Origin of the sequence: Sapientia aquatica (assembly GCF_004358105.1) — a bacterium.
Lineage (GTDB): Bacteria > Pseudomonadota > Gammaproteobacteria > Burkholderiales > Burkholderiaceae_D > Solimicrobium > Solimicrobium aquaticum.
Map to the genome: position 1 here is coordinate 634388 of NZ_SMYL01000002.1, position 57671 is coordinate 692058.

Sequence of the window (57671 nt, forward strand, 5' to 3'; positions counted from 1 at the left end):
TTTGTATTCGCTCGATGAAAAAAATTATTATTTGCCGCGCACTGATCGACTAGGTTCAGCCCTGTAATTTAGCTTCACTCAGTTTTAGGGTCGCTCCGTGGGAGCGCCCTTTTTGCTGCAAAGAGTACCGAAAAAAAGACCGTAAGCAGTCATTTCGATAGCGATAGGGATCGATGACATTGCACCGATTTCCATCAAAATCACTCGCCTAGAAATAAAAAATCCCACAATCCAATGACCTGTTGCGCTTCAAGCTGCGCGATTTCTAACGGAATCTGCGCTCTATCAATTCCCTGCAAGCGGATGACGTGCTGCTGCTTACGCCATTGACGATAAATGCTAGCAACTTGAGTCGCCTGTTCCGCATCAATTAACCCTAATTCGCCACAAGTAATGAGCAAGGCAATGTTGCCGTAATTAGCGCATAACTGTGGGTAGTCGTGAGCATGGCGTAGCACTAAATATTGCACCATAAATTCAATATCAATCATCCCGCCTGGACTATGTTTCAAATCGAATTTGTTGGCTGGAATTGGATGCGCATCCCGCATCTTGTTGCGCATACTCACGACGTCTTGCTTTAACGTTTTTTGGTCGCGCTGTTGGCACAAGATTTGTTGTCGCAGATCGTCAAATTTTTGCACCAGTGAAGCAGGGCCGGTGCAGCAACGGGCGCGGGTGAGCGCTTGGTGTTCCCAAGCCCATGCGGACTGGGTTTGGTAGCGCTCAAATGCTTGAATTGAAGACACCATTAAGCCGCTCGCCCCATCGGGTCGCAGCGCAATATCAATGTCAAATAAAATTCCCGCTGGCGTGTGGGTCGTCATCCAGGTAATAAAACGCTGCGCTAATTTGGCGTAATGCGCCGGTGCCTCTTGGTCGTCATCGTCATAGATAAAAACCACATCCAAATCCGATGCGTAACCCAATTCTTTGCCGCCTAATTTGCCATAAGCCACGACTGAGAATTGGGGCGTTTCGCGATGCCGTTGCGTGATTGTTTTCCAAACGGCGTTCACCGTTGCGGCGACGATAATATCGGCCAATTGCGATAATTGATCGGCTAACTGTTCTACGCTGAGCATGCCTTCCAAATCTTGCGCCAACAGGCGGAATAATTGCGCGTGATGTAATTCGCGTAGCGTATCCAATTGGCGCTCTGTGTCGCCCGCATGCAGCGTCAATTGTTGATCGAGTTCGGCGCTAAATGCAGCCCAATCCGGCAATTGATGCAAAGTCGCCGTGTCTAGCAATTCATCTAACAGAATCGGATGACGCATTAAATAACGGGCCGCCCAGTCGCTCGAATGCATCATGCGGATGAGCCGCTTTAATGAATTGGGATACTCAATTAGCAGCGCTAAATAGGCTGTGCGACGCACAATCGCTTCGAGCAAATCCATTAAGCGCTGCAAGGTTTCAATATGCTGATCGGGCAGGGCGGCAATCATGCCTAGGGCGCGATTAAGCAAGATCATGCATTTATTTTTGCTGGCCTCGGACAAGGATTTTAAGCGCGGCGACTGCAAACTGCGGGCAATGATTTCAGCGGCTTGGGTTGGATTTTGGAAAGCGAGTTTGTTGAGCAAAGGCAGCACAACTTCTTGCGTATCACTGTCGTTTAGGCTAATCGCGTTTTCGGGTACATCGCGTTCTTTCGCGCCAAAAATAATATCGAATTGATGCGCAACAAATGCGCGATGCTGGCTTAACTGCGCTGACAGAGTTGTTAAATCCGGAAAACCCATCATCTGCGCGACGATTTCGCCATCCGCTGGATTGGCGGGCATACTGTGCGTTTGCGCGTCATCTAAGTATTGCAAGCGATGTTCTAGGTTGCGCAAAAAGGTGTACGAATCCAATAGTTGCTCGACGATTTGTGGCTCCAGAATCGAAAGCGACGCGAGAATTGCCAGAGTTTGGCGGGTAGAGCGATTGCGTAAAACAGGTTCGCGCCCACCTCGGATTAATTGAAAAACCTGCGTCAAAAATTCAATCTCGCGGATTCCACCGCGACCTAATTTGACGTTATTGGCGCGGTCAGGATGGCGAGTTTCATGCCGAATTACCTCGGCTCTGATTTGGGCATGCATGGCGCGCAATGCATCAATCACGGCAAAATCCAAATAGCGCCGATAGACAAACGGCTGCACGATTTTGTCTAATTGCGCGATTTGGCTTGGAATGCCGGTGATCGCGCGTGCTTTCACCCACGCATAACGCTCCCACTCACGGCCTTGCACCTGTAAATACTCTTCTAACATCCCAAAACTAGCCACTAAAGGGCCGGAGGCACCGTTGGGACGCAGCGCCATGTCGACGCGGAAAGTGAAACCGTCTTCGCCGATTTCGGATAAGGTGGCAATCAGCTTTTTACCTAATCGGCTAAAAAACTCGTGATTGGATAGGCTGCGTTGGCCTTCGCCGGCTTGGGTTTCGCCGTCCTCGGCATACACAAAAATTAAGTCAATATCGGAAGAAATATTGAGCTCTCCGCCGCCCAGTTTGCCCATTCCTAAGACGATTAATTCTTGAGGCTCGCCGCTGTCTTCGGCAACCGGCACGCCATGCGCAGCCTGCATTTCTCGGTTTAAGGTAGATAGCGCGGTTTGGATGGCAAAATCGGCAAAATTACTCATTACCGTGAACACTTCGTTCAGATCGGCTTTGCCAGTTAAATCGCGCTCAATTAATGTGCAAACAACCAGATTGCGCAATCTTCGCAGTGCATGTGCCAGACTTAATCCCGAAACATTGGTATTTTGCAAATGTGCATTAGTTTCTTTTTGTAAAAAGTTAGCAAAAGTGGCTGGGGTCAAGGATAATTCGGCTAGTTCTTCTATTTGCTCAGCGCGACTGGGATTGGTGTTTGATCCAGCTTGCACCCAACGCGAAAAAAATCGGGAAGTATTTAAACGGTTAATTTGCGCAAAGGCGGAATTGTGAGAGATGGAATTCATGCGTTGGAATGTGAGTTGATGGTTTTGGCTTGCCGCAAACACCATTTAAATAGTTGAACCCAATTGGCCGCTCCGCGCTCGCTGATTAGGATAGAACTAGAAAACAATGAGATTAAACTTTTACCCGCGTAGTTGAGAATTTTGAGAAACAGCATGCTATGTAAGCCACATTGTTCAATGACCGCTATCGAGCTGATTGTACGCCGAGTTGGATTTTTTAGACAATGACTTCAGATCCACGCAGCACCCAAGGAGCGCCGCACACCATTGCCAATCGTTGGCATGTTTTGTTGCGCCTATACGCTAAATTAAATCATCTCAGCCATCACATTTTAGGCGCTTGTTTAAAGCTGCTGGTCGGCCTCTATCTGCTATTTTGCCTGGTCTTTTTAGTGCTGCGTTACGCCTTGCTGCCTAATATCGGTAGCTATAAAACCGATATTGAGCAAATGCTGGGCAAATCCATCGGGCGCACGGTGTCGATTGCGCAGATATCCGCTTCTTGGCAGGGCTTGCGTCCGAGTTTTGAGTTGGATCACGTAACGATTCTCGATGAACAAGGCAAAAATGCCTTGGTGCTACCAAATGTGCATGCCACCGTTTCTTGGTTGTCCGCAGCCGTGCTGGATGTGCGTTTGTATCATCTCGATATTAACCAGCCTGAATTGGAATTAAAACGCAGTCCAGATGGCAAATTATTTGTCGCCGGTTGGTGGTTAGATCCGACTAAAAAAGGCGATGCGCGCGGACTTAACTGGATTTTGTCGCAACGCGAAATCGTCATTAATCAAGGCAAATTACATTGGACCGATGAGCAGCGTAATGCGCCGGTATTGGACTTATCCAACGTCAATTTCGTCATGCGCAATCGCTGGCAGCATCACCAATTCTCATTAACAGCGACGCCGCCCGCCAATCTGGCAGGGCCATTGGATATTCGGGCTGATTTTACTCACCATGCTTTCAGTCAAAATATTTCTGACTACCTGCAATGGAAAGGTCAATTGTTTGCGGACGTGAGTAAGACCGATTTAGCTGCTTGGAAAAGTTACCTTGATTATCCGTTTGCGATTGAGCAAGGGATGGGTGCTGTGCGCGCTTGGTTGACGTTTGATCGCGCTAAATTAGTTGATTTCACCGCTGACCTAAAACTCACTGATGTTAAAGCGGCCTTGCAGACTGACATCGAAGCATTAGATTTAGTCTCAGTATCGGGACGTATTTCAGCGCAAGAAATTATCAATCCTGCGAGCAAATCGCAACTTGGGCTGAGTTCAATTTTGGGCGCCAACGATTCGGTCAGCGAGCGTTTGCGGGATACTGGGCATCAAATTGCGCTTACCAATTTCACCTTCGAAACCCGACAAGGTTTGCGTTTGCCACCGACTACTGTGAGCGAAAAATACACGCCAGCGGATAAATACGGTGAGCAGCAATTGCAGTTTTCTGCCCAGTTTTTGGATTTGAATGTGTTGGCAAATTTGGCCGAGCGTTTTCCTCTGCCTAAGGAATATTCCACCTTGTTGCAAAGCGTTGAGCCGACCGGACAATTGTCCGATTTCTCCGTGAAACTGCAGGGCAAATTGCCGGAACTATCGCATTACCAAGTCACCGGTAGTTTTGCTAATTTGGCGATGAAGCCGCAGGCCGCGAAACCCGCCCAAAAAAATTCTGTCGCGTTTCCAGCCATTCCAGGCTTCACCAATTTGACCGGAAAAATTGACGCGAATGAGCAAAAAGGCGTGATCGCCATTGACTCGAGCAATTTGTATTTGCAATTGCCTGATTATTTTTCTGAGCCAGAAATGCAGTTTGATCGATTCGGGATGCAAGCTAATTGGACCTTTAAAAAAGACAATCAGTTATTGCTTAACTTAGCGAATCTGGATTTTTCGCAGAAGGAAATGCAAGCTCATTTCAGTGGTTCGCATTTGATTCCTATCAATCCCGATAAAACCAGACCGCTGGGCGTGTTGGACTTAAAAGGAACGATCACGCATTTTGATGTGAAAACGATTAATCAGTTTTTACCCGTGGATATGCAAGCCGATTTGCATACTTGGCTCACTCATGGTTTGGAAGATGGAACAATTGACGATGTGAACGTGCGGATTCGCGGTGATTTGGCTGATTTTCCGTTTGTGAAAAAAGGTTTGTTGGATCAAAACATATTCAATGTTTCCGGCAAAATTGTGAATGGAAAAATCAATTATTTGCCCGGTGTATTTGGTAAAGATGGTGTCAGTCCATATTGGCCGGTGCTCAGTAAATTGCAGGGCAAGATCGTATTCGATCGTGAGAGCATGGAGATCAACGCGGATTCTGGTGAGACCCAAAATGTGCCCGTGTCCAAAGTCCACGCCCGCATTCCCGATTTGCTCAGCACTAATCCTAAGCTAATCATCGACGGCAATGCCAACGGCGTTGCGCAAGATTTGTTGCACTATATGGCGATGAGCCCGGTGCTAGAGTGGACCGGTAACTTTACCCAAGATACTAAAGTGAGCGGCAATGCCAAATTAAAGCTGCACTTAGATCTGCCCTTAGCGCATATCGTGGATGCCAAAGTATCGGGCGAAGTTCAACTCCTGAATAATGACGTGATGCTGATTAAAAATTTACCGTTGCTGAGCCAAGTATCGGGACGAATAGATTTCAACGAGCGCGGTTTGAGTCTCAATGGAGTCAAAGGCGGATTTTTAGGCGGCCCAATTAACGTCGTCGGTGGAACCCAAAAAGATGGTGTGATACGAATCAAGGCTGACGGCCAATTAACTGCTGATGGCGTGCGCAATGCGTTTCCTTACAACGAATTACGACATTTGCTAAATCGTATTGACGGAGCTGCGATCTACAGCACCGTGATTCAAGTAAAAAATACCCAAACAGAAGTCTGGGCGGATTCTTCGCTGCAAGGCATGTCGCTGCGTTTGCCAGCGCCGGTCAATAAAACTGCACAAGATGTAATGCCGCTGCATTTTGAATTGGTCAATGCGCCGTTGCCAGCAGGCTCAGCCATCGCCGAACAAGACGAGATTAAATTGTCACTTGGCGCGGTCAATGCGCGCTACGTGCGGCAACGAGAAGCGCAAAACAGTTCTTGGAAGGTTATCAACGGCGGAATCGGGGTTAATACACCTGCGCCGATTCCCGATAGCGGCTTGGCCGCGCATCTCGAGTTGGCAAAACTCGATGTGGATGAATTACAGGGTTTAATGCCGGACAAGGTTGCTAGTGTATCCAACTCGGTTGGACCAAACAATGGAAAACAGTTGTCCGAGTTGGATTTGTCGTCTTATTTAGAGCCTAATTTTTTTGCTGCTAACGCAACCGAATTGCTGGTGATGGGCAAAAAATTAAACCACGTTGTATTCGGCGCGTCGCGCCATCAACGCACTTGGCAAGCCAATATCGATTCAAAGCAAATCTCTGGCTACATCACTTGGGACAATGCTGAACGCGGATTTGGTCACGTCACGGCGCGTTTAGCATCATTGATTATTCCTGAAACGACCGCGACCGATGTGGTCGATTTATTGCAAAGCAAAAATGTGCACACCGATATTCCGGGGCTCGATGTTACGGCCGACAACTTGGAATTGTTGGGCAAAAAGTTAGGCCGCTTAGAGCTAGTCGCTAAAAACGTCAATGATGTGAAAGCAGCCAACGGCAACGAATGGCAAATCGAAAAGTTAAGTCTGATTAATCCTGATGCAGAGCTATCCGCACAAGGCAGTTGGAGCAATAAATTCCGCCCGATACAAAATGGCTTGTTGAGTTTGAGTCAGATGGAAAGCCAGACTTCCTTGAAATACCAATTGGCGCTCAACAATGCGGGCAAATTATTGGACCGCTTTGGCTATCAGAATATTATCTTAGGCGGTAAGGGTAAATTAAACGGCGAGATCAGTTGGGCTGGTGCACCTTATGCGCTGGATATTCCTTCGCTAGCGGGCAAATTCCAATTGGATTTGCAAGCCGGTCAATTTTTAAAAGTAGAACCGGGCGCTGCTAAATTACTGGCCGTGCTCAACCTGCAAGCCTTGCCACGTCGCTTGATGCTGGATTTCCGTGATGTGTTTTCAGAAGGCTTTGCCTTCGATGGCATCACCGGTGATGCGCAAATTGAAAAAGGTGTGGTCACGACGGATAACCTCAAAATGCGCAGCGTATCGGCAGCCGTTTTGTTAAGCGGTACCGCCGATATCGCGCACGAAACTCAAGATCTGCGCGTGGTGGTTGTGCCGGAAGTCAATGCGGGCGCGGCGTCGGTGGTGTATGCCTTGGCAGTCAATCCGGTGATTGGAATTGGTACTTTCTTGGCGCAATTATTCTTGCGCGATCCGTTAATGAAAGCCTTTACGTTCGAATATCAAGTCAACGGTTCTTGGAAAGAGCCCAACGTGGTTAAGGTGAAAAATTGAGTTTTGTGCGATGATTGACCGAATTTGAATCTGAATTGTGGTTTGACTAACTTTTTTGCACTTATTTTGTACTCATCATGTTAAAAATCGCCGCTATACAAATGACATCGGGTCCGCACTTGGACGGCAACATCAATACCGCTCGGCGCTTGATTGGCGAGGCTGTCGCGCAGGGCGCAAAACTGGTTTTATTGCCAGAATATTGGCCATTAATGGGCATGCATGAGCAGGATAAAACGCATTTGGCTGCCAGTCCAAAAGCGGCGCACATGATTGAATTTATGGCCGAGCAAGCGCGCAGTCATGGCATTTATTTGATCGGCGGAACGGTGCCATTGGTCTCGCCAGAGACCAGCAAAGTATTCAACACGACTTTGGTGTTTGATGCGCAAGGCCAGCAAGTTGCGCGCTACGATAAGATTCATTTATTTGGCTTTACCAAGGGCGCTGAGTCGTATCAAGAGTCCAACAGCATTGTCGCTGGAGCAGAGCCGATTAGTTTTACTGCTCAAGGCGAGTTTGGTGCGTGCAAAGTCGGTCTATCGATTTGCTATGATTTGCGCTTTCCAGAGTTGTATCGCTCGTTTGGTCCGACTGATTTAATCGTTGTGCCGGCCGCCTTTACTTACACAACCGGTTCGGTGCATTGGGAGATTTTGTTGCGCGCTCGGGCGATTGAAAATCAATGCTACGTCTTAGCGTCAGGACAAACTGGTCATCATCCAAATGGCCGCCATACCTGGGGACACAGCATGTTGATCGACCCGTGGGGCAAAATTGTGGCCGAATTGCCCGAGGCAGAAGGCGTGGTCGGTGGTGAAATTAATACCGATTTATTGCAAGAAGTTCGACGCAATCTGCCCGCTTTGCAACATCGTGTGCTGGCCTGACTGATTTCTAGCCGACCTAGGTAGCTGACTATCATTTGATAATTTTTTAGATTCCTCGCTTGACCCAATTTTCTTTTTTCATCTGCGCTTAAAACGGCTTTGCTGAACAAACGCCGTTAGTGGATGAACCGATTACCAAGACAGAAAAGACCATGAATTCTTCCAATTTAAATTTAGCTCGCAGCATTTTATTAACTCCCTTTGGTTTGGACGATGTCGCCTTAACTAATACCTTGGCGAGCATGTTTTCGCACAAGGTTGATTATGCCGATTTGTACTTTCAATTTACCAAGAGCGAAAGCTGGAGCTTGGAAGAGGGAATAGTTAAAACGGGTAGTTTTAATATCGACCAAGGTGTTGGCGTGCGCGCTGTGTCGGGCGATAAAACGGCCTTCTCGTATTCCGATGAAATCTCATTAGAGGCATTAAAGCAAGCGGCAGCGGCGACCAGAACTATTGCTAAATACGGACAAGGCAAAGTTAAGGTAGCCGATTCGGTCACTAGTTACGCAGGCCGCTCGTTGTACTTCCCGCACGATCCATTGAGTTCGCTCGATTCAACCGCCAAAGTTAAGCTGTTAGAAAAGATAGAGAAAATGGCGCGCGCCAAAGACCCGCGTGTCAAGCAAGTTATGGCTGGTTTAGCGGGCGAATACGACGTCGTCTTGGTCGCACGTAGCGATGGCATTATTGCTGGTGACGTGCGCCCATTGGTGCGTTTGTCGCTGACGGTGATTGCCGAGCAAGATGGTCGACGCGAAATGGGCTCGTCCGGTGGTGGCGGTCGTTACGACTATAGTTATTTCACTCCTGAAGTGTTAGAGAAATACGTTGATGACGCGGTTTCTGGCGCTTTAATTAATTTGGAAGCGCGCCCAGCGCCTGCCGGACCGATGACGGTTGTGTTAGGACCGGGCTGGCCGGGAATTTTGTTGCACGAAGCGATCGGGCACGGCTTGGAAGGCGATTTTAATCGCAAAGGTTCGAGTGCCTTCTCTGGTCAAATCGGTCAGCGCGTTGCCGCTGAGGGCGTCACCGTTGTCGATGACGGCACGTTGCAAGATCGCCGTGGCTCGTTGAACATGGACGACGAAGGTAATCCAACGCAATGCACGACCTTGATCGAAAACGGTATTTTAAAAGGCTATATTCAAGACACGATGAATGCGCGTTTGATGAAAATGCCGATCACCGGCAATGCACGACGTGAATCGTTTGCCCATTTGCCTATGCCGCGCATGACAAACACCTATATGTTGGGTGGCGACAAAGATCCGGCAGAGATTTTGGCGTCAGTGAAGAACGGTTTGTACGCGGTCAATTTTGGCGGCGGCCAGGTCGATATCACGAACGGTAAATTCGTGTTTTCTGCCAGCGAAGCCTACATGATCGAAGACGGTAAAATTAGCTATCCAGTCAAAGGCGCCACCTTAATTGGTAACGGGCCTGATGTACTGCGTCGCGTGAGCATGATCGGTAACGATATGCGTCTGGATTCTGGTGTGGGGGTGTGCGGTAAAGAAGGTCAGAGTGTGCCTGTGGGCGTAGGTCAGCCGACTTTGCGCTTGGATGGACTCACCGTTGGCGGCACCGCTTAATCGAATTTCATCACCTACGCTAACAATGCCTAATTTCGAACACGTAACGATTTCAACCCAGCGTCTGCTACTGCGCCCCTTGCGTACTTCCGACGCGCAGACTTTATTTGATATTCATTCATCCGAAGAAGTCATGCGCTACTGGTCGAGCTTGCCGTGGGCATCGATTGACGTTGCTCACGAGCGCATTCAACGTGATTTACGAACCATGCCGTTAGGCGAGTTTTTAAATTTAGGTATTGTGCGGATTGAGGATGACGTTCTGCTCGGTACGTGCTGCCTGTTTCATTTTGACGAGCAATGCCGGCGCGCCGAAATCGGTTATGCGCTGGGCGTGCATGCTTGGGGGCATGGCTATATGCAGGAAGCACTGGAAGCATTGATCCAATATGGATTTACCACACTTAATTTGAATCGGATTGAAGCTGATATTGATCCGCTAAACACTGCTTCGGCTAAGGCACTTTTGCGGCAAGGTTTTCAAAAAGAAGGTTTTTTGCGCGAACGCTGGATTGTTAATGGAGTAAAAGCGGATACCGAAATTTATGGTTTGTTGTTGGATGATTGGCAGAAAAATCATCCACAGTAATTTTCTCCCAGCGCCCAATAAAAAAAGCTCAAGCTAATCGTTGAGCTTTTTTGCGTTTGACGCTGATTTGGCGCTGATTTGATGCTGATAATTAAGGCTGCAAGCGACTGCGCTCCCATACACCGTGTTCGTTGCGGGCAAACACAATACGGTCATGCAAACGCGAACTACGACCTTGCCAGAATTCAAAATAATCCGGCACTAAACGATAGCCGCCCCAATGATCGGGACGTTGCACTTTTTCGCCATGTTGTACGCGGATTTCTTCTACGCGCTGTTCCAACAGCGAACGATTGGCGATCACTTTACTTTGCTGGGACGCCAACGCGCCGTGCCGACTGGCGAGCGGGCGGCTGTTGAAGTAAGTATCGTTATCGATATCACCGACCCGTTCCACTTTGCCTTCAATCCGTACTTGGCGTTCTAATTCAGGCCAGAAAAATAGCAGTGCGGCATGCGGATTGGCGGCGAGTTCTTCGCCCTTGCGGCTGGCGTAATGGGTAAACCACGTAATGCCGCGTTGATCTAAATCTTTAATTAATACGATGCGCGAAGAAGGGCGTCCATTGGCATTGGCGGTCGATAAGCTCATGGCGTTGGGTTCGTTCACTTTGGAATCGAGCGCTTCTTGGAACCAGATTGAAAACTGTTTTAACGGATCAGCATTGACCTGATCTTCAGATAAGCTGGCGCGTTGGTAATCGGTGCGGATATCGGCGAGTGACATGGTGCTTCCTTTTACTAATTAAAATTGTTTTACTTAATTGCTTGGCGGCGCGCTTGCATGGCGCTGCCTAATTGCTGCATTTGTTGCGGGCTAAACAGCCGCGCTGCCATGGGCGCGATATGCTGTTCTTCTTTGTTCATGTGCGCGGTATAGAGTTTATTCCATTGCTCAATCAAATCACTGTTTAACAGCGTGGCATCGCCTTGTTGAACAGCTTTTAATTGCGCTTCAAGCTGCTCCCAGAGATGTTCCATAGTGTGATGTTCTTGCAAAATCTCGTTGATCAAGCCTGCTAATAAAACGGCATCTTGCCCTTGTGCGCTCGCGCTCAACATGGGCAATAAATCGTTTTCTTCGTCTGCATGATGATTCGGTGCACCCTGCGTAAAATATCTGATTACCGCAAAAGCAGCTTGTTGCGCCTCAATATCTGCGCCATTTTCTTGTAAATGAGCGGTCAATTTGGCCAGCGTAGCCAATTGCTGGCGGATTCGGTCATGGCAGTGTTTTAAAACTGCTAACGGTTGGTCGAAACTGGGCGCGGTGTCGAAGAGAGAGTTCATCGTTTTTCTTTAGAAAGTGCTGCGGTGAAACAGAGTTAAGTCCGCTAAAATAGCGCACTTATCGCATTTTTACAAAGAACACCCTATGGAAGACATGGATTTTGAGCGCCGATTTGGTGGTATTGCTCGTTTATATGGCGCTGCCGGATTGCAAAAATTTCAAGCCGCGCATGTGTGCGTGGTGGGAGTCGGCGGGGTCGGTTCGTGGATAGTCGAAGCCTTAGCGCGTAGTGCGATCGGCAGTATCACCATGATTGATTTGGACAATGTGGCAGAGTCCAATGTGAATCGTCAAATTCAAGCCTTATCGGATACCTTGGGCAAAGCCAAAGTTACCGCGCTAGCCGAACGGATCGCGCAAATCAATCCGCTTTGCAAAGTCCATCAAGTCGAAGATTTCATCACGCCAGAAAATTTACCCGAGCTGATCAAAGCACCGCAATTTGATTATGTGATTGATGCAATCGATAGCGTCAAAGCCAAAACCGCGTTGCTGGCGTTTTGCCGCGCCGAATCCATCCCCATTATCACGATTGGTGGAGCAGGCGGACAGATTGATCCGAGCAAGATCGAGATACGCGATTTGTGCCGCACTGAGCAAGAGCCGCTATTGTCTCTGGTGCGAAAACGCTTGCGCCAAAACTACGGCTTCCCGCGCGGAGTAAAAAACAAGTTCGGCATTGACGCAGTGTTCTCTATGGAGCCGCTCAAATTTCCCGAACCAGAACCCGATGCGGCGTGTGCGGTTGATGTCGCCAATGCGGCATCGAGTGATGATGGTATTACCGGATTAAACTGCGCTGGCTTCGGCTCTGCCATGGTGGTGACAGCCACATTTGGTATGCATGCCAGCGCATTCGTGCTGCGTAAATTAGCTGGACTTTAACGGCTTATTAAGTCGCTAAATCAGTCGCCGAATAATCCGCTAAATCAGCCGCCAATGGAGTTGCTCATTTAGTGTGGCAAGCGGTGTTGCCCTGATCGGTGAAGCTAGTGTCCGGCACCCCAACATATTCCCAGTCGTAACTGTCTTTTTTGAGCGTGAGTTTCAACACGCCGTTTTCTTTGGTGTTAATGGTTTGGCTATTCGATTTTCGGAAGAAAACCGGGCCAAGAGTGGCGCCACCGGTGCCGACGATGAATTGTCGGATTCCATTCGCTTTGTCTTCATCTGCGTCGCTATTTTGCAAGGCGAAACGCTCAAAATGATGATCGTGTCCTGATAAAATCACATCCGCTTTTGCCGCCATCAATAATTCCCACGCCGGTTTCATTTGCGAGTTATTGCCATGTATTCCCGAGCTGTACACCGGATGATGCCAGTAGGCCAAAATGCAGGCAGCAGGTTTGTTTTTTAAATCGTTTTTTAGCCACTCTAATTGCTGCTGCATATCGTCATTACGCAAATTGCTGTTGAGCGAAATGATGTGCCAAGCGCCCTTGTCGAAGCTGTAAAAAGAATGTTTTTGTGTACCAGTAATGTCGCCAAAATACTGGAAATAAGGGTAGGCGTTGGGCGTGTAATACTCGTGGTTGCCGGGGCTTGGAAAGGTGTGGTCTTTAAACTGTCCCCAAGAGGGCTGATAACAATCGTCGAATTCTTCGGTTGTGCCAACCGGGTAGGTGTGGTCGCCCAAGGTAAGGACAATGGCATTCGGATTATCTTCAATTGCCTGAGAAATGATTTTGGCGGTCGCGACATTGCGTGCGGTTGATTTTTTTGAGCGGCAATCGGCGATATCGCCAGCAGCAAACGCAACAACGGGAGCGTCAGCATTGATTGTCGGATTGGGCTCGTCCGCTTGAGCAAAAGGGCTAAACATCAACAGAGAAGCCGCACACAGCGTAGTTGCTAACCCAACGCCAGAGCGGGTAACGAAGTCGTTAATGAAGGATGATGAAGTCATGCTGATTTCCAAAAAAATATCTGCCAAGATCACTCGTACCGCTTTGTCCGACATGGTTGTCGGCCTCGGCAAGTGAGCAAGTTATTACGATTGTTGAGCGTGGGGCGATTGAATCACTGATAATAAGCGCTTGCCAAAAATGAATATTGTAAATTGATATGACGCAATCCATCTCAACTATCTCTATAAAAGCGCTGTTTTGTTTTGCGCTGTTCAATCTGAGCGCTGCCGCCATCGCGCAAACTTCTGCTGCCACGCCAGCTAAAGCTATCCCTGATTCCATGGAAGAGCGCGTGAAGGCTTGCGTCATGTGCCACGCGCCGCAAGATAAAGCGACCGCCGACGCTTACTATCCGCGCATTGCTGGCAAGCCAGCCGGCTATTTGTACAACCAACTGATCAACTTTAAAGAAGGTCGGCGCACCTACACCGCCATGACCAATTTGATTGATCCCTTGTCGGATGCGTACTTGCAAAAAATTGCCGTTTATTTCTCGCAACTTCATCCTGCCTACGTGCCGCAACCATCGTCCAATGCCACACCCGAGATGTTTGCGCGGGGTCAGATTTTAGTGACCAAGGGCGATCCTAGCAAAAACATTCCTGCCTGCGTTGCCTGCCATAGCAGCACATTGTTAGGCGTGACGCCAGCCGTCCCCGGTTTGCTCGGTTTGCCGCGTGATTACATCAACGCCCAATTTGGCGCAATGCGAAATGGTGCGCGGCGCAATAACGCTCCAGACTGTATGGCGCAGATCGCTCAACGGATGTCGAGCGATGATATTAATTCGGCCGCGACGTGGTTATCGGCGCAAAAAATGAATGAAGGCGATAAACCAGCAAATTCTTTGCCTGCGCCCATGCCGCTTAAATGCGGTAGCGTCGAACATGCAAGCTCCGCCGCTAACTCGGGCGAGGTGGCTAAATGAAAGCGCTCGTTAAGTCCTTCATTCTCTCCTTGGTTGTTATTGCCTTTGTTGTGACCGCACTCGCTTATTGGCGGGGAGCGCGTGAAACCGCCAGCCAATTTCCGTCCCAAGCGACTGCACAGAGCACGGCGCAACAAATTCAGCGCGGCGCTTATTTAGTTAAAGCCGGTAATTGCATGGCGTGCCACACTGCGCGTGGCGGTGCGGAATTTGCCGGTGGTCGGGTGATGCCGACGGCTTTCGGGCAGTTTTATACGCCTAACATTACGCCCGATGTGGCGACCGGAATTGGTAAGTGGACCAAAGATGACTTTTGGCGCGCTTTGCACGACGGCAAAGCGCCGGAGGGCAAATTACTGTATCCCGCTTTCCCTTACACTGAATACACCAAAGTGACTCGCCCTGATTCCGATGCGATGTTCGCTTATTTGCATAGCTTGCCCGCGGTAGCGCAAAAAAATGTGCCGCATCAATTGGATTTTCCTTACAGCCAGCGCGGGTTATTAATCTTCTGGCGTAGTTTGTTTTTTAAAGCGGAAGTATTTCAGACAGACGCCAAACAAAGTGTGCAATGGAATCGTGGCGCTTACTTGGTGCAAGGCTTAGGCCATTGCGCGACCTGTCACACAGACAGAAATTGGTTGGGTGGCAGCAGCGGCGAAGCACTGGCCGGAGCCGAGATTCCAGGCTTGAACTGGTATGCCACTTCGCTCATTTCCGACGCCGAATCCGGTCATAACTCTCTCAGTGTTGAGCAATTAGTTCAACGTTTGCAACAAGGTGTGAGCGACCATGGGCGTGTTTATGGACCGATGACCGAAGTGGTCAAAGAAAGCCTGCAATACCTAGAAAAAGCGGATTTAGAAGCGATGGTGCTGTATCTGAAATCGCAGCAACAAAGCAATCCGCCTAAGCAATCCGAAATGGCCGAACAAGACAAACCAAGTGAGCGTGAGTTGCAGGGGGCAATGTACCGTGGCGAGAAAATATACAAAGACAATTGTATCGAATGCCATCAAGCCGATGGCTCTGGCGCTTTGCCGGCGTATCCGGCCTTAGCGGGCAGCCGCTTGGTGAATTTAACCAGCAGTACTAATTTGACTCGCATTATTTTGAACGGCGGCTTCGCCCCTTCGACCCAGCACAACCCCGAGCCTTACGGCATGCCGCCCTTTGCCCAAACATTAAGTAGTCAGGATATCGCTGATGTGGCCAGTTACATCCGCAATAGTTGGGGCAATCACGGTAGCTTGCTGATTGAATCGCAAGTAGATCGCTATCGTGGGCAGGCTAGTCGTTGATTTGGGCGGTTTGGCCGGTCTGTGTTGGGTGTCCAGAGCTCTCACGTCAACCTTAAACCGATTTGGCATAAAGCAAGTAAAATTGACGGCAAGCAAGCAATTGGATTAATTTGTTATAGTCGCTAACTGCTCAGGAAAATAATTGCTTTAGTGAAATTTTCCCGCTCGGTAACCCATTTGAGCCGTACAAACACGTTGCATAAGTCCAAAAAACATAGGAGCCGCACATGATTACATTAAATATTAATGGTCAAGATAAACAAGTTGACGCCGATCCATCCACCCCAGTGTTATGGGCGTTGCGCGACAACCTCAACATGACCGGAACCAAGTTTGGCTGCGGCGCGGCCTTGTGCGGCGCATGTACCGTGCATTTGGATGGTCAAGCGATTCGTTCCTGCGTCACCCCAATTTCGTCGGTTGTCGGCAAAAAAATCACCACGATTGAAGCAATGGAACTCGACAACGTTGGTAAAGCGATTCAAGCCGCGTGGGTTAAGCACGATGTACCGCAATGCGGTTACTGCCAAAGCGGTCAAGTCATGAGCGCGACCGCTTTGCTCAAAACCAATAAAAAGCCAACCGATGCCGATATCGATGCAGCCATGAGCGGCAATATTTGCCGTTGCGGCACTTATCAGCGTATTCGCGCTGCGATCAAAGATGCTTCTAGCAATCTAGCTTAAACCCGACGGTTTAAGCCGCTTTTTTCCTAAACAGATGCAGCCTAAAAGGAATTGCTATGCGTAACGTATTATTGAACGCTCAACGCGATGGCGTTGAACTCGAACAAACTCAGGCCGCCATTGCTAATCCCGCCAGCACGATTTCTCGGCGCGGATTTTTAAAAGTCAGTAGTGCTATTGGCGCAGGTTTGGTGATTGGTTTTGTCGCGCCAGGCGCGAATAAAATGGCGCGCGCCGCCGATGCCAAAAAAGTAGTGACACCGAATGCTTTCTTAAAAATCGCTCCAGATAATTCCATCACCATTGCCATTAACCGCTTGGAATTTGGTCAAGGCGTGACAACCAGCTTATCAATGTTGATTGCCGAAGAACTCGGCGCCGATTGGTCGCAAGTGCACGCGGAGTTGGCTCCGGCGGGCGATATTTTCAAAGACCCAGTATTTGGCATGCAAATGACCGGCGGTTCTTCGTCGATTGCTAATTCATACACTCAATACCGCGAAATCGGTGCGGCTGCGCGGGCCATGTTGATTAGTGCCGCGGCGAAACAATGGCAAGTCACTGACGCCGAATGCCATACTGAAAACAGCATGGTTATTGGGCCGCTGGGCTACAAAGCGACGTTTGGTTCCTTAGCTCAAGCAGCGATGGCTTTGGAAATCCCGGCCACGATTACTTTAAAAGATGCCAAAGATTTCAAACTAATCGGCAAGCCAACCAAGCGCATTGACAGTCAAGCCAAGTCCAGCGGTACACAACAATTCGGTATCGACTTCAGCGTACCTAATATGAAAGTGGCGGTCGTATCCAGAGCGCCCGTTTTTGGTGGCACGGTAGGCAATTTTGATGCGACCGCGACGTTGGCGATCAAGGGTGTGATTGGGGCAGTAAAAGTTCCAACCGATCGCGGTGGTTCAGGTGTTGCCGTATTTGCGGATGGTTATTGGCCCGCCAAGCAAGGCCGCGATGCATTAAAAGTGACGTGGAATAGCGCCAACGTTGCAAAAGTCAGCTCGGATGAACAATTTAAATCATTCAAAGCGTTGGTAAAAACTCCCGGTATCGTGGCCAAAAAAGCCGATGTCTCTGGCATCGCCAAAGCCGCTAAAAAAATTAGCGCGGTGTATGAATTTCCGTACTTAGCGCATGCACCGATGGAGCCGTTAAATTGCACCATTGATTTAACGGATGATTCCTGCACTGTTTGGGCGGGAAGTCAGTTCCAGACTTTCGACCATGGTGCGGCTGCACGCACGGCGGGTTTGAAGCCAGAACAAGTTACTTTGCATACCATGATGGCCGGCGGTGGATTTGGTCGCCGCGCAGTGCCGACCTCGGATTACATCGTCGAGGCAGTCAATGTCGCCAAAGCATATCGCGCTGCGGGTAAATCCGGCCCATTGAAAGTTATTTGGAGCCGCGAAGACGACATCAAAGGTGGCTACTACCGTCCTTCTATGGTGCATAGTGCGGAAATCGGTTTCGACAAGCAAGGCAAAATGCTGGGTTGGGATCATTCTGTGGTGGGGCAATCAATCATGATGGGAACCGCCTTAGAAGCGTTCTCGGTCAAAGACGGCGTTGATGAAACCACGATTGAAGGATTGGGCGGTAAATACGATGTGCCACTAAAAATATCAGTCCATAACGCGCAAGCGAATGTGCCGGTATTGTGGTTCCGCTCGGTTGGAAATACCCATACCGCATTTGTGACCGAAACCTTGCTCGATGAAGCGGCACATTTAAACGGAATCGATCCGGTTAAATACCGCAGAAGCTTGCTAGGCAAAGATAATCCGCGCCATGTTGCCGCGCTTGATTTGGCGGTAAAAATATCGGGCTACGAAACCGCCAAGCTGCCTAAAGGCCACGCTTTTGGCGTCGCCTTGCACGAATCGTTTAATTCGGTGGTGGCTTACGTGGTGGAAGCTTCGGTGACTAAAAACGTCCCTAAACTGCATCGCGTTTGGGCTGGTGTGCATTGCAACCAAGTCGTCAATCCATTAACGATTGAAGCGCAAGTGCAGGGCGCAACTTTGATGGCGTTAGGAACTACTTTACCGGGTGCTGAAATCACGTTCAATGACGGCGTAGTTCAGCAGCAAAACTTTAGCGATTACACTGTTGCCAGAATGCCTGATATGCCGATCGTGACTGTCGCAACCGTTCCCTCCAACGATCCACCAACCGGCATGGGTGAGCCTGGCTTCCCAGCGTTGGCACCGGCTTTTGCCAATGCGATTGCCAAATTAACCGGCAAGCGCCTACGTCGCCTACCTTTTGACTTGGCTACAGCGTAACGCGCAGTTTTTATGCAGTCATTTTCTTCGCTCGCGTGTACCGATGTGCCGATCAAAATCACATTGGTACATGTTTGCGGAGAAAATCAAGCCGGAGCCAATCCTAGTTTGAGCCTAGCTGGCTTGGTTGCTCCCTTACAAAGTGTTGCGCAGTTGTTGGGTGCAGCGCGGTTTCAGTGGCAGATATTTTCGGTCTCCACGTGTGCAGAAATTGATGACTCGACCATCGCCGCCGAGATCAATAAATCCCACCTCGCTTTGTTAGTATCCGACGAAGTTAAACATTCCCCAAATTCCGAATTACTACGCAAATTAACCAGCGCCATCCAGCAAGCACGTTTCTGGGGGGCAGTCGGTGCGCCGGTTTTGTGGCTAGCCAATGCGGGCAAGATGCAAGGTTTGCGCACGGCGTTACCGTGGGCAAGTTATTCCGACGCCAACGAAGTTGCCGAGCACGCGATTTTGATGCCCAACTTATTTGAATTAGATGGGCAATGCATTACCTGCTGCGGCGGCGCCGCGAGCGTCGATTTTGCCCTTACCGTCATTCATGCACTGTTCGGTGCCGATGCCCAAGCGCATGCAATGGAAACCCTGTGCGTGGAACGTGTACGCAACGGTTCCGACCGCCAACGAATCGCGCTGCATACGAGGTTTGGCGTGCTGCAGCCGCAATTGAGTGAAGCGGTGACCTTGATGGAAAATAATATTGAGGAAACGTTGAGCACCGACGACATCGCGCAGTTAGTCGGCCTATCGAGGCGACAATTGGAACGCCAATTTAAGCAATACCTCGGCACGATGCCGTCGCGTTATTACCTTGAACTACGCTTGAAAAAGGCGCGCCAGTTGTTGTTGGAATCGAATAGTTCGATTGTGCAGATTGGACTGATGTGCGGATTTTCATCCGGAGCGCATTTTTCGACCGCCTTTGGCGCGCAGTTTGGGATTACTCCTCGGGAGGAGAGGCAGAGGAAGCTTAGTGCAGGGTGAAGGGGGTTCTTGTTTTATTTTTGGGTGGTTGGTGTAGTAGTGGCAAATCTTGTGCTTGCCTCTTTAAACGGCCGCCACAGATGGGGGGTAAGCCAAAACCAAAATGACCACTGTCAGCGTTGACTACTTTGGCCCTTCTTAGACTGCCAAAACACAAAGAACATGAAGTCCAAATCATCCGATATAACCCAACCAAAAACCTTTAATCACTGGTATGTGCTGACCTTAATCCACTGTATTTCGGCCGGTTATTTTTCCAAAAAATGGATCAGGAAGTAGCGTTGTTTGAGGCGCAGCCGAGTTTCGCTACTTTCCCATTTTTTGGAAAAATAATCGGGGTTTCCGAAATGCCGGGGTCGCCTTTTTTGGGTTACCTTTTTTGGCGAGACAAAAAAGGTGACTAGCTGTGGGGCTACCCCCGACCCCAAGTCCCAAATCAACTGCAAACAGCGAAAAAGATAACCACCCGCCGTGCTAGCCCCAAGTCCAACATCCACCACAGACAGTAAATGTTGGGTCAGTTGACGACGTGAACTCCCCAGCTCATCAAGCCCCAAGCGCAGCCAAGCCCAGCCTCCCACCCAATTATTAGTTAAAAAATAGCAACAATCTCCCCATTGCCCTTAAAATACGCATCAACAAAGCTAAACAACTTCCCAATTGCTGACTTAATTGATAACAAAAACGACATCCTCACCTTGCTTAAGTCCAGCAAAATTTATATAAATTAATGTCGCAGTTTTAAAAGAATTTGTCACACTCCATCCGTAAAATACCTACATCCAGTTAACTTGAGGCTTGATCATGACCGCAGCTACCGCAACTACCCATTTGCCAACGACATCACCTGTTACTCGTCAAACGTTTGACGAAGTGATTGTGCCAACTTACGCGCCATCGAATTTGGTGCCGGTGCGCGCTAAAGGGTTGGACGTTTGGGCGCAAGATGGTCGTCAATATTTGGATTTCACCGCCGGTATCGCCGTAACTAGCTTGGGCCATTGCCATCCAGATGTGGTGCACACCTTGCAGCAGCAGGCTGAAAAATTGTGGCACGTTGGTAATGGTTATACCAACGAACCGGTGTTGGAATTGGCGCGCTCTTTGGTTGCCGCAACGTTTGCAGACCGCGCGTTTTTCTGTAATTCGGGTGCGGAAGCGAACGAAGCAGCGTTGAAGTTAGCGCGTAAATATGCCGCTAAAAATGGTCATGCGCACAAAACCCGCATTATCTCTTGCGTGAATTCTTTCCATGGTCGAACCTTGTTCACTGTCTCGGTGGGCGGTCAGCCTAAATACACCGAGGGTTTTGGCCCATTGCCACCGGAATTAACCCACGTTCCATTTAACGATATCGAGGCGGCACGTGCCGCCATGGGTGACGATGTGTGCGCGATTATGGTTGAGCCGATTCAGGGCGAGGGCGGTGTGATGCCCGCGACGACCGAATATTTACAAGCCTTGCGCGAATTGTGTGACCAACATGGCGCGTTATTGATTTTTGATGAAGTGCAATGCGGTATGGGTCGCACTGGTCAATTGTTTGCCTACATGGGTTACGGTGTTGTGCCGGATATTTTGACAACCGCTAAAGCCTTGGGTAACGGTTATCCGATAGGCGGCATGCTGACTTCGGAAAAAGTCGCCGCTGCTTTTGTGGTCGGTACGCACGGAACAACCTACGGTGGAAATCCTTTGGCGGCCTCTGTTGCGCTGACCGTACTGCGCACGATTAATGTGCCTAGTTTTTTACTGCGCGTCAAACACGCATCGAAAACCCTGATCTTAGCCTTGCAAGGTTTGGTGCAAGAATATCCGCAGATGTTGAAAGAAGTGCGCGGCAGCGGTTTGTTGTTGGGGATTCAGTTGGCCGATGGCTTCAAAGGTCGTGCTAAGGAAATCACCAAAGCCGCAGAAGATCAAGGTTTGATGGTGTTGATCGCAGGACCGGATGTGCTGCGTTTCGCGCCAGCCTTAATCGTTAGTGATGAACAAATCGCCGAAGCAGCAGCGCGTCTGCGTCGTGCCTTGGCAACGGTAGCGGCAGCGTAATTGTCGTTATTAATAATTGTTATTAATAATCGTCATTTAATCTCCTAAAAAGGGTTGCCATGTTTATTGTCAGACCAGTTGCAGCGAGTGATATTCCAGCGTTGGTTGAACTGGCTTCAGGTCTGACACAAGGTGTGCACACCATGGCGAAAACGCCAGCGGCAATTGAACGTGCGGTAGAGCAATCGTTACGTTCTTTTGCCAGCCCATCCGATATTTCGGGCGAAGAAAATTATTTATTCATTCTAGAAAATGCCAGCAACGGGCAATTGATCGGCAGCGCCGCGATTGCTGCCTCGGCCGGTTCGAAAGGAACATTTTTTTCGTTCCGCAACGACGTGATTCAACAAGTTTCACGCGACCTCAATATTAGCCACAGTGTGCATGCGTTAACGTTGTGCGCCGACTTGACGAGCTATTCTCAGCTATCCAGTTTTTTTGTGCGACGTGATCATCACGCCCAGCCCGAAGCGGCTTTATTGTCGCGCGCGCGCTTGATGTTTGCTGCTTGTATGCCGGAACGATTTAGTGACAATTTTTTTGTGTCCTTGGCTGGCTACACCGACGCGCAAGGTCATTCGCCGTTTTGGGAAGCGCTGGGGCGTAAATTTTTTCAGATGGATTTTCTGCAGGCTGAACGTTTGGTCGAAGGAGCGCGTAACCGCACTTTGATCGTTGAATTGATGCCACATTATCCGGTGTATGTACCGTTGCTGACCGGTGCGGCGCAAGCGGCGATGGGGCAGGTGCACGCCGAGAGCGAAGTGCCGTTTGATTTGCTCACCAAAGAAGGCTTTGCGGCCGATGAATTCATCGATATTTTTGACGGCGGCCCAATCTTGGAAGCCAATAAAAATGCGCTGACCTCGTTTGCGCATGGACTTAAACTACAAGTCGATACCGCTAGTGACGACGCACACGCGCTGCATGCCAGCCAGTCGCATACTTATTTGGTCGCCACTAACCGCGCTGCTGATTTCCGCGCCACCATCGTGCAATCGCGTGCTTTGGAGCATGCGCAAACGGTGCAGCTTTCGGAAAAAGTGATGCAAGCCTTAATGGTGGCAGATGGCGACGATGTGTTATGCGTGCGTTGGTAAGTCGTCGGTAAGGCGTCAAAAAATTAAAAAGTACAAGCAAGATCAAACAAGGGAAAAACAATGATAGTCGTCCGCGCAATTAGAACTGAAGACTTAGATGGCTTAATGTATTTAGCTACCCAAGTCGGCGATGGCATGACCACGCTTAAGCCCGATACCACCATGTTGAGCAATCGGATCGCGGTAGCCGTGGCCTCGTTCGCCGAGCAAATTCCGCCCGAGCAGCGCGACTATTTGTTTGTGATGGAAGACACCACCAACGGCAAAATTGCGGGAGTTAGCGCGATTAAAAGCGCGGTCGGTTTGGATGAGCCTTTCTACAATTACCGCATTGGCACGCTGGTACATTCGAGCAAAGAGTTGAACGTCTATTCGCGCATGGACACCTTGTATTTATCGAATGATTTAACTGGCTGCGCTGAGTTGTGCTCCCTGTTTTTACATCCCGACTACCGTACTGGCAATAACGGTAAATTGCTGTCTAAATCGCGCTTTCTATTCATCGCCCAATTTCCTCATTTATTCAGCGAAAAACTAATCGCCGAATTACGCGGTTTTCAACATCCCGATGGTAGTTCACCGTTCTGGGATAACTTGGGTCGTCACTTTTTTAAAATGGATTTCAGCCGCGCCGACGATTTGAGCAGCTTAGGTAAAAAATCCTTCATCGCTGAACTCATGCCGCGTCATCCTTTGTATGTGGCCTACTTGCCCAAAGAAGCGCAGGACGTGATCGGCCAAGTCCACGTGGATACCGCACCTGCGCGCCGCTTATTGGAGCAAGAAGGGCTGTATTACGAAGGCTTTGTCGATATTTTTGATGCGGGCCCAGTGTTGCAAGCGCGGGTTAACGAATTGCGCTCGGTACGCACCAGTGAAGTCGTGCAAGTAGTGGATGTCAGCGCGCCAGCGCCCGCCGCGCATGCGATGTTGGTGGCCAATACCAGCATTGCCGATTATCGAATTATCGCCACCGATGTTGCGCCGGCTAACGGACATATCCAGTTGAACGCAGAGCAGCAACAAGCGCTGCGCTGTTCCGTGTCGTCAGCGGTACGAACCATGTCATTAAATACCTAAAATAAGTAATCGAAGGCAAACACTATGAGCACTCAATTAAGCAATTACATTAACGGCATTTGGTTGCCCGGCAGCGGCGCGCAATTTAGCGTGGTGAATCCGGCTAATGGACAAATGATTTGGCAAGCTAACGAAGCCGGTGTCGATGAAGTGAGCCAAGCTTGCCGCGCTGCGCGTACAAGTTTTTCGGCCTGGGCCAAAACAAGCTTGGACGAACGTATTGCCATTTGTGGCAAGTTCCGCGATTTATTAAAAGCGCACACCGAAGAATTAGCTGGATTGATCGCGCAGGAAGTTGGCAAGCCGCTTTGGGAAGCTCGCACTGAAGTTGCCACCATGGCCAACAAAATTGATATTTCCGTCCAAGCCTACCGCGCCCGTACCGGCGTTGTTAGCAGCGTCATTGCTGACGGCGATGCGGTGTTGCGCCATCGTCCGCACGGAGTTTTTGCCGTATTTGGCCCATATAATTTCCCCGGTCATTTACCGAACGGTCATATCGTTCCAGCGTTAATCGCGGGTAATACCTTGGTATTTAAGCCGAGCGAATACGCACCCCAAACCGCGATTAAAACAGTCCAATTGTGGGAGCAAGCGGGTTTGCCTAAAGGTGTCTTGAATCTAGTTAACGGTGCTAAAGACACCGGTATCGCGTTATCAAAAAACGCGGATATCGATGGCGTGTTATTTACCGGCAGCTATCAAACCGGCGTGATTTTGCACAAATTATTTGCTGGACAGCCGGGCAAAATGTTGGCGCTAGAAATGGGCGGCAACAATGCGTTGGTCGCGTGGGATGTCAAAGACGTCGATGCCGCCGTGCATCACACAATTTTCTCCGCGTTTGTCAGTGCAGGCCAACGTTGCACCTGCGCCAGACGTTTAGTGATTCCAAATAACGCCCAAGGTCAGGCTTTTGTAGATCGCCTAGTGCAAGTCGCGGCCGCCATCAAAGTGGGTGCGAGCGACGCACAACCAGCGCCGTTTATGGGACCGGTCGTCTCGAGCGCCATCGCGCAACGCTTACTGGCAGCGCAAAATGACTTGATCGCTAAGGGCGGTAAATCCTTATTAGAAATGCGCCAATTGGAAGCCAACACTGGCTTTTTATCCGCAGGAATTATTGATGTCACTGATGCTAAAGGTATTCCCGACGAAGAATGGTTCGGCCCCATGTTGCAAGTAATCCGCGTGGCCGATTTTGCCCAAGCCATCGAAGTCGCCAACGCCACCAGTTATGGTTTAGCCGCAGGATTATTAAGCGACGATGCTGCGTTGTGGCAGCAATTCCAAACCGAGATCCGCGCTGGCGTAGTCAACTGGAACCGCCCAACCACAGGCGCTGCCAGCACAGCACCTTTCGGCGGCATAGGCAATTCCGGTAATCACCGACCTAGTGCTTACTATGCGGCTGATTATTGCGCCTATCCGGTTGCGTCGATTGAAACCAGCGTTTTAGAAATGCCGAAGCAGTTGTCGCCGGGATTGGTGTTTTAAAAATAGTGTGTTGATTGAAGTTTGTATGTTGTGACGCAACCCAATTTGCCGCGAAATTTAGTGGCGGCTGTTCGTTAAACTGCCCTGTGACTTGTTTGCTTACTTTTTTGGGCTAAGTAAAAAAGTGAGGAGCCACAGAGCTAGCAACGGCACACGAACCTTAATTTGCGAGCATGGTAGTTTTTTTAAAAGCCGATCTAAAAGCCGTAAGTAAATAATTAAATAATTTAGGAATAACCCAAATGTCCACTACTCGTGAATTTAATTTCGACGGCCTAGTCGGCCCAACCCACAACTACGCTGGCCTGTCCTTCGGTAACGTAGCGTCGTCATCCAACATCAAAAGCGCGTCCAATCCTAAGGAGGCCGCGTTGCAAGGCTTAGCCAAAATGCGTGCCTTAGCTCAGCGCGGCTTTGGGCAAGCCTTATTGCCACCGCAAGATCGTCCCAATTTTAAATTGCTGCGCCAACTCGGCTTCACTGGCACCAATGCCCAAATGATTGAGTCGGCAGCGCGCGTCTCGCCCGTTATTTTGGCCTGCGCTTATTCTTCTTCGCCAATGTGGACTGCTAACGCCGCCACAGTTAGCCCATCGATGGACACGGCTGACGGTCGGGTTCATTTCACCATTGCCAACCTCAATAACAAATTGCACCGCTCGTATGAGCACACGCAAACCGAGCGTGCGCTGCGCCACATTTTTGCCAATGAGCAGCATTTCAGCGTCCACCAAGCTTTGCCGCCAACGCCTGCTTTTGGCGATGAAGGTGCGGCCAATCACACCCGTTTGTGCGCTCAACATGGTGCACCCGGCGTGGAATTGTTCGTCTATGGGCGCAGCGAATTTGATTCACGCATCATCGGCCCGAAAAAATTCCCAGCCCGGCAAACCATTGAAGCTAGCCAAGCGGTGGCGCGTTTGCATGGGTTAAAAGAAGCCCAAACCGTATTCGTCCAGCAAAACCCAGACACGATCGATCAAGGCGTATTTCATAACGACGTGATTGCCGTTGGTAGTGGCAACGTATTGTTCTACCACCAAGAAGCGTTTGTTGATGAAGCCGATGCTATCGCGCGCTGCCGCGTTGCAATGCAGCATGTGGGCGCTGAGTTGAATCCGATTCGAGTCAATTCGGCCGATGTGTCGGTGGCCGATGCGGTGTCGTCGTATTTATTTAATAGCCAATTGTTGGCAAAACCGAATGGAAAAATGGCCTTGTTGGTGCCACAAGAGTGCAGCGAAAACGCCGCCGTGGCCGCTTATTTAAAAGGTCTTATCAACGAATCTGGCGCAATTGACGAGCTATTGAGCTTTGAATTGCGCCAAAGTATGCGCAATGGCGGTGGCCCGGCTTGTTTGCGTTTGCGAGTAGCTTTAACTGATCAACAAGCACAGGCCATGCACCAAGGCGTAGTTTTTACCGAAACGCTATACGCCCGCTTAGTCACTTGGGTCGAACGTCATTACCGTGACACACTCGCCCCCGACGATTTGGCTGATCCAGCACTTGCTATTGAAGTGCAAACAGCCTTAAATGAATTAAGCGAAATTCTAAATTTACCCAATTTGTACGAATTTTAAACAGCACCTTTTTATAAATAGAGGATGTAATGAGACAAGCACAGGAATTACGTAAGCAAACATTGACATTGGTGCAATCGCATAACCCACCAAGCAATCCTTCGGTCAGTGCCTTGCTGGAAACATGGCTTTCTTCATTGGAAGAAGACGACTTAGCCGGCATATTGCCTGCCAGCTTAGCTTCCGTTTTGTGGGAAGGCTTTACCCACGCATCGACTTGGACTCCCGCGCAAGGATGCCAAATTACTACGTTGGCCTACCAAGACGGGCGCGGCGGACATGCTACTGCCTTGCTGATTTTGAATCCCGATATGCCGTTTTTGGTTGATTCGATCGTCATGGCCTTACGCAGCAAACGCGTCGTTTCGCGCTCGGTGCTGAATTCGGTGTTGGCTGTGCAGCGCGACGCTTCGGGCAACGTCGTGCATGTTGAAACTGCCAAAGCAACCAAGGACAGCAACGCTGGCTTGGAATCGATCGTGTTGTGCTTATTGTCTGAACAATTACACCAAGGCGAATTGAATTCGCTCATCGATCACATCACCATGTCGGTCGGCGACGCCGCCGATGTGCGCCGTGATACACCGACCTTATCGGCCAAGATGGTCGAAATCGCTGATAACGTTGAATCCGTGCACGCCGGCTTGGCGAGCAAAGCGGATGGCGCAGAGACCGCGGCTTTTTTACGTTGGGCTAACAGCATTGGTTTTGAAACCTTTGGCTATGTGTACTACGCCGTGCAAAATGGCGCACGCGAATTAGTACGCGATGTGGATAGTGCGTTAGGTGTGCTGAAAAGTAAAAGTCATCCTGTGTATGGCGATTGCCTGCGTAGTATTCCGGGCGATTTTGAAACCTTGCAAGCACGCGAACATACCTTGTCGGTCGTCAAAGCGGACGTGCAATCGACCCTGTACCGTGATCAACAATTAGATTTTATTGGTGTACGTAATGTCGATGCCAAGGGTACTTTACTGGGCGAGCATTGCTTAGTCGGTTTATTTACTCGCGCCGCGACGGCTACCGCATTAAACGATTTGCCGTTTGCGCGTGTGCGGATTGCACAAGTGTTGCGCTTGGCTGGCGTGCGTCCTGAAGGCTTCCGCGCAGAGAAGTTTGTCGAAATTTTAGAATCCTTGCCACGCGTCGAAGTGTTAGAAGCCCAACCCGAATGGCTCGCTGAAGTATCGAGCGCGGTAGTGGCGCTGTACAAACAACCACGCGCCAAAGTATTTGCCCGCCGCGACGTGTATGGTCGCCATCTCAACGTGCTGCTGTACATGCCACGCGAGCTGTACAGCTCCAATTTGTCCGATACGCTAGCCGAGACCTTAAAAGAAGTCGTCACCGCCGCCGAAGTGCGGGTCGAAACTTTATTGTCCGATGGCCCGTTAGCTCGTTTGTATTTAATCGCCAAAGCGGCGCGTCCTAATCTGGATTTAGAAAACGATATTCAGTTGCCCTTATTGGGCGTGTTAGAAGGTTGGCACACCACGTTCGACAATTTGGTCGATGCCACCGATAGCGCCGATGTACGCGTTGGGTTGCGTAAGTTGTGCGCGGAATTACCAGCAGAATACATCGCTGAGACGTCGCCAGTGACCGCCTTTCACGATTTATCCGGCATCTTGGCGAATGCCGGTTCGTCGCGCATTAAAGTGCGCGTTGAAACGCATCAGCCAATCAGCATCCGCTTGCAGTCGGTTGGCAAAGTGCCTTCCTTATCCAACATCTTGCCTGCGATGCATAACGCTGGTGTGGTGATTGAACGCGAACAAACCTACAAAGTGGCAACGACTGCCGACGCTGCGGATATTTTTGTGACGTGCTTATCCTTAGACGACGCTAGCGCAGAAAAAATGGCGCGTCCGGGCGTTGCTGCTGTGGCCGAGCAATTGTTTGAATCGCTGCTAAATAACGAAGCCGAAGATGGTCGCATGAATGCCTTGGTTATTGAAGCCAGCATGCGTCCAATGGATGTGCAAGTTATTCGCGCCTATGCCAGCTATTGGCGCCAAGCAGGCTGCCGTTTCAGTATTCGCTACATGGCGGATTGCCTTAAAAAACAAGCCAGCTATGTGCGCGAATTATCGGACGCATTTTTGGTGCGCTTTAATCCTGAACTGAGCGCCGAACAACGCGAAGTCGGGACCAATGCGTTGCACGCGATCAAAGAAAAATTAGCCGAAATCAATCACGCCGATTCGGAAGATATTTTGCGCACTTTGGCTGAATTGATGTTGGCCACAATTCGTACCTCTTACTATCAAAAGAAACAAGTCAACGACACGATTCTGTTTAAGTTCGATACCACCCAATTATCGTGGTTGCCACAGCCGCGTCCGTTCCGCGAAATCTTCGTGTTCTCGCGTCGTTTTGAAGGCGTGCATTTACGCGGCGGCCCAGTGGCACGCGGCGGTTTGCGTTGGTCAGATCGGATGGAAGATTACCGTACCGAAGTGCTAGGTTTGGTCAAAGCGCAAATGGTCAAAAATGCGGTCATCGTGCCAGCCGGTGCTAAAGGTGGTTTCGTCTGCAAAATGGTGCCGAAAGACGCAAACGGTGTCAGCACAAGGGAATTGGTGGCACGTGAAGGCGAAGCGGTCTATCGCTTGTTTATCGCTGGTTTGCTCGATTTAACCGACAATCGCCAACAAGGCCAAGTGCATCATCCACTCGAAACCGTGTGCTACGACGGTGCTGATCCGTATTTGGTGGTGGCGGCGGATAAAGGCACGGCGACTTTCTCCGATATCGCCAATGGCATTGCGGTTGAACGCGGCTTTTGGTTGGGCGATGCGTTTGCTTCAGGTGGCTCCAACGGTTACGACCATAAAAAATTGGGGATTACCGCCAAGGGCGCATGGGAAGCGGTCAAACGTCATTTCTATGAACTAGGTCATGATCTCAATACCACGCCAATTACCATGGTCGGCGTGGGCGATATGTCGGGTGACGTATTTGGTAATGGCTTGCTGTTATCGCGTCAGATTAAATTGATTGCGGCGTTCGACCATCGTCATATCTTTATTGACCCAACGCCGGATGTCAAAGCGTCGTTCGCAGAACGTCAACGCATGTTTGCCTTGCCGCGCTCGTCGTGGGACGACTACAACAAGATGTTGATCTCTGCTGGTGGCGGCGTGTATCCACGCGACGCACGCAGCATTATTTTGTCGCTTGAAGCGCAACGTGCTTTGCATACTGATGCGAAAACGGTCACGCCAGAACAGTTATTGCATATCATTTTGATGGCGCAAGTTGATCTGTTTTATAACGGTGGTATCGGCACGTACATCAAGGCTTCTACCGAGACCCACGCCCAAGTCAAAGATCGCGCCAACGATGCGATTCGCGTCAATGGCAACGAGATGCGCGTCAAGGTTGTGGCCGAAGGCGGTAACTTGGGCGCAACCCAAGCAGGTCGGATTGAGTTCGCCTTGCACGGCGGTCGTATCTTCACCGATGCGATTGATAACTCGGCTGGTGTGGATTGTTCTGACCACGAAGTCAACGTAAAAATTTGGCTCGATAGCGAAGTCAACGCCGGCAAGATCAACGAAGCTGAACGCAACGGCATGTTGAACAAAATCACCTTGGATATCGAAGCTTTGGTCTTGCGTGATAACAGCCAGCAAACACGCTTATTAGTGCGCGAAGAACAAGCGCAGCATGAAGTGCATTTCCAAGACGCGTATGCTGAATTGGTGCGTAGTTTGGAAGCTGAAGGCGTGTTATCGCGCGAGTTGGAGCAACTGCCATCGGAAGTGGAATTACACCGCCGCAAAGAAGCTGGTCGCGGTTTGACGGCGCCAGAATTAGCGGTGGTGGTTGCCAACGTTAAAAACCGCTACAAAGGCATTTTGTCGGCCTTGCCATTAACGGGGCACGCCTGGGCCAAAACCATGTTGACCCCGTATTTCCCGAAAGCCTTGGTCGCCACCCGCAACGGTTTAGATCATCCATTAGCCAATCCAATTTTGGGCACAGTATTGGCCAACGAAGCGGTCAACCGCTGCGGCCCAATCATGCTGGTGGAGTTGGCCAAGAAATATGGCGTAGGTGAATCCGACGTGATTTTGGCCTGGTCGCAAGCGTGGTCTGCGCTGCATTTAGCGCCGCTGTTCGACATCTTGGACGAACACGCCTTAACCGAATCGCGCGATGTGTCCAAAGCGATTGATGCACGCGCTCGGGTATTGCAACGTGCCTTGATCGAAGGCGTGTTGTCGGTACCTAATTTGGAAGCGTCTGGTAATTTAGTTGAGTTGACTAATTTGTTTAGCCACCCCGGCGCGGTCGCTGCTTTGTTGGGTAAAGCGGTCAGCGAAACTAAACCTTTCCCACGCGCTTGCCAAACGGTGGAAGCTCTAATTGACATGGCCGATTTCTTGTTCGCTGCGCTGGCAACTCCGCGTCCAGTTGGCTTGGAATTGTCCACCTTCTTGCAAATTGGTTTGCAACTGCGTCAGCAATCCGGCATCGCGCAATTGGAGCCAGTGTTAATGCAGTCGGCGGTAACGCCTTTACGCAGCCATGCGTTAAATGCTTTGCGCCGCGCACAACATCGTTTGCTGGAACAAGTGCTATCGAAGTTGACCGATGCCAAACCAAGCGCCGACCATATCAATGCGGGTATTGCTGATGTGTTGAAACAGGCTGGCATTGCGCCTAAATCGACTGCCGCTCATGAACTCCCCAGCTTAGAAACAGCGCTGTTGGAAGTTTGGTCATTATCGGAAGCCGCATCCATCGGTGCAATCGCGGCATGATGCAAACTCAGACTGAGTTCTGTACTGACTTTGCCAAGGGAGATTTTTCTTCCTTGGTAGCGTCGTTTGAATTAGCTGGCTTCGAGGTGCAGCAGCCTATCGAAGGTGCGCTGCAAGTCTGCGCCAAGAGGACTGATGTCATTATTGGTGAAGAGCGGCTGCGCTTATTTATCTCTGTTGGTGTGCACGGTGATGAAACCGCACCGATAGAAATGATGGCGCAGTTACTCTATCAATTGGCGCAAACGCCGCAAGCCTTGGCAGTGGATTTGTTAATCACTATCGGCAATATCGGTGCGATTGCGCAGGCCAAGCGGTTTATTGATGTTGATTTAAATCGTTTGTTCACTCCGCAGCGTCAGCAGTTTAATGACACCCACGAAGCGGCGCGGGCCGATCAATTGATGCAAGTCTCGCAGCAGTTTTTTGCTGCTCATGCACATAAATGGCATCTGGATTTGCACACCGCCATTCGGGCGTCGTTTTATCCCACATTTGCCATTGTTCCGGGCGCACACAATCCTGATTTCATTGCATGGTTAGACCAAGCTGGTATTGATGCGGCAGTATTAAATCCGCAAGTCTCGGTCACGTTTAGTTCTTATACTTGCCAACATTTGGGCGCGGTCAGTTGTACGGCTGAATTGGGGCGGGTAGGGGAATTGGGTAAGAACGATTTAACCCAGTTTGTGCGGACGCAAGCGGCGTTGGATAGCTTGTTGCGGGCTGGATTAGTTCGGACTGCGGCGAAGGCGGAAACTGCTACGTCGCCATCAATATTAGTTTTCCGAGTGGCACAAGAGATGATTAAACGCAGCGAAGCGTTTCAACTGAGCTTTGATGGCAGCACCCAAAACTTTACCCAATTTGCGCCCAATACCGTGATCGCCACCGATGGCGAACATCGCTATGTAGTGGGGCCAGAACCGGAATATGTGCTGTTTCCCAATCAGAATGTGCGGGTCGGACTGCGGGCTGGTTTGTTGGTGGTGCGGGTTTAGTTTTGTAGCGTGTGCCCAATGAAAAGGGCGTCCATGATGGACGCCCAAGAAGCACTCTTAAGAAGGATAGCCCTAAGCGAGCTTCGTCGCTTTAAGCAATTAAAAATGGTAATAAGCGCCAATTTGAATGACAGGATAGGTCTTCAAGCGATTCACTTTTGATTCCACATTGTTATTTTCAACCGCCAAGTCAGAGCTCAATTGAGCGCAAATTTGTGCTGGCGCGGTGCAGCCTGTGCTAGTGAGTGTCGATGCGGGAGAACCTGCTGCAAGCACGCCTAAATCCGAAGTAAATCCCCATCCCGAATTTTTGCCCACAGGATTGCCCCAACCGATACCCAAATAAGGTGCTCCGCTTCTAAAAGTGATATTGCCATCGATGGTTCCCGCGTTCGCCGCACTGTAGGTGTTGCCGTTGATCGTGTAGGTGCCACTGGTATTAGCGTTAGCAACGGAAGTGACTTTGTTGCCGTTATGGACGAAGCCGCCCGTGATGTGAAAACTACCACTACCTGGATACCAATCTAACAATGCGCCTACGCTTTGCAGCTTCAATGTAAAGTCGTAGTTCACTTCGGAGGTAGAACCACTATAAGTGTAGTTATAGGCATTAAAACCAACGCGCACATTCAGGTCGGGTTGAATCGGTGTACTTAAATGCAAGCCTGCACCCAAAGTGCCAATGTCTGCGGACAGCCCAACGTCGGCTGCTTGGACGAGTGACGTGCTAAATAGTGAGGCGATAGCCAGTGCAACGAGTGAAGTTTTCATAATCGACTTTCAAAGTAAATGTGGTGGAAACGGTGCTTGGCTGACGACAACCGTGAAGAAGTTATTGAATCGACACGCGCAACAGAACAAATTGCTGCTGACTTACCGAGTCTAGGTAAACCAAATGGGACTTACAATGGAAGCGGGTATGTAACATTAGTAAGCAGAGGCAATTGAGACGGTAAAAAGAAAAAACGCACGGTCAGCGCTAACTGAACCGTGCGTTTTTTGTAGGGCCACATCGTTGATTAAAACGATGTACCTATCGCTAGCTTTATTTTAAATATTGCGCAAACCAATCCAAGGTGCGTTTTTCCACTTCCGCCAAGGTTGCTGGATTGCGGTAAGCATGTCCTTCACCCGGGAAAATAATTGTGGATGAAGGCACGCCCATTGCTTTCAACGCATGACCAAATTCCTGTGTTTGTGGCGCAGGGCATTCCACATCGGCGGCACCTACCATGCTCAAGGTTGGTGTTTTTACGTTCTTGATAAAGTTGATCGGCGACGATTTGGCATAGATTTGTGGATCGTCATAAACCGACGCGCCGAAATAAGGAATCATCCATTCATCAATACCGTTTTCACCGTAATACGATTGCCAGTTACTTATACCTGCGCCCGCAACGGCTGCCTTAAAGCGATTAGTCTGGGTCACGGTCCACATGGTCATAAAGCCACCGTAGCTATGTCCAGTAACACCTAAGCGTTCAGGATCAATCGGTGCGCTGGCGATTGCGGCATCAACACCTGACAAGATATCGCGCAAATCACCGTAACCAAAATCGCGCACGTTGGCGGCGGTGAATTCTTCACCTTGACCGTAGCTGCCGCGTGGATTCGGCGCGAACACGGCGTAGCCGTTATCCAATAATGAGCGCAACGTTCCCGCACCAATAAAGCCAGGTCGCACTGCCGCAGCGGGGCCGCCATGGATTAAGGTAATCAACGGAAGCTTGCCGTTTTTGGACGCCGTTTGGAATTTTTTCTCTGGCAGAATTAACCAGCCTTGCACGTTGAACGCATCGCTCTTCCAATTCAAGCTCGTGACGGTATAAGGCGCAGTCATGTGTGCATTGAGGTTGGTGAAGTTTTTCCATTTGCCGATTTCACCTAAGGCGATTTCAGGTGCGGTGGTAAATGTTTGGCGCGAGATGGCGGTGACATTTGATTTGCAGGTATCGGTATGAATCGTGTGATTTAAACGAATTGATTCCTGACCTTCCCAAATCACTTTGCCAGCATTGGTTTTGCTGCCATCACCAAAATTGACGATTTGCGCTTTGTCGCCAGCCAATACATTGGCTAACAAATTCCCATCGCAATTCCATTCAAAACCTGTGACCGATGCCGGCAATTTTGGCGTCCCGTTGAGCAGATTGCCGCCTTGGGTTGGGATGGTATATAAGTCGCCGCCAGTTGAGCCGAAATCGCTCATGATGCCGATGATTAAGCCGACCGTTTTGCCATCACGCGAAACGGTGGGCGAGGCCAATTGTTGTTGTGGATTGGTCGGCGCGAACAATACATCGGCTTTGGTTGCGTTGAAGCGATACAGTTTGGCGACCCAGTAATTATTGTCACCGTCGCCTTCCGCGGCAGTGCCAACAAAACCGCTGCCATCGGGAATCCAATCGTATTCATAAACGAACAAATTCGAAGGCGATTGCCATTCTAATTTATCGTTATTGACGATGGCGATGCGTTGTTCTGGTGGGGCGGCATTGATGTCGCCAGTAATCGGTGCGCCAGCTTCGACGGCGCCTAATTCTTTGTTGGCGTTTTCAGTGGCTAGTACCGCTAATTTGCCGGAAGGGCTGTAAATCAAATCGCTGATCGTACCGTTAAATGCCAATATTTTTTTTAGATTTTTACCGTCGGCATCTACTTGGTACAAGGTGCGCGCATGGCTGCCAGGCGAGCGCAAAGCGAAGCTGATTTTTTTCGAGTCTGGCGTCCAAGCTGGTGACTCTGGCCAGCACTGAGCAACGCGGCCACAAGGTAATTTCACGGTATTGGTCGTTTTGCCATCGACGCTACGGATAAGTAAATCGCGGATGATCGGCGCTCCACCTGCCGGGGATGTATCGCCTTCAATCGTGACGAGCTGATGTTTGTCTGGGGACAGTTGCATCCCCATGAAGTAATGCTGCGGTTTAGTTTCAGCTTGTGCGGCACCAAGGTAGAGGGCCGACAGGGCGATTGCCGCGCCAAGGATGGGGCGCAATATCGATGCAGGGCGGTTTAATTTGACTGTGCTCATATTAACCTTGCTTTAAAAAGGGTTTAGGGGAGGCGAGTTGAGAGTTTATTAACTGAGTCGAAACGAAAAACGGGCAGCAATCTAATGCTGCCCGCAACAAATTCTTCAACGCGATTCTGTAGAGCAATGCTAACTTAGCTAATACTTATTGGCAACACTATTTAACATTTGATTGCCAGCCGCTCAGGACTAACGGACTTTTAGGAGGTCGATTAAAGCTTGATTCGCCGCAGGCGCAAGGCGTTGGTGATTACCGTCACCGAACTCAAACTCATTGCCGCTGCAGCAATCATGGGATTGAGCAATAGGCCAAACACAGGGAAAAACAGCCCAGCGGCAACTGGAATGCCGGCGAAATTGTAGATAAACGCAAAGAATAAATTCTGGCGAATATTTTTCATCGTGATCAAGCTCAGTTTGCGCGCTTTTAAAATTCCCTCCAAATCGCCTTTGAGCAAAACAATATCCGCGCTTTGCAGCGCAATATCGCTGCCATTTCCCATTGCAATGCCGACATCAGCTTGAGTTAGCGCGGGTGCATCGTTAATACCATCGCCGGCCATCGCGACGATGCTCCCCTGTTGCTGCAAGTGTTGTACATGTTGATGTTTATCGGCCGGAAGCAGGTTGGCATACACCTGAGTGATCTCGCATTGACGGGCGATATTCGTAGCACTTTGTGCAGTGTCGCCGGTGAGTAAGATAATTTCTAGGCCAGCTTGCCTTAGCTGTTTTAGCACCGAGATTGTGTTCAATTTTAACGCGTCGGCCACATAAAAGATGGCGGCTAAGTTGCCGTCAACGGCTAAATAAATCGCGCTGTCGTTGGCGTGTTGCGGCAGGGTTGCTGTGGAAAGGCCTGAGCAATGATGCTGCTCCAATAGCTTTTTAGCACCGATTAGCAGCGTATGTCCTTGCGCCACGGCGCTAATGCCTAAACCTGTCATCGATTGAAAATCACTAACCGTCGGCAGCGTTAGCTTAGCTTCGATGGCGGCCTGATTGATCGCATGCGCTAAGGGATGCTCGCTCGGTTTTTCGAGCGCAGCAGCAAAACTTAATACCTGTTCGCGTGAAAACTCGCCAATTACTTGGACTTGTTGTACACGCGGCTTACCTTCGGTCAGTGTCCCAGTTTTATCAATCACTAAGGTTGTGACTTTCGCCATTTGCTCCAAGCTATTGGCATTTTTTACCAAGACGCCAGCAGCGGCAGCACGGCCAACCGCAACGGTAATCGAAATTGGTGTGGCTAAACCCAGCGCACACGGACAGGCAATCAACAATACCGAAATCGCGCACATGAATGCGAATGGCATACTTGCGCCAACCAGCGCCCAAATAATCGCGCTCGACACCGCGCACAGCATTACAAAGGGAACAAACCAACCCGCCACTTTATCGGCGAGTTGTTGGATATCAGCGCGGCTGCGACTGGCCTGATTGACCAAATCAATAATGTTAGCCAGTAATGTATCGCGACCAATTTTTTGGGCTTGCATAATCAAGCTGCCGGTTTGATTGATCGTTCCAGCTTTGACGAGGCTACCGACGAGCTTTTCCTGCGGCATCGCTTCGCCAGTCAACATCGCCTCGTTAATCCATGACTGACCGCTAGTGACGACACCATCTACCGGAATCTGCGCGCCCGGCTTAATGCGCAACAAATCGTTGAGTTTGACCAGATTTAATTCAATTTCCTGTTCGCTACCATCGGCATTTACTTTGAATGCGGTAGTGGGCGTCAGTGCCAACAGAGCTTGAATCGCGCCCTGGGTTTTGGCTCGGCCTTTTAGCTCTAAAATTTGCCCCAACAACACCAACGTAATAATGACCGCTGCCGCTTCAAAATACAGTGGCAACATCCCAGTTTGGAATTGTGTCGGTAATATCTGAGGAAACAATAAGACCAGAACGCTGTAGGCGTAGGCCGTTGCAACGCCCAATCCGATTAAGCTAAACATGTTGAGATGCCCGGTCTTGAAAGACTGAATCGCGCGTTCAAAAAACGGTTGGGCAATCCAAATGACCACTGGACTAGCCAGAGCCAGTTGCAGCCAATCGAAGGCGCTATGGCCCAGCCGCGATGAAAAAAACATGCTGCTCACCATGTCACCCATGGTCAAAATCAACAACGGCAACGTGAACACCAAACTCCATTTAAATCGATGCGTAAAGTCGTCTAACTCGGTCGTGTCAATTTCTGTTGTAGCTTCCATCGGATCAAGCGCCATACCGCAAATAGGGCAAGTGCCGGGTCCCATTTGCTCGATTTCCGGATGCATTGGGCAGCTATATAATTGGTTCTTTTGCGCTACGGTGGGTGGTTCTGCTGGTTTAGGGTTGAGATAGATGTCTGGATCGGCAGTGAATTTTTTCGCACAGCCGGCGCAGCAAAAATAGTAGGTTTTTTCAGCATGAATGACCTGATGCCGCGACGTGTCGGACACCGTCATGCCGCAAACGGGGTCGATTAGCTTTGCCGTATCAGAGCTTGAATTGAGCTCAATTGCAGGAGTTTCAGAAGAGCCAGATTTAATCGCAATGGCGCGGGTTTTGATGTAATTGTTGGGCTGAAGATTAAATTTTTCTTGGCAGGATGGCGAGCAGAAATAATACAGAATGCCTTGGTAGCGTAGTTGATGTGCGGTGCTTTTATCGACTTGCATTCCACAGACTGGATCAATAATCGATTTTGCTAGTGGTTTGGGTGACGCAGGTGCATGGGCGGAGCAACAACTGTCGTTAGAATCGGTCATGATTAGATTTTGGTCAGATACAGCGTTGATGAGGTTAACTTCATTATTCTATTCTTGATTGAAGAAGTCTCAAACTTGGTATTCTTTTTTGAAGTACGCTCAACCTGTTAGTATTTCCGATTCCGCTAGCAACGCTGCCGCATCCCCGCGTGCTACTTGACCTTTGCCATTGGTTTTTGCGCGGTACATGGCTTTGTCGGCAATGGTCAGTACATCTTTGACTTTGGAGGGCGGAGTTTCAATTGTTGTATAACCAATTGAGGCGGTAATGCCATACATCGCTTCTTCCATGGAAGTACCAATTTTTTTACAAAATAATTGGCACAGTATTTCACAATCGGATTCAAGCGTATTGGGCATTAATACGACAAATTCATCGCCACCAATGCGGGAAATCGTATCCGATTCGCGCGTCAATTCTTTGAGCACTTCGGCCAGTAACATCAACGCCTTATCCCCGACATGATGGCCCATGCTGTCATTTAATTTCTTAAAGCCGTCTAAATCAATTAAGGCGATAGAAAAGTAACCGCCATAGCGCCGCTGCCGCACTACCTCATTCTCTAAAGCAATCTCCAACACACGACGATTAAATAATTTAGTCAACGGATCAATTGTTGCCAGCCTTGACGCTTCCAGAGTGTTATTGCGCGCGAAGCGAGCAACTAACACAACCGTCGCGTTCGACAGCACAATCATTAAGAAAAGATAGATGCGGGTGTATTGATTAAGCTCAATGTAACGAGTCAGCGTGATCAATTGCACCGCCACCGCCAACAAGGTGGCGCCAAGCACGATATTATTTTTGGAACAATGCAGCGCAATCAGAGTCAAGGGAAAAACATACAGCACATGCAGCGATACTTGCGGTCCAGTAATTACATCCAAGGGAAACAGCATCAGTATGACAAGATAACTGCTAATAATCGCGAATTTTTCAGAAACAGAACCTGGTGAAGCTAAGTGTTTCAGTACAGTACAAAATGTTTTTTTCATTTTTAAATCTGTTGCAAGGCCGCTGACATAAATGTCTAAATTAATAGCAATTAGACATGTGGATTAAGCATACTAATCCTCTGGTCAGGCGCAAACAAGCACTAAATTCGATTTAATTATTTTTAACTTTAAATAGTTTGAAATCATGTCCAAAAAAACGTACACAATCGGTCAAATTGCTAAAATTTCCGGCGTCAGCGTTGAAACAATTCGCTATTACCAACGGCGTCATTTATTGGCAATTCCTGCGAAAGATTTTGGGGCGATTCGAGATTATCCGATCGAATTTATCGAGCAACTAGCATTCATTAAAAAGGCCAAGAGCCTAGGCTTTAGTCTTGATGAAGTGGCCAGCATACTGATGCTGTATTCCAAACGACAGCAATTCAGTGTGGATAATTTAATCGATCTAAGTGCAGAATATGCTGGCCTAATTAATCCGTCTGTGTGCTTGATCGCACAAGAGCGCCTAGCGCAAGTATGTGCGAAGATAGACGAGTTAAAAAACATTGAACTTGCTTTAAAGCAGTTAGTCACTCAATGCGAATCGAATCAATTTGAATCTAATCAATGCACTAGGCTAGGTGCAGTTACCAAGCGATAAGCCAGTACTACTTTTACTTAATTTGATATGACGAAAACAACTATGTAAAACAGATTCTATTCTGTGCTTAGAATTTGGGAATTTGATCAAGTTAACCTATAACAAATTAACTAATGCGTATATCATTAAATTGCCTCCTGGAAAAAATAGACGTACAAAAATAACGAAAAGCGCCAAAACACCAATTGGGTCAATTTAGATTATTGTTGTAATGTTTGTGCTATTAAAGGACGCAATCATGAAGATCTTCGATAACTATGCAGCTCGTTATGAACGGACCCGCGAAGAAGAATATTCTTTGCAAGAGTACCTGGAAATTTGCAAACGTGACCGATTAGCCTACGCCTCCGCCGCCGAACGATTATTGGCGGCAATCGGTGAGCCAGAGTTAGTTGATACCCGCCACGATCCCCGAAAATCGCGCATTTTCGCCAATAAAATCATCAAAATTTATCCTGCCTTCCGCGAGTTCTACGGCATGGAAGAAGTGGTCGAGCAAGTTGTCTCCTACTTCCGTCACGCCGCTCAAGGCTTGGAAGAACGAAAACAAATTCTTTACTTACTCGGCCCGGTCGGTGGTGGTAAATCGTCCATTGCTGAGAAGCTCAAATACCTGACCGAGCGTATTCCTTTTTACGCCATCAAAGGTTCTCCCGTTAATGAATCCCCGCTGGGCTTGTTTAACGAAGAAGAAGACGGTGTGATTCTGGAAGAAGATTTCGGTATTCCGCGGCGTTATTTGCGTACGATTCCTAGCCCTTGGGCGGTGAAACGTTTGCACGAATTTAATGGGGACATCAATCAATTCCGCGTGGTGAAACGTTATCCATCGGTCTTAAAACAAATCGCCATTTCCAAAACCGAACCCGGCGATGAAAACAATCAAGATATTTCATCCTTGGTCGGTAAAGTCGATATTCGCAAGTTAGAAGATTATGCGCAGGACGATCCAGATGCCTACAGCTACTCCGGCGGTTTGTGCTTGGCTAACCAGGGCTTGATGGAATTTGTTGAAATGTTCAAAGCGCCGATCAAGGTGCTGCATCCACTGCTCACAGCCACACAAGAAGGTAACTTCAAAGGAACCGAGGGGTTTGGCGCGATTCCGTTTGAAGGCGTGATTTTGGCGCACTCGAACGAATCGGAATGGAAATCGTTTAAAAATAATAAAAATAACGAAGCGTTTTTAGATCGTATTTATATCGTCAAAGTCCCTTATTGCCTGCGCGTTTCGGATGAGATTCGTATCTACGAAAAATTAGTTCGCACGTCCTCATTAATGCAAGCACCCTGCGCGCCCGGCACCTTAAAAATGATGGCCCAGTTTTCGGTGTTGTCGCGCCTAAAAGAGCCAGAAAATTCCAGCATCTTTAGCAAAATGTTGGTCTACGATGGTGAGAATCTCAAAGACACCGATCCTAAAGCTAAGTCCAAACAAGAGTACAGCGATTACGCCGGTGTGGATGAAGGGATGAACGGCTTATCAACCCGCTTCGCATTTAAAATTATTTCCAAAGTGTTTAACTTTGATACGACCGAAGTAGCCGCCAATCCAGTCCATTTGCTGTACGTGCTAGAACAGCAAATCGAGCGTGAACAATTCGCGCCCGAGCTTGAGCAAAAATACCTGTCCTACATTAAAGAATATTTAGCCCAGCGCTATATCGAATTCATCGGGAAAGAAATTCAAACAGCCTATCTAGAAAGCTATTCTGAATACGGACAAAATATTTTCGATCGCTATGTGTCGTTTGCCGACTTCTGGATTCAAGATCAAGAATTCCGCGATCCGGATACCGGCGAGAGTTTTGACCGCGAAGCCTTAAATAACGATTTGGAAAAAATCGAGAAGCCAGCGGGTATTTCTAATCCCAAAGACTTCCGCAATGAAATCGTCAATTTTGTTCTCCGTGCTCGTGCCCAAAATGGCGGTAAAAATCCAGCGTGGAATAGTTACGAAAAGCTGCGCACTGTCATCGAGAAAAAAATGTTCTCCAATACCGAAGAACTGTTGCCGGTGATTTCGTTTAACGCCAAAGCTAGCGTTGACGATGCCAACAAACATCAAGAGTTTGTAGATCGGATGGTGGCAAAAGGATATACCGCGAAACAAGTCAGGTTGTTATGTGAGTGGTATTTGCGCGTAAGAAAAACCTCTTAATTCTGGCATCTACGCAAGTTTGATTAAATCGCCTGCGCATTCGGCAATGCATTGATCGTCGCAATTTAGTACTAATTTGTGGGCTTGCGTAAATCCTAACCATGCAAAAAAAGGGGGCTATCTTGGTTCACTTAATTGATCGACGCATACAAGGGAAAAATAAATCGGCCGTCAATCGCGAGCGGTTTTTGCGGCGCTATAAAGATCAAATTAAAGACGCCGTTTCACGCGCGATCAAAGGGCGCTCGATTACCAACGTTGAGGGCGGTGAACGTATTTCCATTCCCGTCAAAGATGTTAATGAACCTAACTTTGGGCATTCGCATGGCGGCGTTTGGGAAACCGTTCGACCCGGCAATAAAGAATATCTCAAAGGCGATCAATTCAAACGCCCAAAAAGCGGCGGCGTTGGCGGTAAAGGGGAGGCGGGCAATAGCGAAGAAACTAGCGAAGACGAATTTGTATTTGAAGTCAGTCGCGAAGAGTTCATGAATTACTTCTTCGAAGATTTAGAGTTGCCCAATATGGTCAAAACGCAATTGACCGCAACGACCGATTTTCGGCAACAACGCGCTGGCTACAAAATGTCGGGCAATTCATCGAGCCTGCATGTGTTGCGTTCATTGCGTGGTGCAATGGGGCGGCGAATAGCGGTTGGTGGGAAGTCGAGTCGCCGCTTAAAAGCCGCAGAGCAAGAGATGCAGGATTTAATAAATCAAGGCGTTGATAGCGACGATGTTCGCACCCTCGAATTGCGCCATGAAATCAATCACCTACGCACACGCTTATTGGCGATTCCGTATTTGGACACCTTTGATCTGCGCTACAGCAATCGCATTAAAGTGCCTAAACCTTCTAGCCAAGCGGTGATGTTTTGTTTGTTGGATGTATCCGGTTCGATGGATGAATCAAGAAAAGATACGGCCAAGCGCTTTTTTATTTTGTTGTATTTATTTTTAACCCGCTCTTACGAAAAAATCGAGTTGGTTTTTATTCGGCATCACACCACCGCATTGGAAGTCGATGAACAAGAATTTTTTAATTCGCGCGAATCCGGTGGTACGGTGGTTTCGTCTGCGATTAATTTGCTCAATACCATTTTGCGGGAACGCTATCCGACCTCCGAATGGAATGCTTATGTCGCGCAAGCTTCCGACGGTGATAACTGGGATAACGATTCGTTGACCTGCCGCCAGCTATTAATTGATTCGATCATGCCGCTAGTTCAGTATTACGCCTATGTAGAAATTACTGACGGCGAGCCGCAAAATTTATGGCGCGAGTATGAGCAAATTGCAAGCCATTATTCTCATTTCGCCATGCGTAAGATTGAAGATCCCGCCGATATCTATCCGGTATTTAGGGATCTGTTTAAAAAACAGAATGCCAAGTTATGACTACATCGTCCACGACAGACCAAAACGTAACGCGCTTGCCCGAGCAATCCGAATGGACTTTTGAGCTATTGGAGCAGGTTGATGCCCAAGTGCGGCGCGTGGCGAAGAATTTTGGCCTCGATACTTATCCCAATCAATTGGAAGTAATCACCGCAGAGCAGATGATGGATGCCTATGCGTCTGTTGGTATGCCGATTTCGTATTATCACTGGTCGTTTGGGAAGCACTTTTTAGGCACCGAAAAAAGCTATAAGCGCGGTCAAATGGGTTTGGCGTATGAGATTGTCATCAACTCCAATCCTTGCATTGCCTATCTGATGGAAGAAAACACGTTGACCATGCAAACGCTGGTTATCGCGCATGCCGCGTATGGTCATAATTCTTTCTTTAAAGGGAATTATCTGTTTCGCACATGGACCGATGCGGAAGCCATTATTGATTACATGTTGTTTGCCAAAAATTTTATCGCCGACTGCGAACAACGTCATGGCATTGATGCGGTCGAGGCGATTCTTGATTCTTGCCACGCGCTGCAAAACTACGGGGTTGATCGCTATAAACGTCCAGCGCGGATTTCCTTAGCCAAAGAGCATTTGCGTCAGCGTGAGCGTGAGGAATATTTACAATCGCAAGTCAATGACTTATGGCGCACATTGCCCCGTAAAGAGCAGTCCACGGCAGAAGATACGCCGCCGCGCGTTCCGTCCGAGCCGCAAGAGAATTTACTGTATTTCATTGAAAAATACTCGCCTAAGTTGCAGCCTTGGCAACGAGAAATCGTGCGCGTAACCCGCAAAATTTCGCAATACTTTTACCCGCAGCGCCAAACTCAAGTCATGAACGAAGGCTGGGCGACGTTTTGGCATTACACGATTTTGAACCAACTCTATGATGAAGGCGTGGTAGGTGACGGCTTTATGATGGAATTCCTGCAAAGTCATACCAACGTGGTGTACCAACCGCCAGTGACTAGCCCGTATTTCAATGGCATTAATCCCTATGCGCTGGGTTTTGCCATGATGACCGACATCCGCCGTATTTGTGAGAACCCAACGGAAGAGGATAAACGTTGGTTTCCTGACATCGCCGGTAGCGATTGGCAAAAGACTTTGGACTTCGCCATGCGAAATTTTAAAGATGAAAGCTTTATCTTGCAGTATTTATCACCTAAACTGATTCGCGACTTCCACTTTTTTACCGTGTTGGACGACGATAACAAAGATACCTTAACCATCTCGGCAATCCACGATGATAGCGGTTATCGCTACATCCGCGAGCGCTTGGCGGGGCAATACAATTTGGGTAATCGCGAGCCGAATATCCAAGTCTGGTCGGTCGATATGCAGGGCAACCGTTCGTTGACATTGCGACATTTGCAATACCAACGTCGTCCCTTGAATCAGCAAACCGACGAGGTGTTAAAGCATGTCGCCAGGCTTTGGGGTTTTGATGTGTATTTGGACACGATAGATGAAGCTGGAAAAGTTAAACAACGCCATGAATGCAGGGCGACGCGCAGCTAGTAGTTCATTATTCTAAGGAACTGAACATGTATTTAGATCACCCCACCATTAGCGCAATTCACAGCGACACCGAACCAGATCGCTTAGAACGCTTGAATCGTGTGTACGGCTACGTCATAGGGCAAGCCGATCTGTCGAACAATAAAACCTGCATCACCAAAATCGCCAATTTGCATGACAGCAAAGGCACGCTGTATGTCTCTTGGTCGGTTCAGCCGAGCGACCAAGAAAGAACCTTTTTTGCCCGCGCTTGGCGCAGTCAGATTGGTGACGAATCGACTAATGTGGTGCACCAGTTGATTTTGGATTAATCCTTTTGCTACGCGTCCGAAAGGGCGCTTGTCTCCCGCAACAACGGATTCTGCTTGCGTGCTGAATCCGTTTTTTTATGGCCGAATTTTATTTGTAGTACTCGATTTGATCTGCTAAAACAAACAGTGAAAAGTATCTTTTCCTGAAATTGAATCGTTATTGGAGGTCTGGCTATGTCGATGGAATTAATCAAACAACGACTCCAAGCAGCAGTTGATTTTATTTTGGTGGTGTATGGGGATGATCTTTGATCAACTAATTCCACACTGAACATCAGACCAAATCGAATTGCTTTGCAGCTTTAATTCAGCCGCTAATCCAAAAAAGCGACTATATCTACGCGCGCTTGAAGTGCGTCTCGACCGATAGAGATAAATGCAGCTTGGCTGACCTGCGCAAGTGCGTCGTTGTCTTGCTCCGAAAAGCCTGCATCGATTCCAATGCGAGAGGCGCAGCTCGACAATTCTCAGTATTTAGTCCTGCTTTAAAAGGCGAAGTCCGTTAAAAATCACAATCAAACTCGCCCCCATATCGGCGAACACCGCCATCCACAAGTTCGAGTAGCCCAGTAGCGTCAGCGCAAAGAAGCAAATTTTGATACCCAAAGCGATGCTGATATTTTGAATTAGCACCTTGGAGCAGCGGTTGGACAACGTAATCAGCTCGGCGATTTTACTTAAATCGTCTTGCATAAATGCCACATCGGCGGTCTCTAAAGCGGTCGCACTGGCCGCCGCGCCCAAAGTCATGCCAATATCGGCGCGCGCCAATGCGGGTGCGTCGTTGACCCCGTCACCGAGCATCGCAACTGGACCCAACTCCTGCAATTCAGCGATGTGCTTTTGTTTGTCTTCAGGAAGTAGGCATGAATAAATTTTAGTAATACCCACTTCTTGTCCAACGGTTTCGGCAGTGCGTCCATTGTCGCCAGTGAGCATGGCGGTATTGATTCCCATGCTGCGTAGTTGGGAGATTGTCGCTTGGCTATTCTCACGCACTTGGTCAGCCACGGAAAACAGTGCTAAGGCGATTTGATGTTGGGCATGCGCCAAAATCACCACGGTATTGCCCTTGCTTTCCAACTGCTCAATTTGGCTTATTTGCGCAGTAGTTAGCTTGACTTTGGTTTCTGCCATTAACAGCACGTTACCCAGTACATAGCTGATTGGATGGGTTTCATTCAAAATATCGCCCATCACGCCGCGACCTGTTAAAGACTTAAAGTTGCTGACATAGTCAACTCGGCGCGCTTGTTTTTTATGCGCTTCAACGATGGCATTGGCGATCGGATGTTGCGATAAGCTGTTGAGGCTGGCCGCTAATTGCAAACACATTGCTTGATCTAAATTAGCTAGCGGAATGATGTTGTTTAACACCGGCTTGCCAATCGTGAGCGTGCCGGTTTTATCAAATGCGATGGTTTTTAAATGACGCGCTTGTTCCAAATATTGTCCGCCTTTGACCAAAATCCCACGGCGCGCAGCGCTGGTGAGTGCGCTAACAACGGTAACTGGCGTTGAGATCACTAAAGCACAGGGACAAGCAATTACCAGTAAAACTAAGGCTTTGTAGATGCTATCGTGCCAGCTTGCGGCGAACAACAAGGGTGGAACTGTCGCCATCAATAACGCCGCCATAAAAACGCAGGGTGTATAAATTTTGGCGAACCGATCAATCATGCGCTCAGTCGGGGCGCGCTGCTGCTGCGCTTGCTGAATCGCGGTTGCGATACGATCTAAAGTCGTGCTGCCAGCGGCTGCGGTGACTTGGTATTCCAAGCTACCGTCTTCGTTTAAGCTTCCCGCAAAAACAGCATCCCCCTTATTTTTGAAAACCGGCATACTTTCTCCGGTAATCGGTGCTTGGTTCACGCTGGAAGTGCCGCTGCTAACGATGCCATCTAAGGCAATGCGCTCACCTGGACGAGCGCGCACGATTTGGCCGACGTTGATTTGATTGCTCGGTGACAGTTGCCAAGTACCGTTTTCTTGGCGCACTAAGGCCGACTCCGGCGCATGTGCTTGCAATGCCGAGATCGCGTTGCGTGCTCGGTCTAAACTCGCTGCTTCAATTTTTTCCGCCAAGGTGAATAAGAAAATAACCACCGCCGCCTCGGGGAATTGCCCAATCAATAGCGCGCCAATGACCGCGACGCTCATTAATAGATTGATGTTCAAATTAAAGTGACGTAACGCGGTCCAGCCTTTTTTAAGTGTCGATGTTCCGGCCAAGGCCACCGCAAGCAGCGCAGTAATAGCCACGACATAGGTATTCGCGCCAGACCAATCGAGTAACTCCGAACTCAGCGCTAAAACTCCGGATGCTGCAAACATTGCCCATTCGATTTGCGGTGAATGGGATGTCGATTTGCTTGGATCGTCGAGTAAATCAATATCAATCAATTTGCGATGGATATCTTGTTCATCGTCTAAGGTGTGCGTGACGGTCAAGACGCGATTAATTAAATCAAATTCGAGCAAATGAATCTGTTCGTTTTGCGCAAACGCTTGGCGGATTAAGTTAGCTTCGGTTGGGCAATCCATAGCGGTTAAGGTCAACTTTAAAACCGACGCATTAGACGGCACGGCTGATTTGTCGCCAACTGCCGGAACCGCATCGTGCTCATCGTGCGCGTGCGTGTGGCTATGATTCGTGTGCTCTCCATGATCGTGTGAGCAACCACCTCCATTGGCGTGGCTGTGGCCGTGCGAATGCTGTTTTTTTGGTTTGAGTTGGAGGTAATTTGCCATGCGATTTCACCTTGTTGGGTAAATTGAACTTTTAATGCTTATCGTTAAGATAAAGCCTGAAGTCGCTACAGGGTCAAGTGTTTTATAATGGCGCATTCGTTTTTTAGTCATCGGGAGAAATCATGCGTATCGGTGAATTGGGTCAGGCAACGGGCGTGGATGTGGAAACTATCCGCTATTACGAGAAAACCGGCTTATTGGCCGAACCAACTCGGCTAGCCAATGGCTACCGCAGCTACAGTCAGGCGCACTTAGAGCGCCTGTCGTTTATCCGCCATTGCCGTGCTTTGGATATCCCTTTGGCTGACATTACACGCCTCGTCTTCTTCATGATGCAGCCTAGTTCAGATTGCGGCGATATCAATAGCTTAATTGATCAGCAAATCGCCAAGGTGAGGGCGCGCTTGGCCAGTATGCAGGCGCTGGAGAACCAATTAACGACGTTGCGCTCGCGCTGCGATGCCGAACATTCTGGCTTGGAATGCGGGATTTTGCATGAGTTGGTGGCCGCTGCCCACGGTGAAGCCTGTGCATGCCACACGAAGCCGGCTTAGTTGGATAGTTAGTCGCCACGCATGTTGAAACGTTTGTTCACAAAATTCTGCTTTACTGAAAATTGTTTTAGATTTAAAGTAATTTCCGCTTTAGTGGCTTCAGAAATCCTTGGGTTGTGCGTTTATCAGTGTCTCTAATAAGGAAATCACATGCAGACAGCGCATCAAGATACTTTTGCGGCGGATAACTTGCCGCCACGCGCATCGTGGCCGGAATTAATTTTCGATTTGCCCCATTTGCACTACCCAGCGCAACTCAATTGCGCCCAAGAATTGCTCCAACAAGCGAGCGCCCAGTCCGACAAAGTCGCGTTAATTGGTGCAGAAAACAACCTGACTTACGCTCAATTGCGGCAACAGGTAAATCAAATTAGTCATGTCTTGGTCGAGCAACTACATGTAATTCCTGGTAATCGCGTGCTTTTACGCGGCGCAAATTCTCCGATGTTGGTAGCGTGTATTTTGGCGGTCTGGCAGGTCGGTTGTATTGCAGTTCCTAGCATGCCGATGTTGCGCGCTAAAGAACTTGGCGTGATGATCGAGCAGGCGCAAATCAGTGCGGCGCTGTGCAGCGAAGCGCTGAAAGATGAATTACTGACCGCACAAAGCGAACATCCCGTTTTACGCCAAATCATGTATTACGGCGGCACGCCAGCGCAGCAGCAATTGCCTTCCAGTTTGCACGCGGCGATGAAAGATAAATCCAGTCAATTCAAGCCTGTGGCGACCAGTCTGGAAGATGTTTGCCTCATTGGATTTACCTCTGGCACAACCGGAAAGCCCAAAGCGACAGCGCATTTTCATCGTGATGTAATGGCGATTTGTGATTGCTTTCCTGTCTCCACCTTACGCAGCCAAGCCGAGGATATTTTTATCGGTACGCCGCCACTTGCATTTACCTTTGGTTTAGGCGGCTTGGCCTTATTCCCGCTGCGGGTCGGGGCCACAGCCGTATTGCTAGAAAAATACACACCCGAGACGTTGCTACAAGCGATTCAACAGCATCGCGCCACTATCTGTTTCACCGCCCCGACGTTTTACCGGCAAATGACTGCCATCATGCTGCAAGCGGCGAGCAAGTTCGATTTATCCAGTCTGCGCAAAACTGTCTCAGCCGGTGAGGCCCTGCCTGCTGCCACCCGCGCAACGTGGCAAACGTTAACCGGTTTGCGCATGATAGACGGTATCGGTGCAACCGAAATGCTGCACATTTTTATTTCAGCGGCGGATGATGAAGTACGCGCCGGTGCTACCGGAAAACCCATCCCCGGTTACCAAGCCACCATCTTAGATGGTGAAGGCAACCCAGTCCCGGTCGGCGTGGTGGGGCGCTTGGCGGTTAAAGGGCCAACTGGCTGTCGCTATCTGGCCGATCCGCGCCAAGCCAATTACGTCTGCAATGGTTGGAACGTGACCGGCGACGCCTATGTGATGGATGACGACGGCTACTTTTGGTATCGCGCCAGAACCGATGACATGATTATTTCGGCGGGCTACAACATCGCCGCGCCAGAAGTTGAGGAAGTGCTGCTGCAACACCCAGCAGTGGCCGAATGCGCGGTGGTCGGTTGTCCCGATGAAGAGCGCGGGCAAATCGTCAAAGCCTATGTCGTGTTGGCTGCCGACTTTGAGCCAAATTCAGCGTTAGAAAAAACGTTGCAAGAGTTTGTCAAAGCCACGATTGCACCGTATAAGTATCCGCGTTCAATCGAATTCAAAACCACCTTGCCGCGCACGGATACCGGCAAATTACAACGTTTTAGATTAAGGGAGTGCGCATGAACATTGTTTGCGTGGGCGGCGGTCCTGCCGGATTGTATTTTGGCCTGTTGATGAAGCTACAAAACTCCGATAATCGGATCACCATTGTTGAGCGTAATCGTCCCTACGATACGTTCGGGTGGGGTGTGGTGTTTTCCGATCAAACGCTGAATAATTTATTTCATGCCGATGAAATCAGCGCACAAAAAATTCTCAATGCGTTTAATCATTGGGACAAAATTGATGTGCATTTTAAAGGTGAAACCATCACCTCAGGTGGCCATGGTTTTTGCGGAATTGGACGGCAACATTTATTGAATATTCTGCAAAAGCGTTGCGAAGAATTGGGCGTCGATCTGGTGTTTGAAAATGATGTGCAAGACGAAGTTGCGTTAGCACTGCAATATGATGCGGATTTAGTCGTGGCATCGGATGGCTTAAACTCCCGTATTCGGACGCGTTATGCCGACAGCTATCAGCCCGACATTGAAACTCGTTTTTGCCGCTTTGTCTGGCTGGGAACTAAGCAGCAGTTTTCTGCCTTTACGTTTGCCTTTGTTGAAACAGAATTCGGCTGGTTTCAAGCGCATGCGTATCAATACGATGAGCAATTTTCTACCTTTATTATTGAGACGCCCGAAGATGTTTGGCTAAAAGCGGGTCTCGATAAAATGGAGCAAGAGCAGGCGATTACATTTTGCGAAAAAATCTTCGCTCGGTATTTAAATGGACATGCACTATTAAGCAATGCCAAGCACTTGCGCGGCTCATCCAATTGGATCAAGTTCCCGCGCATTATCTGTAAAAATTGGGTGCATCACGCCCAGATCGGCGGCAAGTCCGTGCCGATTGTCTTGATGGGCGACGCAGCGCATACGGCGCATTTTTCGATTGGTTCAGGAACTAAGTTGGCGCTAGAAGATGCGATCGAATTGGCGAGTTGCTTTAGCCAGTTTGGGCCGCATGGCAAAGCCCAAGTGCTAGAAAAATACCAAGCCTTACGCTCGGTGGATGTGCTCAAAATTCAAAGCGCCGCACGCAATTCAATGGAGTGGTTTGAGCATGTTGATCGCTATACCGCCATGCAAGCACCGCAGTTTGCCTATTCCTTATTAACCCGCAGCCAACGCTTATCGCACAATAATTTACGTTTGCGCGATCCTGACTATATTCGTGGCTACGAAGAATGGTTGGCAAACCAGCTTGTACCGAAAAAGGGAGACAGCGCCAAGCCAATTCCGCCTATGTTTTTGCCATACCAAGTACGTGAAATAACGTTAAAAAACCGCATCGTCGTCTCGCCAATGGCACAATACTCGGCGCAAGATGGTTTGGTGGGCGACTACCATTTGGTGCATCTCGGTGCGCGGGCAATGGGCGGAGCAGGGCTGGTGTTTGCTGAAATGACCTGCGTATCGGCTGATGCGCGTATTACTCCTGCATGTCCCGGTTTGTATGAGGAGCAACACGTCACCGCGTGGCGTCGCATTGTCGATTTCGTACATGCTAACAGCACGGCAAAAATCGCCGTTCAGCTCGGTCATGCCGGTGCCAAAGGCGCTACCAAGCGCGCTTGGGATGGCATTGATCAGCCGTTAGAGCAGGGTGACTGGTCGTTGCTATCGGCCTCAGAACAAACCTACTTGGCCGGTGTGTCGCGTACCGCAAGAGCGGCGACCTTGGACGATTTGCAGCGGATTAAGCAGGATTTTGTGCGGGCGACTTTAGCAGCGCAAGATGCTGGTTTTGATTGGCTGGAATTGCATTGCGCGCATGGATATTTGCTGTCCTCGTTCATTAGTCCGCTGACCAACAAGCGCAACGATCAGTACGGTGGCAATCTAGAAAATCGCTGTCGTTATCCGCTCGACGTGTTTGCCGCGATCCGCGCAGTTTGGCCGCAACATAAGCCCATCAGTGTGCGTATTTCGGCGCACGATTGGGTCGAAGGCGGCATTACGCCAGATGATGCGGTCGCTATTGCGCGGCTGTTTAAAGCGGCTGGCGCAGATATGATCGATTGTTCGTCGGGACAAGTTAGTAAATTAGAGAAGCCAGTGTATGGTCGGATGTTTCAAACGCCGTTTTCAGATCGGATTCGCAATGAAGCGCAGATTCCGACGATTGCGGTTGGCGCGATTACCGATGCCGATCAGGTCAACAGCATTATCGCTTCAGGTCGGGCAGATTTGTGCGCCATTGCGCGGCCACATTTAGCCGACCCAGCGTGGACCTTGCACGAGGCGGCTAAATTAGGTTTCACCGACATCGATTGGCCGCTGCAGTATCAAGCAGGTAAGCTGCAATTGGAGCGCAATCTGTCCAAAGCATCGGAAAAATAAATGCACTCCCAATCACAAACAAATTTTAAAAAACACCTTGGCACGCGATGAATAATTTAAAAGCAGCATTAAAAGGAAAACATGCTCTGGTCACCGGCGCATCGCGTGGCATTGGCTTAAGCATTGCACAAGCCTTGTTGCAGCAGGGCGCAAAGGTAACAATCGCGGCACGCAATCAATCTAGTCTTGAGCAAGCGACAGAGCAATTAAGTGCATTTGGCGACGTGTTCAGTGTCGTAATGGACGCGACCAATGCTGACTCAATCGCTCAAGCTGTTAGCCAAGCGCAAGCGTATTTTGGTGCTATCGCGATCTTGGTCAATAACGCTGGACAAGCTCAGTCAGCGCCATTTTTACGCACGGATTTAGCCCAGTTCGATGCCATGTTTGATGTCAATGTGCGTAGCGTTTTTATGTGCTCGCAAGCAGTTTTACCCAAGATGTTGGAAAATAGCTGGGGTCGGATAGTCAATATTGCGAGTACAGCGGGCTTGAAGGGCTACAGTTATGTGTCCTCGTATTGCGCTGCCAAACACGCTGTGATTGGTTTGACGCGCTCGTTGGCGATGGAAGTCGCTAGCAAAGGCGTGACAATCAATGCGATTTGTCCCGGTTATACCGAAACCGAACTCGTGCGCGATGCCATTTCCAATATCATGCGCAAGACCGGTCGGACCGAAGAACAAGCAAGAGCAGAATTATCGGCCAGTAATCCGCAGGGCAAATTGATTCAGCCTGAACAAGTAGCCAGTGCAGTGGTGTACTTATGTTTGCCAGCGTCTTCGGGTATTAACGGTCAGGCCATCGCAATTGACGGTGGCGAGACCGCTTAGCAAAACGTTCAATAAATCGAATAAACATATATCGGAGATTTTGGGATGGAACCAGTTGATTCAACAGCTTTTAACGAGTCACAGATAGGCGGGTCAAGCCAGTCTGCGACAATCGATTTAGAAACCAGATTGACCAATGACCACCATTTGTCCTTGCGGTTATGGCTCAGAATGTTGTCGAGCACAGTCAAAATCGAAAATGAAATCCGCAGCCGTTTGCGCGTTGAATTTGATATCACCTTGCCGCGCTTCGATTTGATGGCGCAGTTAGAACGCCATCCAGAAGGCTTGCGCATGGGGGAGTTATCCAAACGTATGATGGTCACCGGCGGCAATGTCACTGGAATCGCGACCCAGTTAGAAAAAGAAAAGCTCATTGAGCGCATGGTTGATGTTAACGACCGCCGCTCCTTTAGTCTGAAACTAACCGAAGAGGGAATTGCCGCCTTCAAAAAAATGGCCGAAGTACACGAGCAGTGGGTAGAAGAATTAGTCGGTGGCTTAGATGCTGATGAAAAGCAGCAATTGATTCAGCTGCTATCGAAAGTGAAAGCAGGCGTGAAATGAGTTCGTCCTCCTATTTGCCGGGCAAACCAGATCAATTGCCTGGCAACCACCTTTCGTTTGCTGGTTATCAGGCCAAGCACGTTGGCTTTGAACTCCAAAACAAGGTCGCCACGATTACCTTAAATCGCCCCGAGCGTAAAAACCCGCTGACCTTTGAATCCTACGCAGAGTTGCGTCAATTGTTTATGGATTTGCCTTACGCAGATGATGTAAGCGCGGTGGTGTTGGTGGGCGCGGGTGAGAATTTTTGTTCGGGCGGCGATGTGTTTGAAATCATTGGCCCGCTCACTGAATTGGATATGCCGAGCTTGTTGCGCTTTACGCGGATGACGGGCGACTTAGTGAAAGCCATGCGCGCTTGCCCGCAACCGATTATTGCCGCCATTGATGGTGTGTGCGCCGGTGCTGGTGCGATATTGGCCATGGCGTCCGATATACGCTTTGGAACTGAGCGCAGCAAGACGGCATTCTTATTTACTCGCGTTGGCTTGGCTGGTTGCGACATGGGCGCGTGTTCCATTTTGCCACGCATCATTGGACAAGGCCGTGCCGCTGATTTGTTGTATTCGGGTCGTTCTATGTCGGGTGTGGAGGCGGAGCGTTGGGGCTTTTTTAACCGACTGTGCGAACCTGCCGAGGTCTTACAGCAAGCCCAACACTACGCAATCGACCTAAGCAATGGCCCCACCTTTGCGCACGGCATGACCAAAAAAATGTTGCAGCAAGAATGGTCGATGAGCATAGAACAAGCGCTGGAAGCCGAAGCTCAAGCACAGGCGATTTGCATGGCTACTAACGATTTTCATCGTGCTTATCATGCGTTTGCGGCTAAACAAAAGCCGCAATTTGAAGGGAATTAAATGTCGGCATCCAGTTATTTGAGCTGGCCTTTTTTTGAGCCGCGTCATCAGCAATTAGCTGCCCAACTAGATCAATGGGCTCGCAGCAATTTGTCGCATTGCCACGGTTCGGACGTGGATCTTGCGTGCCGTGAATTGGTTGTGCAATTAGGTCAAGCGGGTTGGCTGCGACATGCCATCGCTGGCACAGAATATGGCGCGAATGCCGACCAGATTGATACCCGCATGATTTGCGTAATCCGCGAAACCTTGGCGCGTCACAATGGGTTGGCCGACTTTGCTTTTGCAATGCAAGGATTGGGCTCTGGTGCGATCAGCCTGTTTGGCGATGCTTCCCAGCGCGCTAATTATTTGCCTAAAGTGGCGCAAGGCCAAGCAATTGCGGCCTTTGCATTATCCGAGCCAGAAGCTGGATCGGACGTCGCTGCCATGCAATGTGCAGCAAAACTGGTCGGCGACTATTATGAATTAAATGGCGAAAAGACCTGGATATCGAATGGCGGTATTGCAGACTTTTATGTCGTGTTTGCCCGCACGGGAGAACAGCCCGGTTCGCGCGGAATTTCGGCTTTCATCGTTGATGCCGATAATCCCGGTTTGGACATTGCGGAGCGTATCAACGTGATCGCACCGCATCCTTTGGCCAGGCTTAAATTTACGAATTGCCGCATCCATTCATCGCAACGCATCGGCGTCGCTGGGCAGGGTTTTAAAGTAGCGATGGCTACGCTAGATGTGTTCCGCACGTCGGTTGCCGCCGCAGCGCTTGGATTTGCGCGCCGTGCAATGGATGAAGCGTTGAGCCACGTTAAACAACGCAATATGTTTGGTAAAACCTTGGCCGATTTTCAGTTGACGCAAGCGAAATTGGCGCAAATGGCGACTGGCATTGATAGCTCAGCATTACTGACTTACCGGGCCGCTTGGCAGCGCGATCAGGGACAAAAAGTGACCAAAGAAGCGGCCATGGCTAAGATGGCGGCCACTGAAACGGCGCAGCAAGTCATCGATGCCGCGGTGCAGTTGTTTGGTGGTTTGGGCGTGGTCAGTGAGATGCCGGTGGAGCGGCTTTATCGGGAAATTCGCGCGTTGCGGATTTACGAAGGCGCAACCGAAGTGCAGCAATTGATTATTGCGCGTGAACTGTTAACCGAGACTAATTAAGAGCATGATATTTACCACTAATTTAAAAATTCGTTTTGGGCATGTCGATCCTGCGGGAATCGTGTTTTATCCGCGTTATTTTGAGTTTTTTAATACCGTCATTGAAGAATGGTGTGAACAGGCGTTAGGTGCTGGGTTTAATCGCATGCATACCGAGTTTGGGTACACCTTGCCGATGGTGAATGCCGAGTGTGCTTTTATTGCGCCGACGACCTTGGGTGAGACGTTGGTGGCGCAGTTGAGTTTATCCAAGATGGGGAATTCTTCCATTCATGTTGGGATCGAGTTGTTGGGGGAGGATTTGCTGGTTCGGATTCGGGCTAAGTTGGTGTTGGTGTTGATGGATTTGGAATCTAGGCGGGCAATTCCTTTGACGGAATCGTTGAGGGAGTTGATGGCCCCCTATTTGAATGAAGTTGATGGGCGATGATTTTATTTACTAGTTTTGTTGTTGAATGACTTGAGGTCGGGGGCGGTTAGGCGGTTAGTTACCTTTTTTGCCTCGCCAAAAAAAGTAACCCCAAAAGGCGAATACGCTATTTTGGAAACCCTGAAAAACTAGGCGCAAAAATGGGAAAGAAGTGAAACTGGCTGCGTTCAACGGAAATGTCAAAAGTAACTCCATCGTCAAAAGCAACTTCATGGTCAAAACCAACTTCATCGTCAAAACCAACTTCAACCTTAATGCCAACCCAAAGCCAACCCAAAGCCAACCCAAAGCCCAGCTAAATCTACCGCTCACCGTTCAAAATTTATCCCGCAAATTTGCTCGTAAAACAAGGAAAGCATCGTCATGAGTACATCGTCAAATTCCATGCAGTTTTTGCAACCAGATGGTTGGGTGTCGCCAAAAGGATACGCTAATGGTATTTCTGCAACGGGGCGGCAGATTTTTGTTGGTGGGATGATTGGGTGGGATGGGCAGGGGCGGTTTCATACGGATGATTTTGTGGGGCAGGTTAGCCAAGCCTTACAAAATGTCGTGGCGGTGCTGCGAGAAGGTGGTGCTGGGCCGGAGCATATCGTCAGAATGACGTGGTATGTGATCGATAAAAAAGAATACGTCGCCGCTTACCCTGAGATCGGCAAAGTCTATCGCGAG

General features: G+C 49.2%; 41 protein-coding genes (2 of these 41 running past the window's edge). 32 read left to right on the forward strand and 9 right to left on the reverse strand.

Annotated elements, in window-relative coordinates; genetic code table 11:
* A protein-coding gene (gene lepB, locus E2I14_RS06950) for a signal peptidase I (RefSeq protein ID WP_133326777.1) crosses the window boundary here: on the forward strand, positions 1-67 show its final stretch. The gene continues 605 nt to the left of window position 1, outside the view; 67 of the gene's 672 nt are visible here — the last part of the coding sequence; its start codon lies off the left edge, out of view; the stop codon is at positions 65-67.
* A 133-nt stretch (positions 68-200) separates the two neighbouring features.
* Here the strand turns inward: lepB and glnE are convergent, their stop codons facing one another.
* Positions 201-2960 carry a bifunctional [glutamate--ammonia ligase]-adenylyl-L-tyrosine phosphorylase/[glutamate--ammonia-ligase] adenylyltransferase gene (gene glnE / locus E2I14_RS06955; RefSeq protein ID WP_133326779.1) on the reverse strand — a complete coding sequence of 920 codons (2760 nt, stop codon included), beginning with the start codon at positions 2958-2960 and terminating at the stop codon, positions 201-203.
* Positions 2961-3184: 224 nt separating this feature from the next.
* Here glnE and E2I14_RS06960 point away from each other — a divergent pair, with 224 nt between their 5' ends.
* From E2I14_RS06960 to E2I14_RS06975, 4 genes are all read left to right on the forward strand, one after another.
* Positions 3185-7384 carry a YhdP family protein gene (locus E2I14_RS06960; RefSeq protein ID WP_133326781.1) on the forward strand — a complete coding sequence of 1400 codons (4200 nt, stop codon included), beginning with the start codon at positions 3185-3187 and terminating at the stop codon, positions 7382-7384.
* Positions 7385-7461: 77 nt separating this feature from the next.
* Positions 7462-8274, forward strand: coding sequence for a carbon-nitrogen hydrolase family protein (locus E2I14_RS06965; protein ID WP_133326783.1), 813 nt, complete (start codon positions 7462-7464; stop codon positions 8272-8274).
* A gap of 152 nt (positions 8275-8426) precedes the next feature.
* On the forward strand, positions 8427-9872 hold the full coding sequence (gene tldD / locus E2I14_RS06970; protein WP_133326785.1) for a metalloprotease TldD: 1446 nt from the start codon (positions 8427-8429) through the stop codon (positions 9870-9872).
* 25 nt (positions 9873-9897) lie between these two features.
* Complete coding sequence (locus E2I14_RS06975) at positions 9898-10461, forward strand: GNAT family N-acetyltransferase (RefSeq protein ID WP_133326787.1); 564 nt, start codon at positions 9898-9900, stop codon at positions 10459-10461.
* 91 nt (positions 10462-10552) lie between these two features.
* Here E2I14_RS06975 and pdxH read toward each other — a convergent pair whose 3' ends face one another.
* Positions 10553-11188 carry a pyridoxamine 5'-phosphate oxidase gene (gene pdxH, locus E2I14_RS06980; RefSeq protein WP_133326789.1) on the reverse strand — a complete coding sequence of 212 codons (636 nt, stop codon included), beginning with the start codon at positions 11186-11188 and terminating at the stop codon, positions 10553-10555.
* 29 nt (positions 11189-11217) lie between these two features.
* Positions 11218-11751, reverse strand: coding sequence for a hemerythrin domain-containing protein (locus tag E2I14_RS06985; RefSeq protein ID WP_133326791.1), 534 nt, complete (start codon positions 11749-11751; stop codon positions 11218-11220).
* Between the two features lie 85 nt (positions 11752-11836).
* Between E2I14_RS06985 and tcdA the strand changes: the two genes are divergently transcribed.
* A complete protein-coding gene (gene tcdA, locus E2I14_RS06990) occupies positions 11837-12637 on the forward strand; it encodes a tRNA cyclic N6-threonylcarbamoyladenosine(37) synthase TcdA (RefSeq protein ID WP_133326793.1) in 801 nt (266 codons plus the stop codon).
* Between the two features lie 64 nt (positions 12638-12701).
* Here tcdA and E2I14_RS06995 read toward each other — a convergent pair whose 3' ends face one another.
* Positions 12702-13658 (reverse strand): metallophosphoesterase family protein, encoded by a 957-nt coding sequence (locus E2I14_RS06995; RefSeq protein ID WP_165967776.1) that lies wholly within the window; start codon positions 13656-13658, stop codon positions 12702-12704.
* A 158-nt stretch (positions 13659-13816) separates the two neighbouring features.
* Here E2I14_RS06995 and E2I14_RS07000 point away from each other — a divergent pair, with 158 nt between their 5' ends.
* The 12 genes from E2I14_RS07000 to E2I14_RS07055 all read left to right on the forward strand — a co-directional run bounded on the left by E2I14_RS07000 (position 13817) and on the right by E2I14_RS07055 (position 32952).
* Positions 13817-14587, forward strand: coding sequence for a c-type cytochrome (locus tag E2I14_RS07000; RefSeq protein WP_227544624.1), 771 nt, complete (start codon positions 13817-13819; stop codon positions 14585-14587).
* Entirely contained in the window at positions 14584-15888 is a 1305-nt protein-coding gene (locus tag E2I14_RS07005; protein WP_133326797.1) for a c-type cytochrome, read from the forward strand. Before E2I14_RS07000 ends, E2I14_RS07005 begins: the two co-directional genes overlap by 4 nt.
* A gap of 227 nt (positions 15889-16115) precedes the next feature.
* Positions 16116-16574 carry a (2Fe-2S)-binding protein gene (locus tag E2I14_RS07010; protein WP_133326799.1) on the forward strand — a complete coding sequence of 153 codons (459 nt, stop codon included), beginning with the start codon at positions 16116-16118 and terminating at the stop codon, positions 16572-16574.
* Positions 16575-16630: 56 nt separating this feature from the next.
* Positions 16631-18874 (forward strand): xanthine dehydrogenase family protein molybdopterin-binding subunit, encoded by a 2244-nt coding sequence (locus tag E2I14_RS07015; protein ID WP_133326801.1) that lies wholly within the window; start codon positions 16631-16633, stop codon positions 18872-18874.
* A gap of 12 nt (positions 18875-18886) precedes the next feature.
* Positions 18887-19867 (forward strand): GlxA family transcriptional regulator, encoded by a 981-nt coding sequence (locus E2I14_RS07020; protein ID WP_133326803.1) that lies wholly within the window; start codon positions 18887-18889, stop codon positions 19865-19867.
* An 804-nt stretch (positions 19868-20671) separates the two neighbouring features.
* Complete coding sequence (locus tag E2I14_RS07025) at positions 20672-21919, forward strand: acetylornithine/succinyldiaminopimelate transaminase (RefSeq protein WP_133326805.1); 1248 nt, start codon at positions 20672-20674, stop codon at positions 21917-21919.
* 59 nt (positions 21920-21978) lie between these two features.
* Positions 21979-23019 carry an arginine N-succinyltransferase gene (locus E2I14_RS07030; RefSeq protein ID WP_133326807.1) on the forward strand — a complete coding sequence of 347 codons (1041 nt, stop codon included), beginning with the start codon at positions 21979-21981 and terminating at the stop codon, positions 23017-23019.
* 60 nt (positions 23020-23079) lie between these two features.
* Positions 23080-24099: an arginine N-succinyltransferase gene (gene astA, locus E2I14_RS07035; RefSeq protein WP_133326809.1), complete on the forward strand. Its 1020-nt coding sequence runs from the start codon at positions 23080-23082 to the stop codon at positions 24097-24099.
* A 24-nt stretch (positions 24100-24123) separates the two neighbouring features.
* The gene (astD, locus tag E2I14_RS07040) at positions 24124-25596 is read left to right on the forward strand and encodes a succinylglutamate-semialdehyde dehydrogenase (protein ID WP_133326811.1); all 1473 of its coding nucleotides are present in this window, start codon (positions 24124-24126) and stop codon (positions 25594-25596) included.
* A gap of 242 nt (positions 25597-25838) precedes the next feature.
* Positions 25839-27179 carry an N-succinylarginine dihydrolase gene (gene astB / locus E2I14_RS07045; protein ID WP_133326813.1) on the forward strand — a complete coding sequence of 447 codons (1341 nt, stop codon included), beginning with the start codon at positions 25839-25841 and terminating at the stop codon, positions 27177-27179.
* Positions 27180-27208: 29 nt separating this feature from the next.
* Positions 27209-31951: an NAD-glutamate dehydrogenase domain-containing protein gene (locus E2I14_RS07050; protein ID WP_133326815.1), complete on the forward strand. Its 4743-nt coding sequence runs from the start codon at positions 27209-27211 to the stop codon at positions 31949-31951.
* Positions 31948-32952 carry a succinylglutamate desuccinylase gene (locus E2I14_RS07055; protein ID WP_227544626.1) on the forward strand — a complete coding sequence of 335 codons (1005 nt, stop codon included), beginning with the start codon at positions 31948-31950 and terminating at the stop codon, positions 32950-32952. Before E2I14_RS07050 ends, E2I14_RS07055 begins: the two co-directional genes overlap by 4 nt.
* A 99-nt stretch (positions 32953-33051) precedes the next feature.
* Here the strand turns inward: E2I14_RS07055 and E2I14_RS07060 are convergent, their stop codons facing one another.
* From E2I14_RS07060 to E2I14_RS07075, 4 genes are all read right to left on the reverse strand, one after another.
* Positions 33052-33723: a hypothetical protein gene (locus E2I14_RS07060; protein WP_133326817.1), complete on the reverse strand. Its 672-nt coding sequence runs from the start codon at positions 33721-33723 to the stop codon at positions 33052-33054.
* A gap of 274 nt (positions 33724-33997) precedes the next feature.
* Positions 33998-35986, reverse strand: coding sequence for a S9 family peptidase (locus tag E2I14_RS07065; RefSeq protein ID WP_133326819.1), 1989 nt, complete (start codon positions 35984-35986; stop codon positions 33998-34000).
* 212 nt (positions 35987-36198) lie between these two features.
* Positions 36199-38745, reverse strand: a complete 2547-nt coding sequence (locus E2I14_RS07070) for a heavy metal translocating P-type ATPase (protein ID WP_133326821.1) — start codon at positions 38743-38745, stop codon at positions 36199-36201.
* Positions 38746-38844: 99 nt separating this feature from the next.
* Positions 38845-39741, reverse strand: a complete 897-nt coding sequence (locus E2I14_RS07075) for a GGDEF domain-containing protein (RefSeq protein WP_133326823.1) — start codon at positions 39739-39741, stop codon at positions 38845-38847.
* A 145-nt stretch (positions 39742-39886) separates the two neighbouring features.
* On the opposite strand from E2I14_RS07075, the gene E2I14_RS07080 reads away from it, so the two are divergent.
* The 5 genes from E2I14_RS07080 to E2I14_RS07100 all read left to right on the forward strand — a co-directional run bounded on the left by E2I14_RS07080 (position 39887) and on the right by E2I14_RS07100 (position 45737).
* A complete protein-coding gene (locus E2I14_RS07080; RefSeq protein ID WP_133326825.1) occupies positions 39887-40345 on the forward strand; it encodes a MerR family transcriptional regulator in 459 nt (152 codons plus the stop codon).
* 238 nt (positions 40346-40583) lie between these two features.
* Entirely contained in the window at positions 40584-42506 is a 1923-nt protein-coding gene (locus E2I14_RS07085) for a PrkA family serine protein kinase (RefSeq protein WP_133326827.1), read from the forward strand.
* A 122-nt stretch (positions 42507-42628) separates the two neighbouring features.
* The gene (locus tag E2I14_RS07090) at positions 42629-43903 is read left to right on the forward strand and encodes a YeaH/YhbH family protein (protein WP_133326829.1); all 1275 of its coding nucleotides are present in this window, start codon (positions 42629-42631) and stop codon (positions 43901-43903) included.
* Positions 43900-45426, forward strand: a complete 1527-nt coding sequence (locus E2I14_RS07095) for a SpoVR family protein (RefSeq protein ID WP_133326831.1) — start codon at positions 43900-43902, stop codon at positions 45424-45426. The genes E2I14_RS07090 and E2I14_RS07095 overlap by 4 nt, the downstream gene beginning before the upstream one ends.
* A gap of 26 nt (positions 45427-45452) precedes the next feature.
* Positions 45453-45737 carry a hypothetical protein gene (locus E2I14_RS07100; protein WP_133326833.1) on the forward strand — a complete coding sequence of 95 codons (285 nt, stop codon included), beginning with the start codon at positions 45453-45455 and terminating at the stop codon, positions 45735-45737.
* Between the two features lie 474 nt (positions 45738-46211).
* Here E2I14_RS07100 and E2I14_RS07105 read toward each other — a convergent pair whose 3' ends face one another.
* Positions 46212-48488 carry a heavy metal translocating P-type ATPase gene (locus tag E2I14_RS07105; protein WP_133326835.1) on the reverse strand — a complete coding sequence of 759 codons (2277 nt, stop codon included), beginning with the start codon at positions 48486-48488 and terminating at the stop codon, positions 46212-46214.
* Positions 48489-48610: 122 nt separating this feature from the next.
* Between E2I14_RS07105 and cadR the strand changes: the two genes are divergently transcribed.
* The 9 genes from cadR to E2I14_RS07150 form a co-directional block, all read left to right on the forward strand.
* Positions 48611-49042, forward strand: coding sequence for a Cd(II)/Pb(II)-responsive transcriptional regulator (cadR, locus tag E2I14_RS07110; RefSeq protein ID WP_133326837.1), 432 nt, complete (start codon positions 48611-48613; stop codon positions 49040-49042).
* Positions 49043-49192: 150 nt separating this feature from the next.
* Positions 49193-50824, forward strand: coding sequence for an AMP-binding protein (locus E2I14_RS07115; RefSeq protein ID WP_133326839.1), 1632 nt, complete (start codon positions 49193-49195; stop codon positions 50822-50824).
* Positions 50821-53145 (forward strand): bifunctional salicylyl-CoA 5-hydroxylase/oxidoreductase, encoded by a 2325-nt coding sequence (locus E2I14_RS07120; protein WP_133326841.1) that lies wholly within the window; start codon positions 50821-50823, stop codon positions 53143-53145. Before E2I14_RS07115 ends, E2I14_RS07120 begins: the two co-directional genes overlap by 4 nt.
* A 47-nt stretch (positions 53146-53192) precedes the next feature.
* Positions 53193-53978, forward strand: a complete 786-nt coding sequence (locus E2I14_RS07125) for an SDR family NAD(P)-dependent oxidoreductase (RefSeq protein ID WP_133326843.1) — start codon at positions 53193-53195, stop codon at positions 53976-53978.
* 45 nt (positions 53979-54023) lie between these two features.
* A complete protein-coding gene (locus E2I14_RS07130) occupies positions 54024-54545 on the forward strand; it encodes a MarR family winged helix-turn-helix transcriptional regulator (RefSeq protein ID WP_133326845.1) in 522 nt (173 codons plus the stop codon).
* Positions 54542-55405, forward strand: coding sequence for an enoyl-CoA hydratase family protein (locus E2I14_RS07135; RefSeq protein ID WP_133326847.1), 864 nt, complete (start codon positions 54542-54544; stop codon positions 55403-55405). The genes E2I14_RS07130 and E2I14_RS07135 overlap by 4 nt, the downstream gene beginning before the upstream one ends.
* The gene (locus E2I14_RS07140) at positions 55406-56569 is read left to right on the forward strand and encodes an acyl-CoA dehydrogenase family protein (RefSeq protein WP_133326849.1); all 1164 of its coding nucleotides are present in this window, start codon (positions 55406-55408) and stop codon (positions 56567-56569) included. It begins immediately after the preceding gene.
* A 4-nt stretch (positions 56570-56573) separates the two neighbouring features.
* Positions 56574-56999 (forward strand): acyl-CoA thioesterase, encoded by a 426-nt coding sequence (locus E2I14_RS07145; RefSeq protein ID WP_133326851.1) that lies wholly within the window; start codon positions 56574-56576, stop codon positions 56997-56999.
* A 384-nt stretch (positions 57000-57383) separates the two neighbouring features.
* A protein-coding gene (locus E2I14_RS07150; RefSeq protein WP_133327143.1) for a RidA family protein crosses the window boundary here: on the forward strand, positions 57384-57671 show its 5' portion. The gene runs 105 nt beyond the window's last position; the window shows 288 of its 393 coding nt (coding positions 1-288); it begins with the start codon at positions 57384-57386; its stop codon lies beyond the right edge, outside the window.

What these genes read in the sequence shown, in the direction of transcription:
- E2I14_RS06960 (WP_133326781.1), top strand. Translation starts at nt 3,185, where the DNA reads ATGACTTCAGATCCACGCAGCACCCAAGGAGCGCCGCACACCATTGCC.
- E2I14_RS07025 (WP_133326805.1), top strand. Translation starts at nt 20,672, where the DNA reads ATGACCGCAGCTACCGCAACTACCCATTTGCCAACGACATCACCTGTT.
- E2I14_RS07145 (WP_133326851.1), top strand. Translation starts at nt 56,574, where the DNA reads ATGATATTTACCACTAATTTAAAAATTCGTTTTGGGCATGTCGATCCT.
- E2I14_RS07095 (WP_133326831.1), top strand. Translation starts at nt 43,900, where the DNA reads ATGACTACATCGTCCACGACAGACCAAAACGTAACGCGCTTGCCCGAG.
- astA (WP_133326809.1), top strand. Translation starts at nt 23,080, where the DNA reads ATGATAGTCGTCCGCGCAATTAGAACTGAAGACTTAGATGGCTTAATG.
- E2I14_RS07075 (WP_133326823.1), bottom strand. Translation starts at nt 39,741, where the DNA reads ATGAAAAAAACATTTTGTACTGTACTGAAACACTTAGCTTCACCAGGT.
- E2I14_RS07130 (WP_133326845.1), top strand. Translation starts at nt 54,024, where the DNA reads ATGGAACCAGTTGATTCAACAGCTTTTAACGAGTCACAGATAGGCGGG.
- cadR (WP_133326837.1), top strand. Translation starts at nt 48,611, where the DNA reads ATGCGTATCGGTGAATTGGGTCAGGCAACGGGCGTGGATGTGGAAACT.
- E2I14_RS07005 (WP_133326797.1), top strand. Translation starts at nt 14,584, where the DNA reads ATGAAAGCGCTCGTTAAGTCCTTCATTCTCTCCTTGGTTGTTATTGCC.
- tcdA (WP_133326793.1), top strand. Translation starts at nt 11,837, where the DNA reads ATGGAAGACATGGATTTTGAGCGCCGATTTGGTGGTATTGCTCGTTTA.
- E2I14_RS07085 (WP_133326827.1), top strand. Translation starts at nt 40,584, where the DNA reads ATGAAGATCTTCGATAACTATGCAGCTCGTTATGAACGGACCCGCGAA.
- pdxH (WP_133326789.1), bottom strand. Translation starts at nt 11,188, where the DNA reads ATGTCACTCGCCGATATCCGCACCGATTACCAACGCGCCAGCTTATCT.
- tldD (WP_133326785.1), top strand. Translation starts at nt 8,427, where the DNA reads ATGAATTCTTCCAATTTAAATTTAGCTCGCAGCATTTTATTAACTCCC.
- E2I14_RS07000 (WP_227544624.1), top strand. Translation starts at nt 13,817, where the DNA reads ATGACGCAATCCATCTCAACTATCTCTATAAAAGCGCTGTTTTGTTTT.
- E2I14_RS06995 (WP_165967776.1), bottom strand. Translation starts at nt 13,658, where the DNA reads ATGACTTCATCATCCTTCATTAACGACTTCGTTACCCGCTCTGGCGTT.
- E2I14_RS07060 (WP_133326817.1), bottom strand. Translation starts at nt 33,723, where the DNA reads ATGAAAACTTCACTCGTTGCACTGGCTATCGCCTCACTATTTAGCACG.
- E2I14_RS07120 (WP_133326841.1), top strand. Translation starts at nt 50,821, where the DNA reads ATGAACATTGTTTGCGTGGGCGGCGGTCCTGCCGGATTGTATTTTGGC.
- E2I14_RS07115 (WP_133326839.1), top strand. Translation starts at nt 49,193, where the DNA reads ATGCAGACAGCGCATCAAGATACTTTTGCGGCGGATAACTTGCCGCCA.
- glnE (WP_133326779.1), bottom strand. Translation starts at nt 2,960, where the DNA reads ATGAATTCCATCTCTCACAATTCCGCCTTTGCGCAAATTAACCGTTTA.
- E2I14_RS06985 (WP_133326791.1), bottom strand. Translation starts at nt 11,751, where the DNA reads ATGAACTCTCTCTTCGACACCGCGCCCAGTTTCGACCAACCGTTAGCA.
- E2I14_RS07010 (WP_133326799.1), top strand. Translation starts at nt 16,116, where the DNA reads ATGATTACATTAAATATTAATGGTCAAGATAAACAAGTTGACGCCGAT.
- E2I14_RS07015 (WP_133326801.1), top strand. Translation starts at nt 16,631, where the DNA reads ATGCGTAACGTATTATTGAACGCTCAACGCGATGGCGTTGAACTCGAA.
- E2I14_RS07070 (WP_133326821.1), bottom strand. Translation starts at nt 38,745, where the DNA reads ATGACCGATTCTAACGACAGTTGTTGCTCCGCCCATGCACCTGCGTCA.
- E2I14_RS06965 (WP_133326783.1), top strand. Translation starts at nt 7,462, where the DNA reads ATGTTAAAAATCGCCGCTATACAAATGACATCGGGTCCGCACTTGGAC.
- E2I14_RS07020 (WP_133326803.1), top strand. Translation starts at nt 18,887, where the DNA reads ATGCAGTCATTTTCTTCGCTCGCGTGTACCGATGTGCCGATCAAAATC.
- E2I14_RS07050 (WP_133326815.1), top strand. Translation starts at nt 27,209, where the DNA reads ATGAGACAAGCACAGGAATTACGTAAGCAAACATTGACATTGGTGCAA.
- astD (WP_133326811.1), top strand. Translation starts at nt 24,124, where the DNA reads ATGAGCACTCAATTAAGCAATTACATTAACGGCATTTGGTTGCCCGGC.
- E2I14_RS07065 (WP_133326819.1), bottom strand. Translation starts at nt 35,986, where the DNA reads ATGAGCACAGTCAAATTAAACCGCCCTGCATCGATATTGCGCCCCATC.
- E2I14_RS07140 (WP_133326849.1), top strand. Translation starts at nt 55,406, where the DNA reads ATGTCGGCATCCAGTTATTTGAGCTGGCCTTTTTTTGAGCCGCGTCAT.
- E2I14_RS07135 (WP_133326847.1), top strand. Translation starts at nt 54,542, where the DNA reads ATGAGTTCGTCCTCCTATTTGCCGGGCAAACCAGATCAATTGCCTGGC.
- E2I14_RS07100 (WP_133326833.1), top strand. Translation starts at nt 45,453, where the DNA reads ATGTATTTAGATCACCCCACCATTAGCGCAATTCACAGCGACACCGAA.
- E2I14_RS07105 (WP_133326835.1), bottom strand. Translation starts at nt 48,488, where the DNA reads ATGGCAAATTACCTCCAACTCAAACCAAAAAAACAGCATTCGCACGGC.
- E2I14_RS06975 (WP_133326787.1), top strand. Translation starts at nt 9,898, where the DNA reads ATGCCTAATTTCGAACACGTAACGATTTCAACCCAGCGTCTGCTACTG.
- E2I14_RS07055 (WP_227544626.1), top strand. Translation starts at nt 31,948, where the DNA reads ATGATGCAAACTCAGACTGAGTTCTGTACTGACTTTGCCAAGGGAGAT.
- E2I14_RS07125 (WP_133326843.1), top strand. Translation starts at nt 53,193, where the DNA reads ATGAATAATTTAAAAGCAGCATTAAAAGGAAAACATGCTCTGGTCACC.
- astB (WP_133326813.1), top strand. Translation starts at nt 25,839, where the DNA reads ATGTCCACTACTCGTGAATTTAATTTCGACGGCCTAGTCGGCCCAACC.
- E2I14_RS07080 (WP_133326825.1), top strand. Translation starts at nt 39,887, where the DNA reads ATGTCCAAAAAAACGTACACAATCGGTCAAATTGCTAAAATTTCCGGC.
- E2I14_RS07030 (WP_133326807.1), top strand. Translation starts at nt 21,979, where the DNA reads ATGTTTATTGTCAGACCAGTTGCAGCGAGTGATATTCCAGCGTTGGTT.